This window comes from Colwellia psychrerythraea (assembly GCF_000764185.1).
Taxonomy (GTDB): domain Bacteria; phylum Pseudomonadota; class Gammaproteobacteria; order Enterobacterales; family Alteromonadaceae; genus Colwellia; species Colwellia psychrerythraea_B.
Map to the genome: position 1 here is coordinate 1 of NZ_JQEC01000071.1, position 57,671 is coordinate 57,671.

Annotated in this window: 52 protein-coding genes (1 of these 52 running past the window's edge); 17 read left to right on the forward strand and 35 right to left on the reverse strand. The window is 37.8% G+C overall.

Annotated elements, in window-relative coordinates:
- The first annotated feature begins 253 nt into the window (after positions 1 to 253).
- The 6 genes from GAB14E_RS02355 (at position 254) to GAB14E_RS02330 (ending at position 3,369) form a co-directional block, all read left to right on the forward strand.
- The gene (locus tag GAB14E_RS02355) at positions 254 to 871 is read left to right on the forward strand and encodes a DNA-3-methyladenine glycosylase I (RefSeq protein WP_033084239.1); all 618 of its coding nucleotides are present in this window, start codon (positions 254 to 256) and stop codon (positions 869 to 871) included.
- 263 nt (positions 872 to 1,134) lie between these two features.
- Positions 1,135 to 1,803 carry a Bax inhibitor-1/YccA family protein gene (locus tag GAB14E_RS02350; protein WP_197061250.1) on the forward strand — a complete coding sequence of 223 codons (669 nt, stop codon included), beginning with the start codon at positions 1,135 to 1,137 and terminating at the stop codon, positions 1,801 to 1,803.
- A gap of 119 nt (positions 1,804 to 1,922) precedes the next feature.
- Positions 1,923 to 2,291: a sulfurtransferase complex subunit TusD gene (gene tusD / locus GAB14E_RS02345; protein ID WP_033084240.1), complete on the forward strand. Its 369-nt coding sequence runs from the start codon at positions 1,923 to 1,925 to the stop codon at positions 2,289 to 2,291.
- Positions 2,291 to 2,689 carry a sulfurtransferase complex subunit TusC gene (gene tusC / locus GAB14E_RS02340; RefSeq protein ID WP_052094077.1) on the forward strand — a complete coding sequence of 133 codons (399 nt, stop codon included), beginning with the start codon at positions 2,291 to 2,293 and terminating at the stop codon, positions 2,687 to 2,689. The genes tusD and tusC overlap by 1 nt, the downstream gene beginning before the upstream one ends.
- A gap of 54 nt (positions 2,690 to 2,743) precedes the next feature.
- Positions 2,744 to 3,040, forward strand: a complete 297-nt coding sequence (gene tusB / locus GAB14E_RS02335; RefSeq protein ID WP_033084241.1) for a sulfurtransferase complex subunit TusB — start codon at positions 2,744 to 2,746, stop codon at positions 3,038 to 3,040.
- Positions 3,040 to 3,369: a TusE/DsrC/DsvC family sulfur relay protein gene (locus GAB14E_RS02330; RefSeq protein WP_197061252.1), complete on the forward strand. Its 330-nt coding sequence runs from the start codon at positions 3,040 to 3,042 to the stop codon at positions 3,367 to 3,369. Before tusB ends, GAB14E_RS02330 begins: the two co-directional genes overlap by 1 nt.
- 99 nt (positions 3,370 to 3,468) lie before the next feature.
- Here GAB14E_RS02330 and GAB14E_RS02325 read toward each other — a convergent pair whose 3' ends face one another.
- Together GAB14E_RS02325 and GAB14E_RS02320 are read right to left on the reverse strand one after the other, a co-directional pair.
- Entirely contained in the window at positions 3,469 to 3,666 is a 198-nt protein-coding gene (locus GAB14E_RS02325) for a hypothetical protein (RefSeq protein ID WP_033084243.1), read from the reverse strand.
- Between the two features lie 177 nt (positions 3,667 to 3,843).
- The gene (locus GAB14E_RS02320; RefSeq protein WP_033084244.1) at positions 3,844 to 5,295 is read right to left on the reverse strand and encodes a glyceraldehyde-3-phosphate dehydrogenase; all 1,452 of its coding nucleotides are present in this window, start codon (positions 5,293 to 5,295) and stop codon (positions 3,844 to 3,846) included.
- 108 nt (positions 5,296 to 5,403) lie between these two features.
- Here GAB14E_RS02320 and GAB14E_RS02315 point away from each other — a divergent pair, with 108 nt between their 5' ends.
- Positions 5,404 to 6,288, forward strand: a complete 885-nt coding sequence (locus tag GAB14E_RS02315; RefSeq protein WP_231562117.1) for a DUF2989 domain-containing protein — start codon at positions 5,404 to 5,406, stop codon at positions 6,286 to 6,288.
- A gap of 35 nt (positions 6,289 to 6,323) precedes the next feature.
- On the opposite strand, the gene msrB is transcribed toward GAB14E_RS02315, so the two are convergent.
- Together msrB and gndA are read right to left on the reverse strand one after the other, a co-directional pair.
- Positions 6,324 to 6,701, reverse strand: a complete 378-nt coding sequence (gene msrB / locus GAB14E_RS02310; protein ID WP_033084245.1) for a peptide-methionine (R)-S-oxide reductase MsrB — start codon at positions 6,699 to 6,701, stop codon at positions 6,324 to 6,326.
- A 27-nt stretch (positions 6,702 to 6,728) separates the two neighbouring features.
- A complete protein-coding gene (gene gndA / locus GAB14E_RS02305; RefSeq protein ID WP_033084246.1) occupies positions 6,729 to 8,258 on the reverse strand; it encodes an NADP-dependent phosphogluconate dehydrogenase in 1,530 nt (509 codons plus the stop codon).
- 256 nt (positions 8,259 to 8,514) lie between these two features.
- Here gndA and gap point away from each other — a divergent pair, with 256 nt between their 5' ends.
- On the forward strand, positions 8,515 to 9,519 hold the full coding sequence (gene gap, locus GAB14E_RS02300) for a type I glyceraldehyde-3-phosphate dehydrogenase (protein WP_033084247.1): 1,005 nt from the start codon (positions 8,515 to 8,517) through the stop codon (positions 9,517 to 9,519).
- Between the two features lie 85 nt (positions 9,520 to 9,604).
- On the opposite strand, the gene pyrF is transcribed toward gap, so the two are convergent.
- The 9 genes from pyrF to gyrA all read right to left on the reverse strand — a co-directional run bounded on the left by pyrF (position 9,605) and on the right by gyrA (position 20,370).
- Positions 9,605 to 10,300 carry an orotidine-5'-phosphate decarboxylase gene (gene pyrF / locus GAB14E_RS02295; protein ID WP_033084248.1) on the reverse strand — a complete coding sequence of 232 codons (696 nt, stop codon included), beginning with the start codon at positions 10,298 to 10,300 and terminating at the stop codon, positions 9,605 to 9,607.
- A 233-nt stretch (positions 10,301 to 10,533) separates the two neighbouring features.
- Positions 10,534 to 11,700, reverse strand: a complete 1,167-nt coding sequence (gene lapB, locus GAB14E_RS02290) for a lipopolysaccharide assembly protein LapB (protein WP_033084249.1) — start codon at positions 11,698 to 11,700, stop codon at positions 10,534 to 10,536.
- Between the two features lie 62 nt (positions 11,701 to 11,762).
- Positions 11,763 to 12,014 (reverse strand): lipopolysaccharide assembly protein LapA domain-containing protein, encoded by a 252-nt coding sequence (locus GAB14E_RS02285; RefSeq protein ID WP_033084250.1) that lies wholly within the window; start codon positions 12,012 to 12,014, stop codon positions 11,763 to 11,765.
- A gap of 81 nt (positions 12,015 to 12,095) precedes the next feature.
- Positions 12,096 to 12,383 (reverse strand): integration host factor subunit beta, encoded by a 288-nt coding sequence (gene ihfB, locus GAB14E_RS02280; RefSeq protein WP_033084251.1) that lies wholly within the window; start codon positions 12,381 to 12,383, stop codon positions 12,096 to 12,098.
- A gap of 181 nt (positions 12,384 to 12,564) precedes the next feature.
- Entirely contained in the window at positions 12,565 to 14,226 is a 1,662-nt protein-coding gene (gene rpsA, locus GAB14E_RS02275; RefSeq protein ID WP_033084252.1) for a 30S ribosomal protein S1, read from the reverse strand.
- A gap of 164 nt (positions 14,227 to 14,390) precedes the next feature.
- Positions 14,391 to 15,071 carry a (d)CMP kinase gene (gene cmk / locus GAB14E_RS02270; RefSeq protein ID WP_033084253.1) on the reverse strand — a complete coding sequence of 227 codons (681 nt, stop codon included), beginning with the start codon at positions 15,069 to 15,071 and terminating at the stop codon, positions 14,391 to 14,393.
- Positions 15,072 to 15,157: 86 nt separating this feature from the next.
- The gene (gene aroA / locus GAB14E_RS02265) at positions 15,158 to 16,438 is read right to left on the reverse strand and encodes a 3-phosphoshikimate 1-carboxyvinyltransferase (protein ID WP_033084254.1); all 1,281 of its coding nucleotides are present in this window, start codon (positions 16,436 to 16,438) and stop codon (positions 15,158 to 15,160) included.
- A gap of 1 nt (position 16,439) precedes the next feature.
- Positions 16,440 to 17,537, reverse strand: a complete 1,098-nt coding sequence (serC, locus tag GAB14E_RS02260; protein WP_033084255.1) for a 3-phosphoserine/phosphohydroxythreonine transaminase — start codon at positions 17,535 to 17,537, stop codon at positions 16,440 to 16,442.
- 118 nt (positions 17,538 to 17,655) lie between these two features.
- Positions 17,656 to 20,370, reverse strand: coding sequence for a DNA topoisomerase (ATP-hydrolyzing) subunit A (gene gyrA / locus GAB14E_RS02255; protein WP_033084256.1), 2,715 nt, complete (start codon positions 20,368 to 20,370; stop codon positions 17,656 to 17,658).
- 323 nt (positions 20,371 to 20,693) lie between these two features.
- Here gyrA and ubiG point away from each other — a divergent pair, with 323 nt between their 5' ends.
- The 4 genes from ubiG to yfaE all read left to right on the forward strand — a co-directional run bounded on the left by ubiG (position 20,694) and on the right by yfaE (position 25,864).
- A complete protein-coding gene (ubiG, locus tag GAB14E_RS02250) occupies positions 20,694 to 21,434 on the forward strand; it encodes a bifunctional 2-polyprenyl-6-hydroxyphenol methylase/3-demethylubiquinol 3-O-methyltransferase UbiG (protein ID WP_033084257.1) in 741 nt (246 codons plus the stop codon).
- Between the two features lie 558 nt (positions 21,435 to 21,992).
- On the forward strand, positions 21,993 to 24,263 hold the full coding sequence (gene nrdA, locus GAB14E_RS02245) for a class 1a ribonucleoside-diphosphate reductase subunit alpha (protein WP_033084258.1): 2,271 nt from the start codon (positions 21,993 to 21,995) through the stop codon (positions 24,261 to 24,263).
- A gap of 115 nt (positions 24,264 to 24,378) precedes the next feature.
- On the forward strand, positions 24,379 to 25,509 hold the full coding sequence (gene nrdB / locus GAB14E_RS02240) for a class Ia ribonucleoside-diphosphate reductase subunit beta (protein ID WP_033084259.1): 1,131 nt from the start codon (positions 24,379 to 24,381) through the stop codon (positions 25,507 to 25,509).
- A 49-nt stretch (positions 25,510 to 25,558) separates the two neighbouring features.
- Positions 25,559 to 25,864: a class I ribonucleotide reductase maintenance protein YfaE gene (gene yfaE / locus GAB14E_RS02235; protein WP_052094080.1), complete on the forward strand. Its 306-nt coding sequence runs from the start codon at positions 25,559 to 25,561 to the stop codon at positions 25,862 to 25,864.
- Between the two features lie 6 nt (positions 25,865 to 25,870).
- Here yfaE and GAB14E_RS0123505 read toward each other — a convergent pair whose 3' ends face one another.
- The 16 genes from GAB14E_RS0123505 to GAB14E_RS02170 form a co-directional block, all read right to left on the reverse strand.
- Positions 25,871 to 27,226, reverse strand: coding sequence for a diguanylate cyclase (locus GAB14E_RS0123505; protein WP_052094081.1), 1,356 nt, complete (start codon positions 27,224 to 27,226; stop codon positions 25,871 to 25,873).
- A 77-nt stretch (positions 27,227 to 27,303) separates the two neighbouring features.
- Positions 27,304 to 29,478 carry an ATP-binding protein gene (locus GAB14E_RS02230; protein ID WP_033084260.1) on the reverse strand — a complete coding sequence of 725 codons (2,175 nt, stop codon included), beginning with the start codon at positions 29,476 to 29,478 and terminating at the stop codon, positions 27,304 to 27,306.
- The gene (locus GAB14E_RS02225) at positions 29,475 to 30,641 is read right to left on the reverse strand and encodes a response regulator transcription factor (RefSeq protein ID WP_033084261.1); all 1,167 of its coding nucleotides are present in this window, start codon (positions 30,639 to 30,641) and stop codon (positions 29,475 to 29,477) included. The genes GAB14E_RS02230 and GAB14E_RS02225 overlap by 4 nt, the downstream gene beginning before the upstream one ends.
- A 43-nt stretch (positions 30,642 to 30,684) precedes the next feature.
- The gene (locus GAB14E_RS02220) at positions 30,685 to 32,433 is read right to left on the reverse strand and encodes a SpoIIE family protein phosphatase (RefSeq protein WP_033084262.1); all 1,749 of its coding nucleotides are present in this window, start codon (positions 32,431 to 32,433) and stop codon (positions 30,685 to 30,687) included.
- Between the two features lie 56 nt (positions 32,434 to 32,489).
- Positions 32,490 to 32,795, reverse strand: coding sequence for an STAS domain-containing protein (locus GAB14E_RS02215; RefSeq protein ID WP_033084263.1), 306 nt, complete (start codon positions 32,793 to 32,795; stop codon positions 32,490 to 32,492).
- 35 nt (positions 32,796 to 32,830) lie between these two features.
- A complete protein-coding gene (locus tag GAB14E_RS02210; RefSeq protein WP_033084264.1) occupies positions 32,831 to 34,021 on the reverse strand; it encodes a methyl-accepting chemotaxis protein in 1,191 nt (396 codons plus the stop codon).
- Positions 34,018 to 35,127 (reverse strand): protein-glutamate methylesterase/protein-glutamine glutaminase, encoded by a 1,110-nt coding sequence (locus tag GAB14E_RS02205; RefSeq protein ID WP_052094096.1) that lies wholly within the window; start codon positions 35,125 to 35,127, stop codon positions 34,018 to 34,020. The genes GAB14E_RS02210 and GAB14E_RS02205 overlap by 4 nt, the downstream gene beginning before the upstream one ends.
- Positions 35,128 to 35,217: 90 nt before the next feature.
- A complete protein-coding gene (cheD, locus tag GAB14E_RS02200; protein WP_231562118.1) occupies positions 35,218 to 35,877 on the reverse strand; it encodes a chemoreceptor glutamine deamidase CheD in 660 nt (219 codons plus the stop codon).
- A 36-nt stretch (positions 35,878 to 35,913) separates the two neighbouring features.
- Positions 35,914 to 36,744 (reverse strand): CheR family methyltransferase, encoded by an 831-nt coding sequence (locus GAB14E_RS02195; RefSeq protein ID WP_033084395.1) that lies wholly within the window; start codon positions 36,742 to 36,744, stop codon positions 35,914 to 35,916.
- 139 nt (positions 36,745 to 36,883) lie between these two features.
- Positions 36,884 to 40,831: a methyl-accepting chemotaxis protein gene (locus tag GAB14E_RS25395; RefSeq protein WP_081967912.1), complete on the reverse strand. Its 3,948-nt coding sequence runs from the start codon at positions 40,829 to 40,831 to the stop codon at positions 36,884 to 36,886.
- A gap of 133 nt (positions 40,832 to 40,964) precedes the next feature.
- Positions 40,965 to 41,516 carry a chemotaxis protein CheW gene (locus tag GAB14E_RS0123515; protein WP_081967913.1) on the reverse strand — a complete coding sequence of 184 codons (552 nt, stop codon included), beginning with the start codon at positions 41,514 to 41,516 and terminating at the stop codon, positions 40,965 to 40,967.
- Between the two features lie 113 nt (positions 41,517 to 41,629).
- Complete coding sequence (locus GAB14E_RS02190) at positions 41,630 to 42,157, reverse strand: chemotaxis protein CheW (RefSeq protein ID WP_052094083.1); 528 nt, start codon at positions 42,155 to 42,157, stop codon at positions 41,630 to 41,632.
- Complete coding sequence (locus tag GAB14E_RS02185; RefSeq protein WP_052094084.1) at positions 42,154 to 44,298, reverse strand: chemotaxis protein CheA; 2,145 nt, start codon at positions 44,296 to 44,298, stop codon at positions 42,154 to 42,156. The genes GAB14E_RS02190 and GAB14E_RS02185 overlap by 4 nt, the downstream gene beginning before the upstream one ends.
- A gap of 122 nt (positions 44,299 to 44,420) precedes the next feature.
- Entirely contained in the window at positions 44,421 to 44,783 is a 363-nt protein-coding gene (locus GAB14E_RS02180) for a response regulator (protein WP_033084265.1), read from the reverse strand.
- A 73-nt stretch (positions 44,784 to 44,856) separates the two neighbouring features.
- Positions 44,857 to 45,132, reverse strand: a complete 276-nt coding sequence (locus tag GAB14E_RS02175) for an STAS domain-containing protein (RefSeq protein WP_033084266.1) — start codon at positions 45,130 to 45,132, stop codon at positions 44,857 to 44,859.
- A gap of 519 nt (positions 45,133 to 45,651) precedes the next feature.
- Entirely contained in the window at positions 45,652 to 46,077 is a 426-nt protein-coding gene (locus GAB14E_RS02170; protein WP_052094087.1) for a group I truncated hemoglobin, read from the reverse strand.
- 578 nt (positions 46,078 to 46,655) lie between these two features.
- Between GAB14E_RS02170 and GAB14E_RS02165 the strand changes: the two genes are divergently transcribed.
- The 3 genes from GAB14E_RS02165 to GAB14E_RS02155 all read left to right on the forward strand — a co-directional run bounded on the left by GAB14E_RS02165 (position 46,656) and on the right by GAB14E_RS02155 (position 48,134).
- On the forward strand, positions 46,656 to 47,234 hold the full coding sequence (locus GAB14E_RS02165; protein ID WP_033084267.1) for a septation protein A: 579 nt from the start codon (positions 46,656 to 46,658) through the stop codon (positions 47,232 to 47,234).
- Between the two features lie 55 nt (positions 47,235 to 47,289).
- Positions 47,290 to 47,592: a YciI family protein gene (locus tag GAB14E_RS02160; RefSeq protein WP_033084268.1), complete on the forward strand. Its 303-nt coding sequence runs from the start codon at positions 47,290 to 47,292 to the stop codon at positions 47,590 to 47,592.
- A gap of 110 nt (positions 47,593 to 47,702) precedes the next feature.
- Entirely contained in the window at positions 47,703 to 48,134 is a 432-nt protein-coding gene (locus GAB14E_RS02155; protein ID WP_033084269.1) for a lysozyme inhibitor LprI family protein, read from the forward strand.
- A 60-nt stretch (positions 48,135 to 48,194) separates the two neighbouring features.
- Here GAB14E_RS02155 and GAB14E_RS02150 read toward each other — a convergent pair whose 3' ends face one another.
- The 3 genes from GAB14E_RS02150 to GAB14E_RS02140 all read right to left on the reverse strand — a co-directional run bounded on the left by GAB14E_RS02150 (position 48,195) and on the right by GAB14E_RS02140 (position 52,632).
- Positions 48,195 to 49,259 (reverse strand): AI-2E family transporter, encoded by a 1,065-nt coding sequence (locus GAB14E_RS02150; RefSeq protein ID WP_033084270.1) that lies wholly within the window; start codon positions 49,257 to 49,259, stop codon positions 48,195 to 48,197.
- 156 nt (positions 49,260 to 49,415) lie between these two features.
- Positions 49,416 to 51,929 (reverse strand): ABC transporter permease, encoded by a 2,514-nt coding sequence (locus GAB14E_RS02145; protein ID WP_033084271.1) that lies wholly within the window; start codon positions 51,927 to 51,929, stop codon positions 49,416 to 49,418.
- Positions 51,919 to 52,632 (reverse strand): ABC transporter ATP-binding protein, encoded by a 714-nt coding sequence (locus tag GAB14E_RS02140; protein ID WP_033084272.1) that lies wholly within the window; start codon positions 52,630 to 52,632, stop codon positions 51,919 to 51,921. The genes GAB14E_RS02145 and GAB14E_RS02140 overlap by 11 nt, the downstream gene beginning before the upstream one ends.
- Here GAB14E_RS02140 and GAB14E_RS02135 point away from each other — a divergent pair.
- Positions 52,631 to 53,257 (forward strand): arylesterase, encoded by a 627-nt coding sequence (locus tag GAB14E_RS02135; protein ID WP_033084273.1) that lies wholly within the window; start codon positions 52,631 to 52,633, stop codon positions 53,255 to 53,257. The two genes, GAB14E_RS02140 and GAB14E_RS02135, sit on opposite strands and share 2 nt — an antisense overlap.
- Positions 53,258 to 53,537: 280 nt before the next feature.
- A complete protein-coding gene (locus tag GAB14E_RS02130) occupies positions 53,538 to 55,109 on the forward strand; it encodes a cation:proton antiporter family protein (RefSeq protein ID WP_033084274.1) in 1,572 nt (523 codons plus the stop codon).
- A gap of 494 nt (positions 55,110 to 55,603) precedes the next feature.
- Here GAB14E_RS02130 and GAB14E_RS02125 read toward each other — a convergent pair whose 3' ends face one another.
- The 3 genes from GAB14E_RS02125 to GAB14E_RS02115 all read right to left on the reverse strand — a co-directional run.
- The gene (locus GAB14E_RS02125; protein ID WP_033084275.1) at positions 55,604 to 56,371 is read right to left on the reverse strand and encodes a TatD family hydrolase; all 768 of its coding nucleotides are present in this window, start codon (positions 56,369 to 56,371) and stop codon (positions 55,604 to 55,606) included.
- Positions 56,372 to 56,451: 80 nt separating this feature from the next.
- The gene (locus tag GAB14E_RS02120) at positions 56,452 to 56,778 is read right to left on the reverse strand and encodes a PilZ domain-containing protein (RefSeq protein ID WP_033084276.1); all 327 of its coding nucleotides are present in this window, start codon (positions 56,776 to 56,778) and stop codon (positions 56,452 to 56,454) included.
- A 9-nt stretch (positions 56,779 to 56,787) separates the two neighbouring features.
- Positions 56,788 to 57,671, reverse strand: the 3' portion of a protein-coding gene (locus GAB14E_RS02115; protein ID WP_033084277.1) for a DNA polymerase III subunit delta'. Its footprint extends 118 nt past the window's final position; the window shows 884 of its 1,002 coding nt (coding positions 119-1,002); the start codon falls outside the window, past its right edge — the gene reads right to left on this strand; the stop codon is at positions 56,788 to 56,790.

The window sequence follows — 57,671 nt, forward strand, 5'->3', positions numbered from 1 at the left end:
AGATTTGAACTCTAGAAGGGCTACAAACCCTTGCCGGTTTTCAAGACCGGTGCTTTCGACCACTCAGCCATCTCACCTGAAGTTAACAAATAAGCAGGTAAAAACAATGCTTGCTTGAGAACGAGGCGAATACTAAAGTCTCTCTAATAAGTTGTAAAGTACTATTTAAATATTTATGCTTTATTTGCTAAAAAACAACCACCTTGCTTTGTTTTTCAGCAATTTACAGCACATTAAAGGAAAGATAAATATAATGACAACAGAAATTACTTGCACCTGCCCTTGGTTAGACACCACAAAAGCTGATTATGTTAAATACCATGATGAAGAATGGGGAGTTCCCGTTCTTGAAGATAATAAAATGTTTGAATATATAGTACTTGAGTCAGCCCAAGCAGGTTTAAGCTGGTATACCATATTAAAAAGACGTGATGGTTATAGAAAAGCCTTTGCCAACTTTGATGTTGAAAAAGTCGCTCAATTTACTTTAGCAGATGAAGAGCGCTTGGTACTCGACGCAAGCATTATTCGTCATAAAGGCAAGATTGCGGCAACCGTTAACAATGCGAAATGTTTTATCGCTATACAAAAAGAGTTTGGAAGCTTTATTAAATACATTTGGGCATTTGTTGATAACAAGGTGCAAGTGAATGATATAAAGCAACTGGGTGATTACCCCGCGACCTCGCCACTTTCTGATGAATTAAGCAAAGACTTGAAAAAACGAGGCTTTAAATTCGTCGGTTCAACAACTATCTATGCTCATCTCCAAGCCTCTGGTTTGATTAATGATCACAGTAATGACTGTATAAGAAAACAAGAGATTATAGACAGTTACCAAGCTTTAGGGCTAAAGTGGCAGCAATGCTAATTCACTGAATCCAAGGGTAGCCAATTAAACAATAAATAGGTCATGGCATTATCGCTTGTTACAAAAGAAAACAAATTATTGCCACTTTTAAACAAACCTAAGCATGGTATTTTAAAAATCACCGTGCCATAATATGTCATAAGGTACTAGGTTAGCATAAGTCAGTTATTTACTTATATAAATAATAAAAACTTGAACTTATCTAAAATGACCTTATCTTAGCTAGTAACAAGTAAATAGAATTAAATTCTTAAGGAAGTTTTATGCAATCTAATATGAGTTTTCAAACGGCGAGCAAAAGCTCGGCGATAGAGATTAATAAAGTATTGAAAAATACTTACATGTTGTTATCAATGACATTAGCATTTAGTGCGGTTACAGCTGGCGTTTCAATGGCAATGAACCTACCACACGGTGCTGCGCTTATCATGATGCTAGTTGCGTTCGGTTTAATGTTTGTTGTAAATAAAAAAGCAGATTCAGCTAGTGGTGTTTATTGGATTTTTGCTTTCACTGGTTTAATGGGTGCCTCATTAGGTCCTATGCTTAGTGCATATGCTGCAATGCCCGGTGGCCCTGCAATGATAATGCAGGCGCTTGGCGGAACCGCATTAATATTTTTCGCACTTTCAGGTTATGCGCTAACAAGCAAAAAAGACTTCTCATTTATGGGCGGCTTTTTAATGGTTGGTTTAATTGTTGTACTAGTAGCAATGGTTGCCAATTTCTTCTTCGCTATCCCTGCGCTTTCACTCGCGATTAGTGCTGCAGTTATCATGATTATGTCTGGTTTAATTTTGTATGATACAAGCCGTATAATTAATGGTGGTGAACGTAACTACATTCGTGCCACGGTTTCTTTATACTTAAACATCTACAATATCTTTGTACATTTATTAAGTTTATTAGGTGTACTTGGCGGCGACGATTAGTTAACGCTAAAAGTTTAAGTCAAAAAGATTTATAATCCGTTATAATTCTTTATAATAAAAGCCTCGCAATTGCGGGGCTTTTTTTTGCCCTTTATAGCCCTTAATAATTTGGATGTGTTTTGAAGACTCTCGCTGTAGTAGTAACTACTTCCCCCTATAGCCATTTAACGATAACAGCCTTAACCTACGTTGAAGCTGCATTAGTTGCTGGTATTAATGTTATTGGCGTATTCTTTTATCAAGATGGTGTTATGCATGCAAATGAAGACATTAGCATTGCCAGTGATGAATATCAGGCAATCGCACATTGGCAGCGCTTACAGCAAGAATATCAACTACCTTTGCATGTATGTATTACGGCTGCAGAAAAACGAGGTATCGCATGTGATTCAATTGACAACGAGAAAATCAACCAAATCTTTACCGTGTCAGGTTTAGGTGAGTTAGTTGAGTTAACAACAAAAGCATCCCGCTTGGTACAGTTTTAATGACTTCAACAAATCAAATAACAACACCCGATTATCCCAAGGAAACTGGCCTGGCCATTATCAATAGTAAAGCGCCTTTCAGTAGCAACCATGGTAAAGACGCCCTTGATATTGCTTTAATTTTTGGCTCGTTTGAGCAAAAAGTATCGCTGTTTTTTCAAGGCGATGGCGTTTATCAGCTAATTGCAGACCAAGATGGCAGTTTAGTGTCAATTAAAGATTATTTGAAAACATTTTCAGCTTTTGAATTTTACGATATTGAAGACATATATGTTTGCCAACAGTCTTTAGTTAATAGACAGCTTGAAGAAGTATTTCATATAGACGGAGTTCAAGTACAAACAAGTAGTGAATTTAGTGCTGCGCTTAACGCTCACCAGCATGTTTTAAGGTTTTAAAGTTATATATCTTTTAGGTTTAATATTTAAGGCCTTTTATTACAGGAAAAGAACATGAGTACTTTACATTTAGTAAGACAATCCGCCTTCGCCACCAATGACTTCGCACAATGTTTAAGTGTGTTAGATCACCAAGACTCTATCGTGTTGATGGATGATGGCTGCTATAACCTCAAGCACTCTTTAATGGATAGTTTAATCAAACGTGTAGATGGTACGATTAATATTAATGTAATTTCCAGTCATGCACAGGCCAGAGCGATTGAAACGCTAACAGAGATTAACCACATAGAAATGAGCGATGTTGTTGAATTAACCTTTAACCATAAAAAAGTGATCACATGGCAATAATACTAACATTCGAAAACAAGATTATTCCAACAGATAAACACGGATATTTGCTTGACCACCAGTTATGGCATAAAGAACTCGCCCTGGTTATGGCAAAACATGATGAATTTGAACTGACGGGAGCTCATTGGGAAGTAATAAACTTTGTTAGACAGTTTTATTTAACCTATAACACCTCCCCTGCTATCCGTGCATTAACTAAAGCGATGAAGGCTGAGTTTGGCGAGGAAAAAGCCAGTAGTCGATATTTATATAAGTTATTTCCGCAAGGGCCAGCAAAACAAGCAACTAAATACGCAGGTTTACCTAAACCGGCTCGTTGCATTTAGGCTTGACCTTATAGGCAAATCAGGTCTATAAGTTAGAGGTTCTATACCCGTTTAATTAAGTTTGTAATTTTGTAATTTTGTAATTTTGTAATTTTGCTATTACACCTTAATATTGACTTGAAAGCCACTTTTCCCCGTTGGCGCGGCAACATTATTTACATTAGCCGATTGAATCAGCTGTAATGCCATTTGGCCCTCTAACTCTTGCTGGCTTTTAGCGACTGCTGCTATAAGTAATTCTGCACCTGAGCTTGGTTGCGTGGCAACAGAGCTACTTTGACCTAAACTGATAGACATAAACTTACCCTTGTGGATTAATTAGTAATAATCAGTTATCGGCAGGCTTGCTAAAAACATAAGCGTTAAGTTAAATATTAATCTAAGCCTATAAAAATACGCCTCCAGCTAAAACAAAAAAGCGCATATTAATAAATAATATGCGCTTTTTTAATGCTTAATTAAATTAAGCGAGTGCTATTTTAGCGGTAAACTTGGCACTGTAATGCCTGACATTTCAAGCATCACTTGAACAACCTGACAGCTATAACCAAACTCGTTGTCATACCATACGTATAATACTGCTCGATCACCATCAACAATGGTAGCTTGTGAATCAACAACACCAGCATAACGTGAACCAACCAAATCAGTAGAAACGATTTCGGTAGATGCCGTATAATCAATTTGGTTTTGTAAAGGAGAGTTTAATGAGATATTACGTAGGTAATCATTTAACGTTTCTTTATCCGTCGCTTTATTTAAATTCAAGTTCATAATAGCCATTGAAACATTAGGCGTTGGAACACGAATTGCGTTACCTGTTAACAAACCTTTAAGCTCAGGTAATGCTTTAGCTACGGCTTTTGCTGCACCGGTAGTGCTGATAACCATATTTAATGGCGCACTGCGGCCACGACGTGGAGCAGGATGATAATTATCAATTAAGTTTTGATCATTGGTATAAGAATGGATGGTTTCAACATGGCCATTACGAATTCCGTATTCATCATTTAGTGCTTTTAGTACCGGAGTAATAGCATTAGTTGTACAACTCGCGGCAGAAATAATCTTATCTGAAGCTAAGATCATGTCATGGTTAACACCATAAACGATATTTTTGATATCACCTTTAGCTGGAGCTGTTAATAATACTTTAGCAACACCTTTAGATTGCAAATGCTGACCTAAACCATCTTCGTCAGTCCAGATGCCTGTGTTATCAACAACTAGTGCATTATTGATACCGTGCTCAGTGTAATCAACTTCAGCAGGAGACTTTGCATAAATAACTTTAATAAAAGCACCGTTGGCTTTAATTACGTTATTTTCTGTATCGATTGTAATGCTACCGTTAAAAGCACCGTGAACTGAATCACGACGTAATAAACTTGCGCGTTTCTCTAAATCATCACCACCTTTACTTGGTCGTAAAACGATAGCACGAAGATTTAATTTAGCATTTGGTCCGGCACGCTCTATTAATAAGCGCGCTAAAAGACGACCTATTCGACCAAAACCGTAAAGAACAACGTCTTGGCTTTTTTGATCTGAGTTTTCACGACTTTCTACTGTTAACTCTTTATCTAAATATTGCTCAATAGAAAGATCATTGGCTTGGCCAAGGTATAAATAGTTATAAGCTAACTTACCTACATCGATACGAGCAGGAGCTAAATCCATTTTGTTAATTGCTTCAACAAAAGGGAAGCTTTCACGTAAACGTAATTTACTTTCTTCATGTAGAGCAACTGATTTATGTGCTTTAATAATATCAATAGAAGATGCATTTAATAGTGGGCGACCATACACCAATATTTCAATGCCTTTGTTGCGAAAAAGCTGTCCAATAATTGGTTGCATATTTTCAGCGAACGTTTGACGTTCTTGCCAGCTTGCTTGATACTTTTCCTCAAGATGAGAAGTCATTACTTAAACCTTTTATTTCAGTCAATTAAACATTAAGCTATTATCATAGATTACTAAAGTCGATAATAGCTAGTTGAGAGTATTTTTACAGGCGTATTGTAATTCAGTATGAAATATTTCTCTATAGGTTACAAAAAACTTTTTGGTGTTTTTATGATTAATTCTAGAATAATAAAGCTGCTGAAATGGTCATGTGCCAATAAACTTGGCATGGTCCTACTCCTGCTATTTATTAGCGGTTGTGGCGACAAAGTAAATCTGACAAAACTTTGCAATGATAATCCAGAGATATGTAATGAATTTGGCCAGGATAGTTGGTGTAAAACAGAGCGAATAGAGGTGGCATTAAATCGGATTAAGGTTAAAAACAACAATCTTGATGGCGATAAATATAGTTTACTGGTTGCTTATGAAGGTTATATAAAATGTATGTCTTTGGCATCTCAGATCCAGCATATTAAATTAAAAGAAAAAACCACTCTGAGGAAGAATAATTTACTGAAAGCTAAAGCTAATTTATCAGAATTATCTGATAAAAATGTAAACTCTAAACACCCTCATCTCCTATATTATTACTGGTCAAGAGAATCCAACGAGTTGGCGCTAGAAGAATTTCTACAATTGGAAGGTTCACCCGAGCTTGAAAACTCAACGGCTCAGTATCACTTAGCTACTTATTATATTAAACGAGACAATAATAAAACTTTAGGTTTGTTATACCGGGCGCTGGAGCTTCATGAGCCAGGCACTGTGATCTCTGCTGAAGTATTACAAACACTCGTAACAATATTCACTAAGAAAAGACAATATAAACAGGCATATATATGGTTACGTACTTATCAGCTTTCACTCGATAAGCCAGATAAGATGATTGAGAATAGCCTGATTAACTATCAGGAATCAGCAAAGTTAAATGCCGACTTTCTTAATAAAGTTGCAAGTAGTACTTTATCAAAAATTGAAGCTGGTGAATTCACTAGCCCTAATTATTAGCGCGAGTGTACGCCTAAGAACAACTAAAATGAGCTTTATTTTGACTGGAACTTTAAGCTCAGTGAGTTAACACAATAACGTTTACCTGTGGGTTTTGGCCCATCATCAAAAACATGACCCAAGTGAGATTGGCAATTCTCACATTGAATTTCTATTCGTTGCATATGAAGAGAGTCATCTGATTTATATGCAACTTCATTTTCAATTGCAGAAAAGAAACTAGGCCAACCACAACCGGCATCAAATTTACTAGCGCTACTAAACAAAGGTTTGTCACAGCAGGCACAGTGATATGTACCCTGCTGCCAATGATCATTATAAATACCACTAAATGGTTGTTCAGTCGCCGCTAATCGGCACACTTTATAAGCATCTTCGGTTAATTTATCTTTATAATCATCATTGTTATCCATAGTATTTATCCTTTAAGTACGCTGCTATTAAGTATCAACTCGGATTGTTTCTCTTTCCTTTGTTGACCATTGAACATGATATTTTTTGCCCTCGGCCTTATCAATTCGCTCAAAAGTATGGGCGCCAAAGAAATCTCGTTGACCTTGCAATAAATTAGCAGGCAATGTTTCACAGCGCATTGAGTCATAATAGGCAAGTGACGAAGACAATGCACCTACCGGTACACCTTGCATTGTCGCATGGCAAATAGCCTTGCGCCAATTAAGTTGACGTTCGTTAAGCTCCTTAACAAAAAAGTCATCAAGTAATAAATTTTCTAGACCCTCGTTACGCTCATAAGCATTACTAATTGACTGTAAAAATGCAGCGCGGATGATACAGCCCGCACGCCAAATTTTAGCAATACTGGCAAAGTCTAATGTCCAGCCATGTTCTTTCGCGGCAAGTTTCATTAACTGAAAACCTTGCGCATAAGCACAAATTTTAGCGCAGTACATTGCATCATGAAGTTGTTCAACAATTTCTTGTTGCTCAGCGCCAGACAAGGTTTGCTGTGGGCCAGTCAATAATGATGAGGCTTCAGTTCTCAACTCTTTAAATGAAGAAATAGAACGAGCATATACGGCTTGAGCAATAGTGGGCGCTGGACATCCCACTTCCAAGCTGCTCGCTGCAGTCCAAAGGCCTGTGCCTTTTTGCCCTGCCTTATCTAGGATTAACTCAACAAGTGGGGTATTGGTATCCGATGATTTGTGACGCAATACTTCAACAGATATTTCCATTAAATAACTATCTAATGGGCCATCATTCCATTGGGCAAAGATATCGGCAATTTCATCACAAGTTAAATTAAGACTAGATTTTAATACATGATAGGCTTCACAGATAATTTGCATATCCGCATATTCAATACCGTTATGAACCATTTTGACATAATGGCCAGCTCCAGCTGGACCTATATATGCTGCACAAGGTTCACCTTCAGTGATTATTTGTCCTGGTTTAGTGCGCTCGATTGGTTTACCCGTTGTAGCATCTACCTTAGCCGCAATCGCCTCCCAAATAGGTTTTACTCGAGCCCACGCATATGGAGAGCCACTTGGCATTAACGATGGGCCAAAACGTGCGCCGACTTCGCCACCCGAAACAGCAGAAGAAAATAATAAGAAGTTACTTTTGTACTTATCTTCTCTCGCTACAGTATCAATCCACAGACTGTTACCCGTATCAATAATGATATCATCTGGCTGAATACCCGCACCAATTAAGTTTTCACAGACTTGGTCAACTGGAGCCCCCGCTGGCACACTTAAAACAATTAAGTGTGGTGCTTTTAATTGCGATAATAACTCAGTATATGATGAACAACCATAAACTCGCGGAGTAGTTGTAGAGTTTTCAGCTACATCTTGAGCGATAACTCCCTGTACTTTATCATCACTTAAATCGAATGCTGCAATATTAAAACCGTTGTCAGCTAAGTTAAGCACTAGGTTCTTACCCATAACACCTAGGCCAATAAAGCCAATGTCACACAATACTTTATCTTGTGTCATATCTATTTATCCTCTGTCAAATAAGCTTGGTTTTTTTGGACAACCAACGATTATTCAATAATTTTTTGCATTCTATCATGCTATTTCAAAAGTATTATACAAAATGGCTAATTATTTAAGGTAAAAGCTGAAAGTTTAGTAATTTAAACAAAACAAAACAAATAAAATGAAACTTTTAGTCATATTTGCCATGTTTTTCTTGTAATAATCTCAAAATGATGTAATTTTACTACATATTGGATTTAAGAGGTTACCCATGAAAATTAAAGTTGGTATAAATGGTTTTGGCCGTATTGGCCGTTTTGTATTTAGAGCTGCAGCTGCGCGTGATGACATTGAAGTTGTTGGTATTAACGATTTAATGGACATTGAATACATGGCATATATGTTGAAATACGATTCAACACATGGTCGATTCAACGGCACCGTAGATGTAGTAGATGGTCAATTGATTGTCAACGGTAACACTATTCGTGTAACTGCAGAGCGTAATCCTGAAGATTTAAAGTGGAATGATATTGACGTAGACGTAGTTGTTGAATCAACAGGCTTATTCTTAACTGATGAATCTGCTCGTAAACACATTACTGCCGGCGCCAAACAAGTCGTATTAAGTGCTCCATCAAAAGATGACACGCCAATGTTTGTTTGTGGTGTTAACTTAGATAAATATGACGGCCAAGACATAGTTTCAAATGCTTCATGTACAACAAACTGTTTAGCGCCTATTGCTAAAGTATTGAATGATAATTGGGGCATCCAGAATGGCTTGATGACGACAGTACATGCGACAACGGCAACTCAGAAAACTGTTGATAGTCCTTCTGTTAAAGATTGGCGCGGCGGTCGTGGTGCAGGTCAAAATATTATACCTTCATCAACGGGAGCAGCCAAAGCAGTAGGTAAAGTTATTCCTGAATTAAATGGTAAGTTAACCGGTATGGCCTTTCGTGTCCCTACCCCTGATGTATCAGTAGTTGATTTGACGGTTAACTTGAAAAACCCCGCAACTTACGCTGAAATTTGTCAGGCGATGAGCGCTGCCGCTGAAGGCGAGTTGAATGGAATTTTAGATTACACTGAAGATGCTGTTGTTTCTAATGATTTTATCGGTGAAACCTGTACCTCAGTTTTTGATGCTAAAGCAGGTATCGCTTTAACGGATACTTTTGTCAAAGTGGTTGCTTGGTATGACAACGAAATAGGCTATTCAAACAAAGTACTAGATCTAGTAGCTTTCATCAGCCAATACGAAAAATAGCTCATTATTAAAGTTCAATGAACAAAAAAGCTAGATTTTTAATCTAGCTTTTTTGTCTTACTTCCACTAAGAAACGCTTTATTACTTAGCTTATTGAGGCATTAATTTGCTCTAATACAAGTTGCGGGTTTACTGCTTTAGTAATTGGACGTCCGATCACCAAATAATCAACACCAACATCAATTGCTTGGCTTGGAGTCATAATTCGCTGTTGGTCATCTTGTGCTGAGCCAGCTGGTCTGATGCCTGGTGTGATTAGTTTAAACTCTTTACCCAGCGATAGTTTTAATTGCTCGGCTTCCATTGCTGAACAAACCACGCCATCTAAACCACTTTCTTTAGTTAAGTTAGCTAAAAAACTTACTTGCTCAGCGGGTGTTTTAGTAATACCTAAGCCACGAAGATCGGCTTCACTCATACTTGTTAAGACAGTTACTGCGATTAATAATGGTGCATCATTGCCGTAATTATCTAATGCTTGTTTGGCTTTAGTCATCATTTGACTACCGCCACTAGCATGAACATTCACCATCCAAACCCCTAAATCAGCGGCTGCAGTAACTGCTTTTGCAACTGTATTGGGAATATCATGAAACTTTAAATCAAGGAAAACATCAAAGCCCTTCCCTGTTAATTGCTTAACAAATTCAGGACCAAAATAAGTAAACATTTCTTTGCCAACTTTCAAGCGAGCATCACTTGGTTGAATCTTGTCAACAAATGACAAAGCATCAGCTTTTTTATCAAAATCTAAGGCGACTACTACTTTTGGATCGTTCATGGGTTTTCCTGTTTTTAATACTATAGGTCCCCGACAACTCTTCACATGGAAAGTTCGGGAATGACAATAAATTTAGTAATGCTAGTTTACTTAAATTCAAGCTAGCTAATTAAACTAATAATGATTCGTTTCAACGTTGTAAGGTTAAAGAGCAAAGAAAAAGCACGGAGCTAACGAATCTCAGTGAGTACTTTTGATGCCGATATTTATCTTTACAACAACGAAAGGGATTATTATTCCCCTTCGAGACCGCGGATCGGTTTAAGCTGTTCCCACTCATGACAAGATGGACAGGACCAATAATGAATTTGACTATTAAAACCACAACTACGACAACTATATCTGTGTTTAATTTTTAAATATTCACTGATCAGTTCTTTAATTAGATCTAAACTAGCATTATTAACATCATCCGTTTTTGTCATTTGCATATTAACAAAATGTTCAAAGCCACGAATCGTAGGTCTGCGCTTTAAGGCTGACAAAATAAATTCTATTGCTTTTTTCTTACCGTGCTTACTTTCAACATGGCTCAGATAACAAATTAACGCGCCAGAAGATGCGGTTTCATCATATACTTTTTTGATAAATAGGTAGAATTCATCGAGTTCATCTAACCGAGTATAACAAGCTAGCATTTGCTCAATAACATCTGGGAAAAACTCATTATCTTGATGATAAATAGCTTGATAGCACTTGGCTGCTAACTCACATTGTTGGTGATTTTCATAAATCTTTGCCATTAGCCAATTAGCACGACAAGAGTTAGGATCAAGTATTAACGCTTGCTCTAAAAGCTCAATAACTTCAATAAATTCGTCTTGTTCAAAAGCAGTTGTGGCTAGCTCACAATAAAAATTCGCCAGTGTGTGTAATAGTCGCTTATCATTGAATTTTACTATAAGTTTTTGGTGATCAATGCCCTGCTGCCAATCTTTAGTTGATTGAAATATTTTCAATAAATAAGTTAAGGATTTTAGGCCATAGTCTTTTGACTTTAATAACTTAATAAACATGGTTTCAGCACGGTCATATAAACCGGCACTAAGGAAATCTTTTCCTAATTCAAAAACGGCTTGTTGCTTATCCTTGGTTCGAAGATGAGTAAGTCTTACAAGATGCTCATGCACTTTTAACGCACGGTCTAGTTCGCCACGTTTACGAAATAAATTAGCCATAGCAAAATGCGCTTCTACACTATCATCCTCAACTTTTAACGCATCGAGTAGTGAGTCAATAGCTTTATCTTGCTGGTTAGATAATAAGTAATTTAAACCAGTAGAGTATTTTATTGATAAATCTTGCTTAGCTATTTGTTGGTTTTGTTTAATGCTATTACGGCCCATAAACCAGCCATAGGCCATGGCTACGGGCAATAATAAAAAGAGTAATTCAATCATTTGGGCTCTTGAGAGATGTTATATAGAGAAAGAGGAAAACATAGTGCTAATTCAAATATCACTTACGTTTCCTGAGATTTATTTTTCGCAAGGGCTTTCTTACTTTTTCGAACTATACGCCACAAAATAGTTACTAATAAACCTAACAAAAACCCTAGTCCGGTAAATAGACTCATTGCTGCCGCTACAGTCATTTCTGTTCGGGCTATTAAATAATTTAATATCAGTAATTGATCGTTTTGACTACCAAAAATAAACGCTATGGCCAGTAAAACTAAAATAAAAAAGAGTGTTATATATAATCGCACTTTCATCAGCCCTATTAAATTTTGCTCAAAAAAAACGGCATGGTTAACATGCCGTTTATTATCTAATTTTTTAGTTAGCTTTGCAATTTATGCTACAGAAAGATTAACTCTTTCACGTAACTCCTTGCCTGGCTTGAAGTGTGGTACGTATTTACCGCTTAACTCAACCGACTCACCAGTTTTTGGATTTCGACCAACTCTAGGTGCACGATAATGCAATGAAAAACTACCAAAACCTCGGATTTCAATACGCTCCCCTTTTGATAAGGAATGCGCCATTAATTCTAAGATTTCTTTTATAGATTTTTCCACTTCTTTAGCGGATAAATGGCTTAATTTATCGGCTAATTTTTCAATAAGTTCTGACTTAGTCATTCTGACCTCTCAGTATTTACCTAGCACCGCGCAACTTTAATAAAACACAGTAAAAGTTGGCTCCGCCAATGGCGTTAAAAATAAGAAAAGAGTATCACCACGATAGTGATAAATACTCTTTTCACCTGCTGTAGAAATTACAGCACCATTGCAAAGTAAAACTACTTCCTGTTAAGGAAAATTAGTTTTTAGCGTTTTTAAACGCTGCAGCCATAGCACTTAAACCAGTTTCTTCTTCTTGGTTTAGGTTATCCATTGCTTCACGTTCGTCAGCTTGATCTTTTGCTTTGATAGATAAGCTAATAGTACGGTTCTTACGATCCACACCCATAAACTTAGCTTCAACGTCGTCACCAACTTTTAATACTGTAGATGCATCTTCGATACGGTCTACAGAAATGTCGCTAACACGAAGGTAACCTTCAACACTTTCAGCTAACTCGATAGTTGCGCCTTTAGCATCAACTTCAGTTACCTTACCGTTAACAATAGCACCTTTTTTCTTATCTGTCAGATACATATTGAACGGGTCGTCTTCAGCTTGTTTAACGCCTAACGAGATACGCTCACGTTCTGGGTCAACTTGAAGAACGATTGCGTCGATTTCATCGCCTTTCTTATAATCACGAACAGCTTCTTCACCGCCAGCCCATGAAATATCAGATAAGTGAACTAAACCATCAATGCCGCCGTCAAGACCGATGAAGATACCGAAGTCAGTAATTGACTTGATCTTACCTGATACTTTGTCGCCTTTGTTGAAGTTTTTAGCAAACTCTTCCCAAGGATTAGCAATACACTGTTTAAGACCTAAAGAAATACGACGACGTTCTTCGTCAATTTCTAATACTAGTACTTCAACTGTGTCACCTAAGTTAACAACTTTAGATGGGTGGATGTTTTTGTTAGTCCAATCCATTTCAGAAACGTGAACTAAACCTTCAACGCCTTCTTGGATTTCAACAAAACAACCGTAGTCAGTTAAGTTAGTTACGCGACCAGAAAGTTTAGAACCTTCTGGGTAACGGTTAGCAATTGCTACCCATGGATCTTCGCCTAACTGCTTCATACCTAGAGATACACGAGTACGCTCACGGTCGAATTTCAATACTTTAACTTGAATTTCATCGCCAACATTTACGATTTCACTTGGGTGCTTAACACGCTTCCAAGCCATATCTGTGATATGTAATAAACCATCAATGCCGCCTAAATCAACGAATGCACCGTAGTCAGTAAGGTTCTTAACGATACCTTTAACTTCTTGGCCTTCAGCTAATGATTCAAGTAATTCATCACGTTCTGCACTGCCTTCAGCTTCGATCACAGCACGACGTGAAACAACTACGTTATTACGCTTTTGATCAAGCTTAATAACTTTGAATTCTAAATCTTTACCTTCAAGGTGAGCAGTGTCACGTACTGGACGAACATCTACTAATGAACCTGGTAAGAAAGCACGGATATTGCTAACTTCAACAGTGAAACCACCTTTAACTTTACCGTTGATAACACCGATAACAGTTTCTTTTTCTTCATATGCTTTTTCAAGCACTTGCCATGCTTCGTGACGTTTAGCTTTTTCACGAGATAGGATTGTTTCACCGAAACCATCATCTGTTGCATCTAATGCTACGTCAATCTCATCGCCAACAACTACTTCAACTTCACCAGCAGCGTTTTTGAATTGATCAATAGAGATAACACTCTCAGATTTTAAGCCCGCATCAACAATGACATTGTCTTTGTTTACGGCTACGATTGTTCCACGGATAATTGAACCCGGACGTGTTTCGATTTCTTTTAAACTTTCTTCAAAAAGTTCTGCAAAATTTTCAGTCATAACTTGTATATAAACTCAGCTATTAATCCATTCAACGTCATTGTTTCATGGGGTGGTTAAGTATGCCCCGTGTGTCCATACAGTAGGCTTTCTATTAAAAGTTCTTTAATGCTAGCAGCTATTACCGATTTAGCTAACTTAAAGGTGTGTGTATTACGTTTGCTTTACGTTAACTTGCCATTGGCAAACATAAGGATTTTATTGACCACTTCCGTAATGGAAATATCAGTAGAATCAATAGTTAACGCACCTTCTGCCGCGATAAGTGGAGCAACCTTGCGGTTTTGATCACGCTCATCTCGTTGACGTATGTCAGTCAAAAGGCGCACGATATTAACATCAATTCCCTTTTCTTTCAACTGATTAAATCTTCTTTGCGCTCGTTCTTCAGCGCTAGCAGTTAAAAATATTTTTACTTTTGCTTGTGGGAAAACAACAGTCCCCATATCACGGCCATCGGCGATCAAACCAGGACTAACACTAAAAGCGCGTTGTCTGCGTAATAATGCTTCTCTAACGCGTGGAAATGCCGCTACTTTTGACGCTAATTCACCAATTTCTTCGGTACGTATAATATCGGTAACGTTCTCACCTTCTAAAATAACTTTACTTTCACCTTGGCTATTGATTTCAAATTGTACGTCTAAATGGGCTGCCATAGGAATAAGCGGCTCTTCATCTTCTAAAGCAAGTTGGTGATGTTGAATGGCCACTGCTAATACGCGGTATATTGCACCACTATCAAGCAGATGCCAGCCCAACTGATCCGCAACTATCCTTGCGACGGTCCCTTTACCTGCGCCACTAGGGCCATCAATGGTAATAACGGGTGTGCTTTCCTGCATACATTTTTCTCCTAACATCGAAAATCGGCGAAATTATACGGGATTTAGAATGTAAAATCGCTTAAAAATGTTTTTCTTTATAATAATTAACAAGAAACTTGTGCCAGCTTGTCAAAATAATCAGGAAATGTTTTAGCCGTACACTTAGGATCATTAATGGTAACGGGTGTATCACCCAGTGCAACGAGAGAAAAACACATAGCTACTCTATGATCGTTATAGGTGTCAATCTCTGCATGTTTCAGTGATTTTGGTGGCGTAATTGTTATGTAATCTTCACCTTCAATCACCTCGGCACCCACTTTTCTTAACTCTGTTGCCATCGCATTTAATCGATCAGTTTCTTTTACCCGCCAGTTGTAAATATTCCGGATGGTTGTTGTACCTGTGGCAAAAAGTGCTGTGGTTGCAATGGTCATTGCAGCATCAGGGATATGATTCATGTCCATATCAACTGCCGTTAGGGGCTTGCCGACAACAGTGATTGACTCATCTTGCCAATGAACTTCGGCGCCCATTTTTTCAAGCACATCAGCAAAGTGCTTATCTCCTTGAACACTGAGTTTACCAACACCATGAACTGTGACTTCACCACCTTTAATCGCGCCAGCCGCTAAGAAATATGAGGCAGAAGATGCATCACCTTCCACCATATATTTTTCTAGCGCTTGATATGACTGATTGCCACTAACGCTAAAAGACTTATAGTCATTATTTTGAACATTGACTGCAAATCTACTCATAATATCAAGGGTAATATCAATATAGGGCTTGGAAACTAATTCACCCTCAATCACTATTGTAGTATCGGTGGCTAATAAAGGAGTAATCATCAAGATCGCAGTTAAAAATTGACTCGATATAGAACCATCAATGGTCACTGTATTACCCGTTAACGCCTTTCCTGTAATCCGAACCGGTGGGTAATCTTTATTTTCTAAATATTCTATTTCGCTGCCAAGCTGCGCTAAAGCATCAACTAAATGACCTATTGGGCGCTCTTTCATTCTTTCTTCGCCAGTTAAGATAAATTCACCTTCACTCGCAGCAAGAGCCGCGCACAATGGGCGCATCGCCGTGCCTGCATTACCTAAGTACAACTCCAATGGTTCTTTAGTCTTAAAAAAGCCATTATTGCCGATAACAGTACACTCAGTACCACAATCACTTAAAGAATACTGAATGCCAAGGCTCTTTAACGCATTTAACATATGATTAATGTCATCACTCACTAATAAGTTGGTGATTTTTGTTGTGCCATTCGCTAAAGCAGCAATTAATAATGCACGGTTAGATAAACTTTTTGAGCCCGGTAAAAAAATTTCGCCATTAATTTTAACAATTGGCTTTAATGTTAACTGCTCCACTTTACTTATTCCTCTTTTCAAACTGTTGCATGAAGTCTACCAGAGCCTGCACACCTTCGAGTGGCATTGCATTGTAAATGCTGGCCCGCATACCGCCAACTATCCTATGCCCCTTTAACGCTGTTAGTCCTGCAGCTTCAGACTCACTTAAAAACTTGTCATTTAGACTGTCATCTTTTAGCCAAAAAGGGATATTCATTTTGCTGCGATATTGAGGTTCAATGTGATTCAAGTAAAGCTCACTATTATCAATCGCTTGATAAAGTAACTCTGCTTTAGCTTGATTTACTTTTTCAATGGCTTTAACACCACCTAAATCTTTCAGCCACTCAAAAACCAAGCCGGCAAGATACCAAGCATAGGTTGGTGGTGTGTTATACATAGAGTCATTATCTGCAGCCGTTTTATAATTCATAATACATGGCGTAGCGGTTTGAGCTTGACCCTTCCCTTCACCTAAGAGGTCTTCTCTAACAATGACGATAGTTAACCCCGATGGGCCAATATTTTTTTGTGCACCCGCATAGATCAAGCCAAATTTACTGACATCTATTTCTTGGGATAAAATAGTTGAAGACATATCAGCAACAAGTGGCACACCATTGGTTTCTGGAATAGTATTTATTTCAAGGCCATTAACGGTTTCATTAGGGCAGTAATGTACATAAGCTGCATCAGCGTTCAGAGGCCAGTCTGCGCTAGCTAAAAGGCTTGAGTTATCATCACTGTCTTGATTAATGTTGATAACGTTTATATCACCGAATTTTTTTGCTTCAGCAACGGCAGCTTTTGACCACGAGCCTGAGACGATATAATCAGCAGACTTACCTTGAGGTAATAAATTAAGTGGCACCGCAGAAAATTGTCCTCGTCCACCGCCATGACAAAATAAAACTTTATAATTGTCTGGGATTGACATTAACTCGCGCAAATCTTCTTCAGCTTTTTTAGCCATTGCCATGTAAATAGCACTACGATGGCTTAGTTCCATCACCGAGCTACCCGTACCTTGCCAATTTAGAAACTCTTGCTGTGCTTTTACCATTACAGGTGTTGGTAACATGGCTGGGCCAGCACAAAAATTAAAAACTTCAGACATTATCCTTCCTATTCTCTTAACTGCTATTTGAATTACTGTGTTTATTTACAATGTTCTACTTAAAAAATAACATTAAAAAAGGCGGTTATTAGCCGCCTTTTTAATGTTATTACAACAATTACTCTTGATTGTCGTCTTGTGGGCTATCAGTAGCATCCTGCTGAGCGCTTTGCTCAGGATTATGCTCTTCTTCACCCTCAATAACATTATCACCTTCAACAGCATCTTCAAGCTGCTCCGGCTCTTCTATTTCATCAATTCGTTGCAATGCAACTACATGTTCATCGTCCGCCGTTCGAATCATGCGTACGCCTTGGGTATTACGACCAATAACACTCACTTCATTCACACGAGTACGTACTAATGTTCCATTGTCAGTAATTAACATGATCTCATCAAGGTCTTCTACTTGAACTGCACCAACAACTTTACCATTACGTTCGCTAACTTTAATAGAAACAACACCTTTGGTTGCTCTACTCTTAGCTGGATATTCAGCCAAATCAGTTCGCTTACCAAAACCATTTTCAGTAATAGTTAACACAGGTCCATCATTCTTAGGAACAATAAGTGAAACAACTTTTTGATCACCTTCAAGTTTCATGCCACGGACACCCGTGCCAGTACGACCGATTGGTTTTAATGCCCAACGCTCTTCACCTGTTTCTGAGTCAAGTTTGATTGCACCTGTTTCACTATCACGTACTTTCTCATTAAAGCGTACTACTTTACCTGCATCAGAGAACAACATTATATCGTTAGTACCATCAGTGATATCAACACCTATTAAGGTATCGTCATCACGAAGGTTTAAGGCAATAATACCGTTAGCACGTTGGTTAGAATATGCATCTAAACGTGTTTTCTTCACAGTGCCTGAGGCCGTAGCCATAACAATATATTTATCATCAGCATATTCACGTACTGGTAAAATAGCCGTGATGCGTTCATCACTTTCTAATGGCAGAATATTTACAATTGGGCGTCCACGCGCTGTACGACTAGCTAATGGTAATTGGAAAACTTTCAACCAATATAATTTGCCACGATCTGAGAAACATAAAATAGTGTCATGGGTATTAGCTACTAATAAGCGTTCGATGAAATCTTCTTCTTTCATCTTAGTTGCTGCTTTACCTTTACCACCGCGACGCTGAGCTTCGTAATCACTTAGCACTTGGTATTTAACATAACCTTCATGCGACAATGTTACTACAACATCTTCTTCTGTGATTAAGTCTTCTAAAGATAAATCATGCGAAGCATTCGTTATTTCAGTTCTACGTTCGTCACCAAACTCATCACGGATAGCAATAAGTTCTTCACAAATAACTTCCATTAAACGAGCTGGCGTAGCCAGAATATGCATTAATTCTGCAATAAGGTCTAATAACGCTTTGTACTCGCTTAGAATCTTATCGTGTTCCATGCCAGATAGTTTGTATAACTGTAAGTCTACAATAGCTTTTGCTTGCTCTGCTGTTAAGTAATATAGACCATCACGAATACCATATTCAGGTTCTAACCATTCAGGACGGGCTGCGTCATTACCCGCTTCGCTAAGCATGGCCGCTACATTGCCTAGTTGCCAGCCTTGAGCAATAAGCTTTTCTTCAGACTCTTTTCTATTGTTTGAAGCTTTAATCAATTCGATGATCGGGTCAATATTTGCTAAGGCAATTGATAAACCTTCTAATATATGAGCACGGTCACGAGCTTTTCTTAATTCAAAAATCGTACGACGAGTTACTACTTCACGGCGATGTAATACAAACGCTTCTAACATCTCTTTTATATTAAATATTTTAGGTTGGCCATTGGTTAATGCCACCATATTTAAACCAAAAGAAACCTGCATTTGGGTAAGTTTGTATAAGTTATTTAAAACAACCTCACCCACTTCACCGCGCTTAATTTCAATAACCATACGCATGCCGTCTTTATCAGACTCATCACGTAAAGCAGAAATACCTTCTAGACGTTTATCTTTAACAAGCTCAGCCATTTTTTCAATTAAGCGAGCTTTGTTTACTTGATAAGGCAATTCGTGAACTATTATTGTTTCTTTACCGGTAGTTTCATGTACATCAATACTGGCACGTGCACGAATTTTTATTTTACCACGTCCTGTACGGTAAGCTTCTTCTATCCCCGCACGACCACTAATTATACCGGCGGTTGGAAAGTCAGGACCAGGAATATGCTCTAATATTTCTTCGAAAGATATATCACTATTTTCAATCAGCGCTAAACAGGCATTAATAACTTCAGTTAAGTTATGCGGAGGAATATTAGTAGCCATACCAACAGCAATACCAGAAGTACCATTCACTAATAAATTCGGTACGCGCGTTGGCATAACTGCGGGTATATGCTCTGTGCCATCATAGTTAGGCACAAAATCAACGGTTTCTTTATCTAAGTCGGCAAGAATAGAATGTGCAATTTTAGACATTCTAATTTCGGTATAACGCATTGCTGCTGCACTATCACCATCAACAGAGCCGAAGTTACCTTGCCCGTCTACCAACATATAGCGTAATGAGAATGGCTGAGCCATACGGACAATGGTATCGTAAACAGCCGTATCACCATGCGGGTGATACTTACCAATTACATCACCCACCACACGGGCAGATTTTTTGTAGGCTTTGTTCCAATCATTGCCTAAGACATCCATGGCAAATAATACCCTGCGATGTACAGGCTTTAAGCCATCACGAACATCGGGCAAAGCACGCCCAACTATTACGCTCATGGCATAATCTAAATAGGAGGTTTTTAGTTCATCTTCAATATTAACTGGAACTATTTGTTTTGCCAGATCGGACATAAATCGATGGTATCCCTTAACTAATTCTTTTGCTTAACAATACTACGTTAATAACAGGGTTATTTTCGAGTATCGTATAAACGGTATTTTAAAGATTTTATTGTTATGTAAGTGTTATAGAACAGACACTAATAATAGTAATCAACGCAGCATACTAGCATAAAAATGTTTGATGCCATACAGCTTTATGTAAAGGTTTTTTAACGGGTTATAATCAGCTTAAAAAAACGACTAAAACACGTCAATTTGATCTATACCCTTTGTTTAAAAATAACTTTCGTTTAGAATCGAAACATTGAAAATAAATTTAAAGCAGTAAATATATGTCAAGCAATCCCCTTAACGTGAATGAAGATGAAATTGCAAAATTCGAAAAAGTTGCCAGCCAGTGGTGGGACTTAAACGGTGATTTTAAACCGTTACACCTAATCAATCCTTTACGAGTGCAATTTATAAGTCAGCATATTGCTCTTGAAAATAGCAATACTGATGCTAACAATGGTTTTTTTGATAAAAAATTTGTTGATGTCGGCTGTGGCGGTGGAATTTTGTCAGAGTCATTAGCAAAACTAGGAGCGAAAGTGACGGGTATAGACATGGGCACCGAACCACTCAATGTGGCTAAGTTACATGCGTTAGAATCTAATTTAATAATCAATTATCAAAAAATTACTGCCGAAGAAAAAGCACAAGAAAGTGCTAATACCTTTGATGTAGTAACTTGCATGGAAATGTTAGAGCACGTGCCTGATCCCGCATCGGTTATACAAGCGTGTTCTACCTTGGTTAAACCCGGAGGTTTGGTTTTCTTTTCAACGCTGAATAAAAGTATAAAATCGTATTTGTTGGCAATATTAGCCGCAGAAAAATTGCTAAAAATTGTGCCCGATGGTACACATGACCACGATAAATTCATCCGCCCTTCACAGCTCATTGGCTGGGCAGAGCATAGTGGTTTAAAGTGTATTGATGCTTGTGGCATTCATTACAACCCTCTAACAGGTAATCATAAGTTATATGACTCACTTGATGTGAATTATATATTGTGTTGTCGCAAGCTTTAACAAGCTAAACGATAATAACGGCTAGGGATGATGAAAACTGCGATAACGTTCAAGATTTTGCTAAAGTGTTAGTTGTTGATGCATAAACAATCAAGTTGTTCAAACATTAAACTGCACTTGATGCAAGAACATAAACCACTGAATTTTATACATTTAAATACCTTTAGAATAATTCACTATAGTTAACCTTAAAATTCAATAAAAATAATTTATAAAAATACCAATGGCCTAAAAAAATTAAAATAATCGTTGCTTTTAGTAAATTCCAAAATGAAAAAGTCTTGCTAGGTTAGTCATCACTAACCCTGAAAATACGGCAAAAACAAACACAAAGATCAACTTATTTTATCTCTTGCAAAACAGGTCGAACCTCACTATCTTGTGTCTAGAATTATAAAAAACCCTAGATATTGTGCATTTGATGCCCAGTTGTTATTTCTAATACTACTTGTTTTAGTAATTTATTTCTAAGGCAAGTATGGGGTTTTTATTAGGAACGTTTTTTGATCCTTTTACTAGGATAATAAACAATAACAATAATCGTTTTGCAGGTATTTCATGAATAACAACCTCTTTGTAACTAAACGAAATGGTAAAAAAGAAACCATTGATTTAGAAAAAATTCACCGTGTCATTGCTTGGGCTGCTGATGGCTTAGAACAAGTATCTGTTTCTCAAGTAGAATTAAAATCTCACATTCAGTTTTATGACGGTATAAAAACTGAAGACATTCATGAGACCATTATTAAATCTGCTGCTGATTTGATTTCAGAAGAGACACCTGACTATCAGTATTTAGCTGCACGTTTAGCTGTTTTCCACTTACGTAAAAAAGCTTATGGTCAATTTGAGCCACCGGCTCTTTATGATCATGTGGTAAAATTAGTCGAAGCTGGTAAATATGATCAGCACTTACTTGCCGATTACAGCAAAGATGACTTCGAGCATATGGCCTCTTTCATGGACCATAGTCGTGATCTTAACTTTAGCTACGCCGCGGTTAAACAGCTCGAGGGTAAGTATTTAGTACAAAATCGAGTTAATGGTGAAATATATGAAAGTGCTCAATTTCTCTATATCTTAGTTGCCGCATGTTTATTTGCTAAATACCCAAGTGATACTCGTTTGCGCTACGTAGAAGATTTTTATCACGCTATTTCTCGTTTTAAAATATCATTACCAACCCCAATTATGGCCGGTGTTCGTACACCAACCCGTCAATTTTCATCTTGTGTATTAATTGAATGTGGCGATAGCTTAGATTCAATAAATGCTACATCAAGTGCTATCGTTAAGTATGTATCTCAACGAGCAGGCATTGGTGTTAATGCGGGTAGAATCCGTGCATTAGGTAGTACGATTAGAAACGGTGAAGCATTCCATACTGGTTGTATTCCTTTTTTCAAACACTTCCAAACCGCAGTTAAAAGTTGTTCACAAGGTGGCGTACGTGGCGGCGCTGCAACATTGTTTTATCCTTTGTGGCACTTAGAAGTAGAAAGTTTACTGGTACTTAAAAATAACCGAGGCGTGGAAGAAAATCGTGTACGCCATTTAGACTATGGTGTGCAATTTAACAAGCTGATGTACCAGCGCTTAATTAAAGGTGGCCATATTACCTTATTTAGCCCAAGCGATGTTCCAGGCTTATATGATGCTTTCTTTGAAGACCAAGAAGAATTTGATCGCTTATATGTGCAATATGAGAACGATGAATCGATTCGTAAAAAGCGTATCAAGGCTATTGAATTATTCACCTTGTTTGCACAAGAGCGCGCAAGTACTGGCCGGATTTACTTACAAAATGTCGATCACTGTAATACTCATAGTCCATTTGAGCCAAGTAAAGCCGCTATTCGTCAAAGTAACTTGTGTTTAGAAATTGCTTTACCGACTAAACCAATGAATGACATTAACGATGAAAATGGTGAAGTGGCACTTTGTACACTGTCGGCATTTAACTTAGGTGTTATCGACTCACTAGATGAGTTAGAAGGGTTAGCTGATCTAGCCGTTCGCGCCTTAGATTGCCTATTAGATTATCAAGATTATCCTATTGCTGCAGCAAAAAGCGCAAGTATGGCACGAAGAACACTTGGTATAGGTGTAATTAACTATGCCTACTATCTTGCTAAAAATGGCCTTTACTATTCAAACGGTAGTGCAAACAATTTAACTCACCGCACGTTTGAAGCTATTCAATTCTATTTGTTAAAAGCGTCCAATGAATTAGCTAAAGAGCAAGGTGCTTGTCCTAAATTTCATGAAACTCGCCTAAGCCAAGGTATATTGCCCATTGATACTTATAAAAAGTCTATTGATGATATTACTGGTGAGCCATTACATTTAGATTGGGAAAGTTTACGTGCAAGCATTAAAGAGCATGGCGTAAGAAACTCCACTGTTTCAGCATTAATGCCTTCAGAAACTTCATCACAAATATCAAATGCTACCAATGGCATTGAACCTCCACGCGGCTTGATCAGTATTAAAGCCAGTAAAGACGGGGTATTAAAACAAGTGGTTCCTGAGTATGAAAAGCTTAAAGGTAACTATGAGTTATTATGGAATATTCCTAATAATCAAGGTTATTTGGAATTAGTAGGTATTATGCAAAAGTTTGTTGACCAAGCTATTTCAGCCAATACTAATTATGATCCAAATAAATTTGAAGGTGGCAAGGTACCCGTTAAACAAATATTAAAAGATATTTTAACCGCCTATAAACTGGGTGTTAAAACACTTTATTACCATAACACCCGTGATGGTGCCAGCGATGACATAGAAATAGAAGATGATGGCTGTGCTGGTGGTGCGTGTAAAATCTAAACATCAGAGCTAATAAGTTTACTTAAATACTCTGACACTCAATATAAATACAGAGCCTAGCTAAATACTGGGCTCTGGTCGCTACAGCCATGTAGTCGCCCTAAAGGAATATCACATGACGTATACTACGTTTAACCAAACGCCAAATAATGCTTTGCTAGAACCCATGTTTCTAGGCAATAGCGTAAACGTTTCTCGCTATGACCAGCAACGTTATATTGCCTTTGAAAAGCTGATAGAAAAACAGCTATCCTTCTTTTGGCGTCCAGAGGAAGTTGATGTATCCAAAGATAGAGCCGATTGGCAAAGCCTAACCGACTCTGAAAGACATATTTTTATATCTAACTTAAAATATCAAACGTTATTAGACTCAATGGCCGCCCGTTCGGTTAACGCAGTTTTTCTACCGCTTGTATCTTTACCTGAAGTAGAGACTTGGGTCGAAACGTGGGCGTTTAGTGAAACAATTCACTCTCGCTCTTATACCCATATTTTACGTAATTTGTTTACTAACCCTGGTGAAATTTTTGATGATATTATCGTCAACCCTGCCATATTAAAACGAGCTTCTAGTATTGCTAAATACTTTGATGATGTAATTCTTACCACACAATTATTACAATCACAGGGTGAAGGTACTTATGAAGTTGAAGGTAAAACAATAGAAGTTAATAGCAGAAAACTTAAAGAGCGTTTATTCCTTGCAGTTTGCTCGGTAAACGCCCTAGAAGCTATCCGATTTTACGTTAGCTTTGCTTGCTCATTTGCTTTTGCAGAACGTGAACTGCTTGAAGGTAATGCCAAAATTATTAAATTAATTGCCCGCGATGAAGCTCTGCATTTGACCGGTACGCAACATATTCTAAATAATTGGAAAACTGGAAAAGATGATCCAGAAATGAAAATTATTAGCGAAGAGATGCGAGATGAAGGCTTACAAATTTTCTTAGATGTGGTCGAGCAAGAAAAGGAATGGGCACAATATTTATTTAAAGATGGTTCAATGATTGGCCTAAATGCCGAGATATTAAACCAATATATCGAGTACATTTCAAATCAACGTTTGACTGCTATTGGCTATGAAGCACCTTTTGACATAAAAAGTAATCCATTGCCGTGGATGAATGCTTATCTTGTGAGTGATAACGTTCAGGTCGCTCCTCAAGAGACTGAAATATCAAGCTATTTAGTTGGTCAGGTTGACTCTTCTGTAGATGCTGACGATTTTGATGATTTTGATTTATAGATAATAATTGATGATGATACTAACCTAAATTTAGGCTGGTTTAATACCTATGAAAGTTAAGAAAGCCACTCAAATTGTGAAGGACATCATCAAATTGCAGCCTAAGATTAACGTGCAAGGTAAAGTTGTTCCCTATGATGATAGCGAACAAACTTTACTTGAGTGTTTGGAGTCTGCCGACATAGAAGTTCATTACCATTGTCGTGATGGCTTCTGTGGTGCGTGTCGAGTAACACTGGTGTCAGGTGAAATTAACTATCCACTAGGTGAACCCTTAGCTTTTGTTGGTCAAAACGAAATTTTACCCTGTTGCTGTATTCCAGTTACCGATATAACTTTAATCGTTGATGAGTAACTTTCTTTAGCTAATATCCAAATGTAATTCTATTCCTTTCATTACTCGATTAAGCTCTGGTGACAAAAGAGAAAATAAACCATCAAGATCATTTTTATCATTCTCATTAATCGCTAAGTCAAGCGCTTTTGTTACTTCAAACAAATCCATCGCTCCAACCGAGCATGCAACCCCTTTTAAGGTATGAGCTATATGCTTGGCCGTAACAATATCTTGCTCAAGTATTGCACTTTGCAACTTTTGACCATCAAGGTGATGATCTTGGTAAAACATCACCAAAATTTCTTTAAATAACGCTTCGTCACCTAAGACATTATTTACCCCAATATCAAAATCTATGCCATCATAATTCAATATACCGATCCCCTCTTGTTCTGACAAACTTTTATCCTTAGCAGCTAAAGTAACTTCAATTGCATCTCTTTCTATACCCACGGGGTTGATAAGTGTATTTGCATTTACGACTTGGTTTCGACCATGTGCTTTAGCATAATATAAAGCACTATCCGCTTGTTTAAGTAATTCATCAATGGTTTGGTAATCATCTTGAGCTAAAACTAAACCAACACTCACCGTTATTTTAATATCTAACTCATTACCTTCGTCATTAGTAATTGTGATGCTAAGTTTTTCAACTTGGCTTCGCAATCGCTCACAAGCAATAAAAGCATCATCGCAACTGGTATTAGGTAAACAAACGGCAAACTCTTCCCCACCAATTCGACCCACAATGTCATAGTCTCGAAATACCTCGGTCATGGTTTTACTAAAAGATCGTAATACTTGATCACCCACATCATGACCATAATTATCATTAACTTGTTTGAACAAATCAATATCGAACATTGCCGCAACAAGGGGCTGCTCTGCTCTATTAGCTAAACTAATAGCATTACTACTCAGCTCAAAAAAACTGCCACGATTGTTCATGCCAGTTAGGAAATCTGTTTTTGCTAAGTACTCAAGTTGTGCGGTCTTTTCTTTTAACCGTATAGCCGTTCTAATACGTGCGAGTAGTACCTTAGCAACATAGGGTTTTATTACATAATCGCCAGCACCTAATTCTAAAGCGGCAACAACTTCATCTTCATCCGTTGAAGCTGACAGCATTATCACAGGAATTTGAGCACTTACTGCTTGTGCTTTTATTCTCGTTAAAGTTTCCAAGCCAGAAAGACCAGGCATATACATATCAAGAAGAATAAGGTCAATGACATTGTTTTCTAATAAAGCCAGTGACTGTTCACCACTATCGCAGCTTGTTACATGATAACCCGCAGCACTGAGATCAAATTCTAGTAACATCTGAGTATCTTTAGCATCATCTACCACTAATACTGTATATTCTTTATCTAAAACCATTTAGTAATCACCATACTATAATTAATTCACTATCTATTTTTGGCATAACACACATAGATCATTATCTTTACTTGACATTATATCGCTAGAAATTCAGCAAGCTCTTTTGAATTAAAGGGCTTCCTAAGTACAGGGTAATCCCAACTCCTGTCTTCAATAGCGATATAACCACTAATCGAAAATACATTAATATCTGGATACTTTTCTGTCACCATATTAACCGCTTCTTTACCCGAGAGATCAGGTAAAATCATATCCGTGATAAATATTTCAAATTTGACGTCAGAGTTAATTTTTTCTATCAACTGCTCTTTGTTATTAGCAACAACTACCTTCGCCCCTTTACTCTCTAAAAATAATGCGACAAACTCAGCAATACTGACTTCATCATCAAGCACCAGAATATTAGTATTTTGATACCTTAGCGAGTTTAATTTAGGCTCATTAGGCAAATATTTTTCTTTTAATGTTTTACATTTAAATACTAGGGTAAAATGCGCGCCACCCAAGTCGCTATTTCCTTCAACTTGTATCAGTCCATTATGCTTGTACATAGTACTATAGACATTTGCTAAACCGATACCATTACCTTTATTTACCGATTTTGAGCTATAAAATGGATCAAATATCTTAGTCAAGTTCTCCTTGGCAATACCAATACCACTATCTTTTACATGAATCTCTAATCGGCTATTATCCAGCAAGTTTGCAGAAATTTCGATTTGACCACTAAGCCCCTTTTCTTGAATAGCATCCTGAGCATTAAGAACCAAGTTTAACAGGATATTTATAAACTCACCCTGGGGGAAGTTTATTAAGCAATGCATAGGCTGAAAATTAAAGTTGATATTTATTGTACTTAACAAGAGTTGTTTAAACAGGTACTGATTATCAAAAATATCTTGGATTGGATCAAAGCTAACTACTTTTACTGTAGGTTTACGAGTAAAGGCCAATAAACGCTCAGTTACATCTTTGCCTTTATCAATGGCATTTTTCACTCTATCGATATATGACGATATATCTTGTTCACCACGAGAAAACTTGATTTCTAACATCTCAATAGCGCCAAGAGCTACACCTAGTACATTATTTATATCGTGGGATACATTGCCAAAAGTATTACCTAACAAAGCCAAACGATTGGAAATTACTTGTTGTTGCTCTTTACGAAATTTATCCGTCACATTTTCAACTATCCAAATATAGATGCCTTCATCTGCTTCATAGGTTACCGATAAATCAAATACCGTATTGTATTTATCAAAGCTAACGTTATTTTCTTTAATTTGTCCCTGCGTCTTCGCCAGCTTTTTAAACTCCATATATTCAGTAATACTAAAATTTATATAATTAAAAAGTACAGCGCTAACACCGTCATGATGTGGAGAAATATCCTGATAAACTACATTATCATTATCATCAATAAAAAATATAGGTACTTTTATGGTAAAATTGACCATAGCTAAAAGCTTTAGCTTTTCAAATAAATCTTCACTGCGGGTGATATCTTTATAGACACCAAAAACAGCCATAACAATGCCATTACAATCTCGCTCTACCTCTGCTATAACCTCAACTTTAACTTTTCTACCAGAAGGTTGAGTGAGAGCCGTTTTAAGGTAAAAAGGTTGCTGTTGGTGGATTGCATTATGAAAACAGGTACGAAATTTTGGTCGGTCTTTGGCTAAAATTGGCGCAAGTGCTTGTTCAAAGCTTGGTATTATTGACTTATTAGTCAGTCCATAAATTCGAAATACTTCCGCTGACCAGTCAAGGGTTTGTGATTTTATATCGAAACGCCAATGGCCTGAGTTACTAATACGTTCTGCTAACATTAGCCAATCATTCTGTTTTTTCAATTGAACAATCATGCTTTTAGTTTCAGTAACATCTTTTACTGTACCGAACATTAAACTAGCTCTGCCGTCAATATGTTCTACTACTTTACCAACCGCATGTAACCACAACTGCTCTCCCTGATTATTCGTTATGGGCAGAGTAACATCAAGACGCTCAATGTCCCCTTTTAAATGTTGTTGTATTTTAGCATGGACTTCCTCTAGGCTAGTGCTATCAAGGTGCTTCTCCCATATTATACTTGCCCCTATTTTCTCTTCACTTGCATAGCCCAATAACTTCATCAGCTGAGCCGAGTAAAAAATGCTTTCATTAATAAGATCCCATTGCCAGTAGGCCTCATCAATACCCGTTAATACCTTGTGTGTTAAATCATGTGATTGTGAGTTCAAAATAGTTCATCCTCATCATCAATATCATAAGTATTATTACTTTGATCATTTTCAGTATTTAATTGTTGCAGCTGATCGACACTGTTTAAGGCTTGATCAAGTAGCTGAGTAACTTCTAAAAAATTTATATCATCTTGACTATGCTTTTTAAGTGCACCGTGTACTAAATCAGTAAGGTAATCTTCTTGGTCTTGAGTCATATCCAAAATATGAAAACTGGTGCCCATTTTTTGCACTATTTCATTCATCACTTCTTGTTGATGATGTTTAGATATCTCTACCATTTTTTTAGTGGTACTCACGGCTTGCTTTATTTGCTCTTGAACACTTACCAGAGAGTTTTTATAAGTTATAAAAGCCAATCTAGCACCAATACATTCGATTACTGATGCCAGAGCATCGATATAAATATCGGTATCAACGGTGCCATTTTCGAGGTTTAAAATGAATAATGACACTAAAGAATGATTGAAGATTGTTCTAGAGCCAAAACGATACAGCCGGGGTTTAACTTTTAATAATTCCATCACTTCAATTTCAACTGGGGAGCAAACACCTTTTTGAGCACTATAAAAGCAGGGTTTATCATTAAGTGGATAGAAAGCGATGCAACCATGCAAGTCCATAGCGTGAAAATATGAAAATACCTCATCTCTGATTTGCTCATAGGTAAAGCAGTGATTTAGCTTAGAGGTCAATTGCATGCAGCTGCCGTACTTGGAAGCTTGCGCCATTGATACATTAATGACATTATTTTTAGATTTAATTTCAGCTTCAAAATCATGAATTTTATCTTGATAATCTATTAGCTTATCAAGTTTTGAATGCAGCGCTAATAAGGAGAATGGTTTTGCTAAAAAGTCATCAGCTCCACATTCCAAGCCTTTAAGTATCGCTTCTTCTGTTGCCAAGCCAGAATACAAAACAAAGGAGGTGGGTGATTTTTCATTGCTTTGCTGAGATTTTATCCAATCCGAGCCTTTCTCAATACCAATATTTTCATCAACTAAAGCGATATCAAAATGGATATTCTCTTTGAGCAAATCTTCTGCAACTGAAAGGTTATTCGCGCATTTCACTTCATAAGTATCATTTAAACTTTCAGCTAATAACTTTAAGTAGTCAATGTCATCATCAATAATTAATAAATTATTCTTCATCATCTTACAATTCCTTTTTGTGCTACTTTGGCGCGAGTTTCACTACTTAGTTGTGCCAGATATAGTTTGCTGTCACTGATGTACCTTGCTCTTGATATTCCAAGGTGTCACAGAGCTGACTAACCAGTTCAACACCTCGGCCACTGAGTTTTATGCCGTTATTCATCGCAATACTGTTGTCTTTTATAACGTCCAAAATATCAAAACCCTGACCACTATCTTTGATATTGATGACCATCTTACCTCCTTGTGATAAAGGGAAATATCTCAAAGCGATACGTACATAATCTTGTGTACCATTAGTGCTATTTTCTGCGAGTTTGTCTAACCTGTGTGCCCGCTCATTAAAGTATTGACTAAAACCCTCCGCTGAATCTTTTAGAGATGAATCTAACGCTAATACCCCATGGTCCAGTCCATTTATGAATAACTCTGTTAATATAGTATATAAACTTTGCCAATGCTCACCTGCTCCTTCTAAATCATTAATTTGGTTCATGATTAATGGAATTGGGTTTATTGTTTTCAGTAGCCGTCCGGTTAAATGTAAATGGTAAGACCAAGAAGGTGATGAGTTTGGTATGTTACTTAAATATTCATCATCCTCGCTAACCCCTTCTGGAGTAAGAACTTTATTGCTTAATTTTATTTCTTTCCAACCACTACAAGGTACATCTACCAATGATATATCGTCTTCTTGCTCGCAATTCTGGCAAAAGTCATCAAGACTATTTAAAACTGTATTTGCTAGGTCTTTTTGAGATATGCCATCAATCGCTGCTATTTCAAATCGAGGGAAGCCAAAAAGGTCACCAGCTTTATTTCTAGCTTCTACAATGCCATCAGTAATAAAAACAATACGGTCAGTTTTCATCACCTGTACAACTTCAAGTTGAGCATCGGGTAATAATTGCGGTAAAATCCCTAAAGGGGGGTGTGTAGAAGTAAACTGCCTTTTAATTTTTGCGCTGTCATCAAAGAGGTAACCGTCAGGTAAGCCTGCATTAAATATATAGGCGGATTTATCATGTTCAGATATACAGGCAAATGACGCACAAAAGAATAAATCCCCAGGCAATAAGGTATACATTTGACGGTTTAATTGAGCGACTATTTCCAGAATTGAAAAACCCTTTTTTGTCATTGCTCTAAATGTTTCAGTAACAGGGATAGCGCCAATGGAGGCACGTAAACCATGACCGGTAAAATCCCCCAGTAATACATTAATATCGCCATTTGGGCACAGGGCACTTAACTGGATATCGCCACTAAAAATAGTCGCCGCCTTTTTAATCACACCAATTTTATCTAAAGCAAAATTCCTTGCCTCAATAACCCCTGACATCATTTTTTCAGCGAGTTCAGCATCATTTTGCTGCTCTTGCTGAAGGTTTTTTACTTGATCAACTAAATCACTTATTCTTTGCATAGCCTTTATTTTGGCTTTAAAGACCTTTGGGGTAAAAGGTCTAACCAAAATACTATCGCCGCCGGCTTCAACACTATCAATAAAAGCTTGCTCGCTATCCATGCTGGTAATAAATATTAATGGCGCAAGTGTACCTGCTCCTGAGAGTTTTTTAATCCTCCTTGTTGCTTCGAAACCATCCATAATAGGCATATTAATATCCATTAACACGAGATCTGGCTGGTGTTCTATATACATTTCCACGCCACTTGCGCCATTATTTGCAACCACTACTCGATAGTTTTCTTCTTGTAGCAGTACTGATAACAACTTACATTGCATTTTGGAATCGTCTACAACGAGAGCAAGCTTTTGGCTTTTGGGCATATCATGTCCTTATAACCGTCTGTTTAGGCTAATACTATTAATTAAGTAATTAAATTTTATTCAATGGTCATTAGCCGCTGAAATTGTGCAATCTCTAATATTTTTCTTACTGTCTCACTAGGCCTAGAGATAATGAGTTGCCCAGCATAAAGTTGTACATGATCCTTTAACAACAAAATCATGCCTAGTGCAGAGCTATCCATATATTCTGTTTGGCTTAAATCTAAGGTATAAGTTAAGTCTGGCGTTGTAATGCTATTGTAAATATCACGAAACTGCTGATGTAATGAAAAGTCAAAACGTTGGTCAATTGTAATGACAAGTTGTTTACCATCTCCTGAAAAGTTGCTGCTAACGGTCATAAGTCTTTTCCTTATAGTTTAAAAAATTGAGCCTGTTAAAATAAATCTACTTCACCTTCATCCATGCTTAGTTGTTTAACACTTCGAGAGCCTTCTGATTGCCGAGTTTCGTTATAGACGTCCTGACAAGTCTCTTTTAGCTTGAGCAATTGTTGGTGCACGGCTATGTTTGGATTTTTATCAAATGTTGCCAACACATCACTTATTTCATGAAGACTTTTGGCATTTACTTGTAATGAATCTAATGATTGTCGAGTTAAGTCTTCAAATTGTAACGAACGCACCCCAAGGCTAACCGCATCAGTGATTTTGGGTGCGATGATAGCCAGCTCTTCCACACTGCTATTTGTTTGAATATTGACCTGCTCAACATGACTCATCATCTCCGTCATTTTGTCTTTTGCCTCTAGCGTAGAGGTCATATCTGCTGAGGCCATGGTTTCAACCGAATTACGTAACTTAGCAATAATCCCTTTGGCTTTATTAATTTCGGTACGGATATCTTCATTTAGCTCTGTTGAACCGACTGATAAACTACGCACTTCATTGGCAACTACAGCAAAACCTCGACCCGCTTCTCCCGCTCGAGCAGCTTCTATTGCCGCATTAAGTGCCAATAAGTTAGTTTGACTAGCCAAGCCTTCTACTTGTGACAAAAGTTTAAATATACTGTCAAATTGCATGACCATCTCATCGGTATAGGACATGGTTTCAAGGCTTTGTTTGCTGGTATTAATTATGACACCAACAAAGTCATCAAGAGTTTGATTGGAATTCTTAACAAAGTTTTCTAAAGATGATGACTTATCATTTCCCATACTAGCGGAGTGAGAAATCAGTAATTGAATCATTTTTTGTTGATCTTCACTTAACCCCCGCAAATGTTTAAAGCTATCGGAGATGCCAATAACCGCATCGGAGACTAAAACTTTTGTTCTTTGCAGCTCTTTTTCGACAATAGTTACTTCTTGATGGATAAACTGCTGTAATTCGAAAATAACACTATGGATTAATTCATCATCAACTACGGGCATTATATCCTCATGATTAGATTCTTTACTTGAGGAACTAAATTTACTTATTTGATTTGTTGAGGCTACCAATAAGATGAATAACACCGAGGATAACAGTACAAAAATCGTTTCTTCGTGAATGAAGAAATAGTTGGCCCATATCAAGAGGGTTAATGCACAAGCTATGTACATAGCATTTTTTAAATTACTCATAACGCTGGTCCCACACAGTCTTTTTCTAAAATTTGTTGCATTTCTAAGCGAGTTAAACAGGCATAATCAAGCAGTTGTTTTGCGATTTTATTGAGTGGGTATTGTACGGTATGGGCTGAAACAGCATGTGCCCTACCTGGCATGCCCCAAATAAGACTAGAGTTTTTGTCTTGAATAATTGTCCGCGCGCCAAGCTCTTTTAGCCGTAACATGGCACGGGCACCATCTTGCCCCATCCCTGTCAACAATACAGCTTGTACGTTATCGGCAAAGTCACTTACCGAGTCAAACAACACATCAACAGCGGGTTTATGTCGATTAACCTCTTCACTATCTTTCAAGGTACAAAACAAAACACCATTTTTATGCACAACTTCAAGGTGTTTGTCTCCTGGGGCGATATAAACATGACCCGCTTTAATTTTTTGACCGTGACTTGCTTCATGCACCTCAACTTGACAGTTGTCATTTAAACGTTGCGCAAAACGTAAACTGAACGTTTTAGGAATATGTTGGGTTATAACAATGGCCGGAGAATTACTGGGTAAAGTAACAAGAAGTTTTTTAATCGCTTCGGTTCCTCCTGTAGAAGCACCAATGGCAATAAGGTGGTTTGCACGCTTGCTGCCACTAAAAGCTAAAATATGATGCTTATCTTTAACGACTTTATTACTTGTTAAGGTATCCGATAATTTAAAGTTCTTTTGATCTATGGTGACTGCTTGAGTTATTTTCTCCGTTAACACTTCTTTAAAACTGGCTTGGGTGGCAAGTAACTCTTGTACGGTTGGCTTAGCAATAAAATCAACCGCTCCAATTTCAAGTGCTTGTAAGGTAATGTCTGCGCCTTTAGTCGTTAGCGTCGACAGCATAATGACGGGCATAGGGCGTAAACGCATTAAATTAATTAGAAAAGTAATACCATCCATTTTCGGCATTTCTACATCTAGGGTTAATACATCGGGGTTTAATTTTTTGATCAACTCTCTTGCCACAAGGGGGTCTTCAGCCTCACCAACAACGTTAATATTCGGGCTATGGCTTAATGCTTCCTTGATGATGTTACGAATAACAGTGGAGTCATCAACAATAAGTACTTTAATTATATCCATACAATTTAATTCCTATGTTATATATCTATTACCATTCAAGATGCATGTTTCAGAGTGCACTTTGATTGGTAACGGGTATAACCACTAAAAAAGTTCAACATCGCCACTGACTTCTTTTTTATTAATCTCACTGCGATAATCACTTTCCCGGCGAATAATAGTGTCATTATGTAAGTTATCTAACCGCTTGATAAATACTCGACCGCTAGCTGGCTCAAAAATAACTTTTCTAGGGTAAATATCACCAATATCACTACTTTCAATGATAATTTCTTCTTGATCTAAATAGGCCAAGGCAAAATTAATGTTCTTTTGGCCAACATCAGACATTTGATTCAGTACTTTCGCCCCACCAAACAGTTTTGCTCTTAAATTGGCTTTTCGACCACCCGATCTTAAAATAGTATTAATAAGATGTTCCATAGCAAAGTTGCCATAACGGGTAGCGTCTGTGGTCTTATCCCTTTGCCCCCAATTTACCTCATGGGCCTCTTTATTGGTGATCGGTAACATAAAGTGATTCATCCCCCCAATGCGACTGCGATCATCCCAAATACAAGCGGAAATACATGATCCCAGTGTTGTTGCTATCGCCACATTTTTAGTGGTCATATAAAATTCACCCGGTAAAATTTTGGCAACCACCATATCCCTTTGTTTATCCCAATAATGATTAATCTGCGTAAATTCCGGCAGGCACTGCGCCATATATTCAGATATTTGAGGATGATTATTTCTCAGCACATAACTTCCTTATTCAATAGAAATTCAGTGGGCTAATTAAGGCTTTCTAAAAATGGTTCGACCAACATTACTAAAATACTGTTGATAGTTACCTAAATTCTCACTGTGACCTAGAAAAAGTAAACCACCCGGTGCAAGCATTTCATAATAACGAGAAAATAATTCTTGCTGGGTTTTTTTATCAAAATAGATGATGACATTTCGACAGAAAATGACATCAAAAGGGCCTTTCATTGGCCAGTCATGTAATAAATTAAGGTGCTTAAAGGTAATTGTACTTTTTAACTTGTCATGCACTTTGACACTTTGGCTACTTTTTCCACTGCCCTGAAAAAAATAGCTTTTTTTAAGTTTTTTAGGAATTTCCTCGATACGATTCATATCATATATACCGGTTTTTCCTTTCGCTAAAACATTACTATCAATGTCAGTAGCAAGAATTTTTATGTCCCACTGTGCCAGCTCATTTTTCAACGCTTCAAGGATAGTAATAGCAATACTGTAAGGCTCTTCTCCGGTAGAGCTTGCTGAAGACCACACTCGAAGTCGTTTTTTTCCGTTAGCACTCACTGTTTTATTTTTTATTAAAGCCGGCAGCTCTTCACTCGTTAGATATTCAAAGTGATGATTTTCGCGAAAGAAGCTGGTTAAATTAGTGGTTATGGCATTAATAAAATAATCCTCCTCTTGCTCACCATGCTCTCTCAATAACTGGCAATACTCTGCGAATGAATTTAGTTTACGCTCCCGGATAATGCGGGTTAACCGTCGGTATAACATCTCCCTTTTGCTATCGTTAAGTACAATACCTGTGGTCCGATAAACAAACTGACAGATAAACTTAAAATCTTCTGTGGTCAGTTGCATTGACTGGTCCCGATTAACCCTTCGATCTTGAGGATGACCTTGCAAATTATTACTCCTTCTAAGCTCAGTCATTCTCATCATTCTCCTCATTCTCCATTAAATAATTATCGTCCTGTTTATTATGATCTAGCTTTACTGTTTAGAACTCCTCCCATTCTTTATCAATCGCTGTACTTGGACGTCTGGCACTGCGAGTTGGCGCAGGTGCTTTTGCCGGTCTAAAGTTTGACTGTCTTGCTGCTGGTGCCGCTTGTCTTTGAGCAGGTCTTCTTTGGCGTTGCTCTTCTACCGGTTGTTGGCCGTCATCGCCATTATTGAAAAAGGCTACTTGATCTAATAATGATTGCGACTGCTCTTCCATCGATTTACTTGAGGCAGATGCTTCTTCCACCAATGCCGCATTTTGTTGCGTCATTTCATCCATTTGACTCACCGCCGCACTCACTTCACCAATGCCTGCAGATTGCTCTTTACCGGCACTATCAATATCAGCAATCATTTTACTAACATCTTCAATAGCGGTTACTAATTCGGTAAAGGTTTGTCCTGTTTCATCAACTAACTTAGTCCCTTGACCAACTGCCTCGACACTATCGTTAATCAGGCCTTTAATTTCTTTCGCTGCACCTGCTGAGCGTTGTGCTAGATTCCTTACCTCGGCAGCAACTACCGCAAAGCCCCGTCCTTGTTCACCAGCTCTAGCAGCTTCCACCGCAGCATTTAATGCCAGTAGATTGGTTTGGAAGGCGATTTCATCAATAACACTAATAATGTCAGCGATTTTTTTACTGGATTTATTAATATCACTCATCGCAGTAATGGCATTACGTACCACGCCACCGCCACTGCTGGCTTTTTCCATAACAGACATTGATAACTTACTTGCCTCCGTTGAGTTCTCAGCATTTTGTTGCACCGTACTGGTTAATTCCTCCATCGCTGAAGCCGTTTCTTCTAAGCTAGAAGCTTGTGATTCGGTGCGATGACTTAACTCATTATTACCTGCGGCAATTTCGCGGGCTGAATCAAACACATTGGTGGAAGCATCACGTATTTCATCAACCATTTTACTTAGGTTTTCAATGGAGCCGTTCATCGCATTTGACAGGGCCAGGAATTCGCCACCATAATCACTACGCATATTTTGAGTTAAATCACCATCAGCAAGGGCTTGTGCAACTTGAATAGCATCATTAATGGGTTCAACAATAGAGTCCATCAAATTATTGATATTATTACCTAACTCCTTCATGAAACCTTGATATTCATCGGTAGTAATACGGCTATCTAACTTACCGGCGATAGCATCGGTAATTAAGCTATCTATTTGACCTTGTGCATCTTTTTCTTCGGTTAAATCTACCCATTGCACCCCGGTGCCAACATGATTTCCTTCTACATCCCGCAAGGCAATGGCAATAAGTTGAAAGGTTAAACCCGCAACCGCTATTTCAGTGGTATAGGGTAAATTATCAGGATTGCCTAATAGGTTTTGTTGATGTGCTGGATTTTTATGGAAAGTATCAAAGTTAGTACCCACCATAGTATCAACATTAAAAGAAGGTAAGACAGAACGTAGTACCGTTTCTCGACGACGTAACATCGTGGTAACAGCTGGGTTGGCATAAACAATATTACCGTGAGTATCTGCCATCATAACATTGGTGGTCATGCCTTCCATTGCCGAGGTTAAGCGCCCTACTTCTACAGAATTAGCACGGGCAGCAGTAACATCTTGCCATTCTAGGGCATTGCCTATGTACTCGCCGCTAGCATCCAAAATGGCGGTAACATTAAGCTCAAACGATAAATGTTTGATTTGTATATCGGTTTTATATGGCAGATTATTTGGATCAGCCAGCAACTTACGTTGATGACTTGGGTTCTTATGGAAACTATCAATATTGGTACCAATAATTACTTCCGGATCTGCTTTAAAACCAGGCCAATTCTCGGCAAAGGTTGCTTCATGTTCTTTCAGTAATGCTAAGGTCGCCGCATTAGCGTAGGTAATATTAAATTCTCTATCGATCATAATATTAGCGGTACCCGATTGGTCAATAGCGCCTTGTAACTGGGCGGTTTTGTTTTCTTGGGCACGCGCCGCTGTTACATCTTGCCATTCCAAGGCATTACCTATGTACTCACCACTGGTATCCAAAATGGCGGTAACATTAAGCTCAAACGATAAATGTTTAATTTGAATATCAGTTTTGTAGGGCAGATTATCTGGATCAGCCAGTAACTTACGTTGATGGGTCGGATTCTTATGGAAAGTATCAATATTGGTGCCAATAATGACTTCAGGATCGGCTTTAAAACCGGGCCAATTCTCAGCAAAAGTAGCTTCATGTTCTTTCAATATATCTAAAGTGGCTTTATTGGCATAGGTAATAACAAAGTCCCTATCGATCATAATATTGGCGGTACCGGATTGGTCAAGAGCGCCCTGTAATCGCAGGGAATTATTTTCTTGCGCGCGCGCCTCGGTTACATCTTGCCATTCCAGCGCATTACCTATGTACTCACCACTGGTATCCAAAATGGCGGTAACATTAAGCTCAAAGGATAAATGTTTGATTTGAATATCGGTTTTATAGGGCAGATTATTTGGATCGCTAAGTAACTTACGTTGATGTTCTGGGGCTTTATGAAAGCTATCAATGTTGGTGCCAATAATCACTTCAGGGTCGGCTTTAAAACCAGGCCAATTCTCGGCAAAGGTCACTTCATGTTCTTTCAATAACGCTAAAGTCGCCGCATTAGCGTAGGTAATATTAAAATCTCTGTCGATCATAATATTTGCAGTACCCGATTGATCTATAGCACCTTGTAACTGCGTAGTTTTGTTTTCTTGTGCTCGCGCTGCGGTGACATCTTGCCATTCTAATGAATTACCCATGTACTCGCCGCTCGAGTCCAAAATCGCGGTAACATTAAGCTCAAACGATAAATGTTTAATTTTAATATCGGTTTTATACGGTAAGTTACTTGGGTCACTCAGCAATTTACGTTGGTGCTCTGGCGTCTTATGGAAACTATCAATATTGGTGCCAATAATCACCTCAGGATCGGCTTTAAAACCAGGCCAGTTTTCAGCAAACGTTGCTTCATGTTCTTTCAGTAAAGCTAGGGTGGCAGGATTGGCATAGGTAATATTAAAATCTCGATCGATCATGATATTAGCAGTACCTGATTGATCAAGAGCACCTTGTAAGCGAACGCTTTGGTTTTCTTGTGCTCGCGCTGCCGTTACCTCTTGCCATTCAAGCGCATTACCTATGTAATCACCCTTAGCATCTAAAATAGCGCTAACATTGAGTTCAAAGGATAAATGTTTAACTTGAATATCGGTTTTATAAGGTAAGTTACTTGGGTCATCGAGTAATTTACGTTGATGTGACGGCACTTTATGAAAACCATCAATATTGGCCCCGATAAGCGCCTCTTTATTCGCTTCAAAACCAGGCCAGTTTTCGGCAAAGGTCTGTTCATGCTTTTTCAGTAAAGCGAGGGTGGCTTCATTGGCGTAAGTGACTTCGAAGTCTCGATTAATCATCATAAACGCAGTCGCTGATTGATCGAGTGCTCCTTGCAGTTGCACGGATAAATCGTTGCTTTGCTCATTTTTGACAGTTTTCGTTTCCATGGTAGATCCTTTTGCTGACTGAGTTGTTGCGGCGGCATCAGCTGCGGCAATCATAGTAGTTGCTAAGGTTTGGTATACCACTGTCCAAGCCTTTTTAACGGGGGTGGTAAAGTCATCACCTAAACCTAGTGCTAAGGTTTTTAGTAATGCGGCACCAACCGTATCGTAATGTTCAGGCTCAGCACCGTATTGTCTATGCTTAGCACCTAATTTTTGCACTGCAGGAATTAATTTATCCGGGTTATCAAGTAACTTAACGGCGGTATCAAGCATTGCCATTAATTTTTTGCCTTGCTCTGCCATTTCATTGGGAAATAATGCTTTTAATGAAGGGTCCATTTCAAACAAAGTGGTATAAAATATATCTGCGGCTTGTGGCGCGATAGGTAATACTTTTTGCCAACTTTTTTGCACTAAACTTATTTGCTTCGGGTTCATAAGTTATTTTCCTGTGTAGTTATTTTTAATTTATTTTTAATTAAATTTTAATTGAACTTTAATAATGGCTGATGGTGTAGTAGCTCTCTTTTACCTTTGATTTACCGGTTTACCTTAGCTAGAAATTTTCTAGTTAAGCACTTGATAAGGTGGGTGCAGAGGTTGTTGTCACTTGTCTAGCCTCTACGTTAGCTGTCTCGGGCTCAGTTCTTGCCTCACTTTGATGAACAGTGCGATATAAGTCGTCTTCATTTAATAGCGAGTCACTATCTAGTAAAATAATTAATTTCTCATCGACTGACGCTAGCCCTTTTAAGAAGCAGCTATCTATATTACTGCCAAAAGCAGGTGCTTGGCTTATAGACTGACTGGTAAACTTGTAAACCTCTGAAACTGCATCAACAACAATACCGACTACCATAGTGGTTGCCTTAGACTGTTGGCGTAAAATAATGGTGACTGTTTGCTCATTGTATTCAAGGTTTGGCTGACCAAAGCGCAAACGTAAATCAATAATGGGAATGATTACCCCACGTAAATTAATTACCCCTTTGATATAACACGGTTTATTAGGAAGTTCGGTAACAGAGCTCCAGACACGAATCTCTTGCACACATAGAATGTCAACGCCATACTCTTCACCTTGTAGTATGAAAGTAAGATATTCTTGCTCTATATCAGTCATGCTCTTTCCTTAAACAAAATAGTTACGGTATTACTCACTGTTATATAAATAACGGAGAAATTTGTACTGCTGTTTACAGCTGATGCCTTGATAAAAACTAACTATGCAGAGAACTAACTATGCAGTCTGTGCTTTTCTACTTTTTGCAAATGATTAACATTCAGTATGGTGACGACCTTTTGTTCACTATTTATTAAGCCATCGATATATTGTTGACCTACACAGCCGCCAAATGCTGGCGCTGCTTTAATATCACCATTTTCAACATTAAGCACATCAGACACAGCATCAACCACAAAACCAATGGTACGTGTTGACTCTTCACTTTGATAAGTAAGGACAATAACCACCGTTGTTTCTAAGTAGGTCGCTTCACCAATACTAAATTTGAGGCGTAAGTCGACAATGGGTACGATAATTCCTCTCATATTAATGACACCTTTAATATAACTGGGTGCATTAGGAATTTTTGTCGGTTGCTCCCAACTTCTGATCTCTTCGACACACAAAATATCAACGGCATATTGCTCTTGAGCTAATAGAAAGGTTAGATACTGATCGCCGCTGGTGATAAAGTCGACGCCTTCAATAGCGTGTTCACCCTCAGCGGGAATATCTTGTGCCATCTCTTGAATATTCATAAACAAACCTCCGCTGTTACACTGCTATTGCCATCAGTTTTTACTCGTTGGGCTTGTTGAGCTTGTTCTAACGCCATGTGAATAATACCCGGTATATCTAGAATCATAGCGACGGAGCCATCGCCCAGAATTGTTGCCCCCGAAATACCTGCAACCTGCTGATAATTATCTTTTAAACTTTTAATCACTACCTGCTGCTGAGCCAGTAAATCATCAACCATCAAACCAATTTTTTGACCATCTGCTTCAACCACAACAAGTAGCGCGTTGTCTATCTCAGTGCATTCGGTGGCTAAATTAAACAGTTGATAAATAGGCAGAATGGGCACATTGTCATCACGTAATCGATAAAGCACCATATCGCCAGAAACACGATTAATGAGCTTGTTATCGATTTGCAGTGATTCAACAATGGCAATAAGTGGAATGATGTAGGTTTCAGTGCCTACCTTAACCAGCTGACCGTCTAAAATGGCCAATGTGAGTGGTAAATGCACCTTAAACGAGCTGCCTTTACCTAAAGTAGATTGAACTTGAATGCGACCGCCAAGTGCTTGAATATTACGCTTAACAACATCCATACCCACACCACGACCAGAGATATCGGTGACTTCTGCAGCGGTTGAGAAACCTGGTTCAAATAATAAGTCATATACTTGGCTATCCGTTAAGACAGCATTAGCATCAACAAGGCCTTTTTCTACCGCTTTCGCTAACACAATTTCGCGGTTGATCCCGGCGCCATCATCGTTAATTTCAATAACAATATTGCCACCTTGATGATAAGCATCTAAAGAAATGGTGCCCTTTCCTGGTTTGCCATTAGCCAATCTAACTGCACTTTGTTCGATACCATGGTCGGCAGCATTTCTCACTAAATGTACTAACGGATCGCCAATTTGTTCCATTACCGTTTTATCTAATTCGGTTTGTTCACCTTTGATCACTAACTCCATTTCTTTACCCGTTTTTATTGCTAGATCATGAACAAGGCGGGGAAAACGATTAAAAGCAAAACTAATCGGCAGCATACGAATACGCATGACACTTTCTTGTAACTCTTTGGTATTTTGTAATAACTGCTCAAGACCACTGGTGAGGCGTTCAACCTTTTCCATTTCAAAATCGTTGCCCAATTCTGATAACATAGACTGGGTGATAACTAATTCGCCTACGAGGTTAATTAAGCTATCGACTTTATCTACGCCAACCCTAATGGAACCAACCTCGGCTTTACCTTTAGTTTTAGTTTTAGTTTTAGAGATTATATTTTCATCTTCAATAGTAGGCTCAATAACCAATTCTGTTTCAGGAGGCTGCACTTCAATATCTTGAATAGACTTTTGACTGGTCTCTGGCTCTGTTTGCTGTTCATCATTTTTGATAGTGCTTGATGACGTGGTTGATGAAAGACTCGCTGAGGTATTTGATGGTGCTTTGATTGGCACCAACTCTAATAAACATTCATCTTCAACCCATTCAAAAATTTCTATAATCTCAGCTTTACTCGCTTCAGTGTGCAGTGTTAATTGCCAGCTTAAATAGAGCTCTTGGGCATCAATATCTGTTAGTGCCGGTAAATCTTGGGTGTCGGCACAAAGTGTTAATTGACCTAGCTCTGCTAAAGCACTGAAGAGAAAAATGGGATCATTGCCCGTTTTTGCTAAACTATGCTCTGGAATGAAATTAATGGTATAGCCACAGATGTTTGTTGCTTCGACATCAACTTTAATCAGACTTTCATCTACCGAGGTCGGCTCATTACCAAGGGTTTCAGATAAGCGCTTAGATGTTTGCGCAACCTTAACCTGATCATACTCTTCATCATCCCGAGCGGCCTCAATCAACAATCGCATACAATCGACAGATTCGAGCAATATCTCGGTATCTTTACTAGAGACTTCTCGTCGGCCATCACGCATTTCATCAAGTAAGGTTTCTACTAGATGAGTAAACTCGGTGACGTTATCAAAACCAAAAGTTCCTGCCCCGCCTTTAATCGAGTGCGCGGCTCTAAAAATTGAGTGAATTGTTTCATTATCACCCCGCTGTAAATCTAATAATCCAGACTCCATTAATTCGAGTCCTTCAAAGCTCTCTTCTAAGAAACTTGGAATAAATTGCGATAAATCAACACTCATAACTGATTACCTACTCTTCCTTGTCAAAATTCAGGACATTATCACGACAGGCTACTTACATAATAAGTACCTAAGATAAATATGATACTTAACCAATAAACAGAATTTTTATACTAACAAAGTCACTTAACCACTCGTTTAATGGTGGCTAACAACTTTTCGGGGTTAAAGGGTTTAACCAACCAACCAGTGGCCCCTGCCGATTTGCCGCGCATTTTCATGTCTGTGGAGCTTTCGGTCGTTAACATCAAAATAGGGGTAAACTTGAATTCAACTAGCTTACGCAGCTCAGTGCATAAGCTGATACCATCCATATTTGGCATATTTACATCTGAAATAACTAAGTCGAAGCCACCACTTTGCGCTTTAGTTAAACCATCTTGGCCATCTTTCGCTTCAACAGTCTGATAACCTGCACTTTTTAGGGTAAAACTGACCATGTCTCTTATTGAGTTTGAGTCATCAACAACTAACACTTTAGTCATACTAGTTTCCTCATCGTTTAATGCATCGTAGTTCGGTATTTGTAGGTAGTTTTTTCTTATAAAAACAAAGTTCTCAATCCATGATGTATTGCAATAAAATGGCATCACTGATGCCAAGTTGCTGAATGCTTTCCTTTAAAACGCTAGATTTTGATTGCCACTTAATTTCTTTACCTTGGGCAATAATGTAGGTGATAACCGCGAGGATAAATTGCACTCCAATAGTATCAATACGTGCTAACTCACTGTCATCAATGGTTATCACATCTAGATTATCGATTAATGGAATGATTTGAGTTTGATACTCGTTAACCTGAGCAATCGTTAAGTCACTGGGGAATTTGATCATTTTTTATAAATATCCGTATTTTTATTATTTTACCTTGTGACTTAAAGCATATGACAGATTTAACGGAAAGCAAGAAAGTGTATTCAAAAAGAATAATATTGCGTAACCAATTGAAATATAATTAATTAATATTAACTAAAAAAGACATGTGTAAAAGTTTTTTACTCCATTACAGCTAGCATAAAATATTGAAAGTGCAAGGAAAAATACTTTCCCTTACACTTTATAAGGAATTACCGATAAGTAAGCTTGCCTTGTTCTTGCCAAATCAAGGGTATTAACGGGGTAAATAGAAGACCATAACCAAGAAAAAAAGCGCTATAAGCCAGAATGCTTTAACAAAAAACATGGCTTTAATATTTCTATCATTGGGATGTTTATCAAGTAGCGCCAGAGCCCAGCAACACACTCTCCCATAACCTTAATTATTCATTCAGTTAAATAATAGTAAGCTTGTATCAACAAAGTTTTTACTTGTTGTGATCTGGGTCAACATAGAGCTATTAATCTGGGCTGAGGTTATTCAGGTTTAGCAAAATTTAAAATAGGGTCGGTGTTAAAGCAAGGTTTACATTCAGTAGGAAATTTTTTCACCAATATGCGACGAAAAGATTCATCAAGGATCAGCCACTGGTCAATCAACTCTGGGTGGGTATTGGTTTCTTTAAAGGTATCTAAAAGTAGTTGCCTTCTAATATCAAATAACTCGTCCGGAATAAACATATGTTTATGCGCTATTGGAGGCGCTTTGCCTATGTAGTGATTTTCGCCACCCAGGACTTTTTGCATAAAATTAACTTGCTGGTCTTCAATATGCTGCTGTGAAATATTAAGAAAATACTGCTTTAACCATGGATGTTGATAAACTTTATCGTAAAAGACTTTGTTAATTATAATTAGGCTAGCGCGCCCGCCTATTCGGTTAAAGTTTTCACTTCTTGTCATTACACAATAGCCCCTATAGCCGTTAAAAGAATAGATAGCTTGCTAAACTATAGGGTAAAATTTAATAGGCATAAAAAATAAATACTTTATTTGCCATCGCTCGATAAAGGTTAAACATACCAATAAGTACAAACCCTGCATTGTAGGGTAACTAAATAGACTAATAGCTAACTTTGAGCTAAATGACATAAATCAACGGAAATTAAATAATCCACAACAATTCGACCATATGCCAGTTGCTAGCACCTGCTTCAAAACCGGAAGATTATTTTAGTGATATTTTTTTCCCAAGCACTGTGAGCAATCATTACCAAAATAACCATGCCCAATAAGACATGCATTAAATAAAGAGCGGTAATTAAACTTAACTCCTAAGCTAGCCTGATCGTTATAAAAGTACAAATGCTCAACGCCGGGTCGTTGATAAGGATCAACGACCAAGGTGAAATAAAACATTTTTAGTTTACTGATATGGAAATATAAGCTTGGCTATTAAACTCGCATTCGTTAAAATTGTCTTATTCGTACTATGGTGATTGTGAATATCACCCTAATGTCACTTTTAACAATGGTTTTTTATGCAGTTATTTATTGAATACTTCCCTCTGTTTATTTTTTTCATTGTAAATTCAATAGCAGGAATTTACTGGGCTACAGGTAGTTTAATTGTCGCCGCTTTTGTGCAAATTATTTACTATAAAATTAAAAAAGAAAAAATCCCCGCTAAGCAGTGGGTAATATTTGGCTTGGTGGTTGTCTTTGGTGGGCTTACTATTTATTTGCAAAATGATGCTTTTCTCAAATGGAAAGTAACCATTATTAATGCTTTTTTCGCCGTTGCGTTAATAGTGAGTGATAGTATTTTCAAAAACAATATTATTAAAAAACTTTTAGGTGAGTCATTGTCACTGCCAGAGAAGATATGGACTAGATTAAACTTTGCTTGGGCAATGTTCTTCCTATTTTGTGCGGGATTAAATTATTACGTCGCTTTTAATTTTGACCTTGATACCTGGGTAAATTTTAAGGTTTTTGGTTTAACCGGCTTGATGTTTATTTTCACTATTACGTCTATTTTATCACTTTACAAGTATTTACCTCTTGAAGAAGACGATAGCGAAGAAGTGACTGATGACAAAAGTAGTAAATCTAATTAAATTGTCCATCTTAATAACGCATTAGCTCAAACTATTATTTAAAGGAATACACCTCATGTTTTATCTTATATACAGTGAAGATGTTGAAAACTCACTCAGCTTACGCCTATCAGTACGCGATAAACATATTGAACGTTTAAAAGCGCTACAAGCACAAGGAAAACTATTATTGGCAGGGCCTTGTCCCGCTATCGATAGTGAAGACCCAGGCGAGTCGGGTTTCACGGGATCATTAATTGTTGCGGAGTTTGATAACCTGCCAGCGGCACAAGCCTGGGCTGATGAAGACCCTTACATCAGTGCCGGTGTTTATAAAAAAGTGACTGTAAAACCATATAAAAAGGTTTTACCTGCTTAATAATAAGAAATTATCAACTAAACTTACCGTTAATAATGGCTAACTACTGCATACTGTACTTTGCCTTTAATTTACTGTGTATTTGTAACTACTTGAGTTTGTAGCCGAAAATGATCCGTAATAAATTACTTTTAGCATGCGCACTATCATCAACTTTACTGATGAATAATTCTGCCCATGCCGTGAAAACAATTGAAAAATGTCAAAAACAAACCGCTGATGATGTGTCATCTGCTTCCATGTCACGGTGTTTAGACGGTGTTATTTCTTATGTGGATAGGGAGTTACAAACTTGGGTAAATTTACATACTTTTAATTTAGAAGAAAAAGCCTTAGTTAACGGCCGTTATTCAGCATTAAAAATGTTTAAACGCTCACAAAGTAATTTTATAACTTACCGAGAAAATGATTGTAGATGGCAATATTTGGCGATATCGCCTGAAAGAGGTGCCGACTTAGCTTATAAAACTTGTTATGTTTTATTAAGTCAAAGTAGGATAACAGCGCTCAGTAATATAAAAACGACTAACACTTCGCTATAAGATTTAACTAAAATTATATTACCGAGCATGTATGTTCCTATTAAGTATAACTACTTAATATTAATCAAGTAATGCTTGCTCGGTTTTATCATCCAAGCCATCTTCATCACTTAGCATCACAGCTAACCAACGACCTTCTGGAGAGCTTTCTAAACCTATCTTCAATATCATTGTTAGCGGAACACTTAATAACATACCGACGGTACCAAGTAACCAGCCCCAAAAGATCAGTGATAAGAAAACCACTAAAGTCGATAAACCTAAACCTTTGCCTAAATATCTCGGCTCAATAATATTACCCATCACCATGTTGATAAAGACGAAGCCTAAACCTATGGCGCCAGCTTCACCAATTCCTAATTGTAAAATAGCTAGCGTCATTGGCGGTACCGCAGCAATTATAGAGCCTATATTGGGGATGTAATTGAGTAAAAAGGCTAAGACCCCCCATAATAAAAAGAAGTCTAAACCAAAGGCCCATAACATCAGAGACACAATACAGCCGGTAGCAATACTGACCAAAGTTTTAATGGCGATATAATGGTTTACTGAAGAGAGAAAGCGCTCAATTTGCTTTAAACGCATTTGTGGGTCATCTAACGCTAAGTGTAACTTATGCGGGAAAGATGAGGATTCAAACAACATAAACACTACAGTTAAGACAATCAAAAACAAATTTGCCATCACTGAGCCAAAGCTTGATAACATTTCCGCCGCTAACCCCATAGCTGCAGCAGGATCAAAATACTCTGTCATTATAGCAGTCGAAAGTTGAATATCGTGTTCGGCAAAAAAATCGGTTAACCAGACAAATTGCTCTTTGAGTTGCACTCGGTATTGAGGAATATACCGTGAAAGCTCATTTAACGAACTACCCACTAAACTTGTTAAAAAAACAGCCATAGTAACAATAACGGCAATGACAAAAATAATGGAAATTGCTTTCGGTATTTTAAATTCACTGGCTTTATTGATTAGTGGATTGCAGATGATGGCAATAAATACAGAAAGTAAGAATGGCACAAGTATATTAGCTGCCGTTTTAATTCCCGCAAAAATAATAAAAATGGCAGCAACGGTGACAAACGCTTTAACGATAGAGCTATGATTTGAACTTGAAACCATGAAAAGTATTCCTTAAATTTCTATGGTCTCAATATACCTTAAATACCTTAGTTACACTAGTTGATTAGTTATGCTGTAGGCTTAACCTAGCGTAGTTTTCCTATATTATTAACCTAGGATTACGACCCCACTCTATGCTGAAGCCGTTACCGGTGATTAACCAAGTTTTCTTAGCAATCCTTGGGTGTTTTGTCTCATCGTGTTAGCAACCATAAAATAACCAATACTTGAAACAAACAGTGCACCACTTACCGGTCCTAACAACCATATATAAGGGTGAAGGCGCCCTGCGATATCAAAGAGTTGCTGTTGAATAACCAGTAAAGCAATATCACTTACTATCGCAGCAACTAAGCCAGCAATAGCCCCTAACAGCATAAATTCATAAAGCGTCGCTAGTTTTATTAGTCGACTTTTAGCGCCTAAAGTCCTCAATATAACCACTTCTTGCATGCGCTCAGCCAAGCTGGCTTGCACTTGAGAAATAAGTACTAACGCACCACTGACTAAGACAATAGATAAAACAAAACCTATCGCTAATGAAACCTGGGCAATAATTGATTGAGCTTGCTCAATTTGAGACTTAATATCAATCATACTTATGGTAGGGTGACGCTGTAATAACTGACTAATATCTTTGGTATGTTGGTCTTCAAGTTTTGCAGCACTAAAGTAGGTAACGGGAACTTTTCCGGCCATATTAGGACTCAAAATCATAACAAAATTAGGTTTCAATGTGCCCCAGTCTACTTTTCTAAAACTAGTGACTTTTGCATCTATTGGCTGCTCATTCACTAGGAGTGTAATGGTGTCACCTAATTCGAGGCCGAGAACTTCTTGCCAACCTTCAAAAACAGACACTTCAATATCATCACCACCAGTACCTGCATCAGTGAACCACTGCCCTGCTGTTATTTCATTGCCTTCAGGTAAATCCTCTAACCAGGTTAAATTAGGCTCTCTACTAACACCTTCTCTCGCATCTTCGTCTTTTTCTTCACCTTCTTGTTTTGATACTCGTCGGGCGAATTCTTCACCATTTACCGCATCAACACGGCCACTAAAAACCGGGTAAAAAGCTTCATGAACTATATTATTGTCGGTAAAGAACTGCTTGATTGGCTCTACTTCTTGCTCACTAATATTAATGATAAACATATTAGGTGCGCCTTGAGGTACTTGCATTTGCCAGTCTGTAATAATGTCATTTTTTAAAACAACCAAAAATAACATTAGCTTAATTGCTAAGGCAAAACTGATCAGCTGAATAGCATTAGCATTAGCTCTTTTTTGTAATGTCGCTATCGCTAAAGACCAGCTAGAACCTGGTCTAAGTCCTAACTTCCGACCTGCAGAAAATAGTAACCGAGATATAACAAATAATACGCCAATAACTAATAACGTTGAGGCAAACAAAATTAACGTCGTAACTATCTCACCGCTAAATATCCACATTAAAACGAAAATAGTCATAAATGATAAAGCAAGATGAATTCGGCTCACAGCTAAAGTATCACCTAAGTTACGGCGTAATACCCTCAGTGGCGGAATATCGAATAAGTCCAGTAACGGTTTTAATGAAAACATCATGGCGCAAACAAGACCAATAAGGCTAGATAACAACCAAGGGCGGATGCCAGCTTGAGGTAATGCTGTGCCCATAAAAGTTGCCAAATAATCCGCGCCAAGAGTTTGCAAGATAAAACCAATGAGTAGACCTGCCACTATAGAAAATGAGGTGACTAAGCTAAGGTGTAAAAGAAAGATATTACGGATAACCTTACGACTACCACCCAGAGTTTTCATCATGGCAACGGGATCATATTGACGTTCACAATAACGTTTCGCAGAAACTGCCATAGCTACTGCTGCTAACATAATGCCAAAGAGGCCTGCTAATAATAGAAAGCGTTCAGCTCGATCTAAATTATTACCAAGGGGAGATTGCCGATCTTTAATGCCCTCCCAAGTCTGATTACTTTTTAATTGTGGCTTTAACCAGCCATAATAATCGCTTAACTGCTGCTCATTACCTGCAAACAGTAAGCGATGAAATACTCTGCTACCCGCTTGCACAGCCTGTGTTGTTGGGATATCAGCATAACTTAATAATACGCGTTTATTGCCCGATAACGAGAAAAAGGGTGCATCTGGCTCTTTTACCAATACTTTACTGACTTGAAAGTTGCCTGCACCCAGCTCAACCGTATCACCTACTTTGACATTAAGTGTATAAAACAAACCTTCACTAAGCCATACATTACCAGCCTTAGGACCTGAATCGACTTCATAATCCAAGCCTGTAAGGTTGTCCTTGATGGTAACTTTTCCTCTTAAGGGATAAGTAGCCGTTGTTGCTTTTACTGAGCCTAAAACTAATTCATCGTTGGCAAACAACATAGAATCAAAATAAAGCATTTTGGCTGTTTTTAAACCAAACTGCTTGGCTTGTGTGAGTACTTGCTGATCGAAAGCATGATTACTTGATAAGCGACGATCACCGGCTATAAAATCACTACTTTTTTGTGCAATATTTAAACTAATGCGTTCAGTAATTGAAGATAAACTAAAGACAGTAAGTACTGCTAGGGCAATAGCAGAAAAAATAATGGTTAACTCACCACGCCTAAATTCTCGTGAAAATAACTTAAAAGCCAGTTTAACCCACATTAGCAGCTGCCCCTTCACTGATTTTTTCTAGTTGTCCACCTTCAATATGGATAATGCGTTGGCATTTTTTTGCTAATTGTTCATCATGAGTCACTAGTACTAAGGTAGTGCCATTTTGCTTATTTAAATCAAAAAGTAGCGTTTCAATAAGGTGACCATTTTTACTGTCTAAGTTGGCAGAAGGTTCATCAGCAAAAAGTATCTTGGGTGAGCCAATAAATGCCCGGGCGATAGCAACTCTTTGTTGCTCTCCTCCTGATAATTGTGATGGATAATGTTCAAGGCGATGTGACAGCCCCACTTTATCAAGCAACTCAATAGCTTGGTCTTTTGCATCATGGTCGCCTGCAAGTTCAGCGGGTAGCATAACATTTTCCAGTGCGGTTAAACTTTGCACCAACATAAATGACTGAAAGACAAAGCCAATTTTCTGGGCCCTAACCCGAGCACGAGCTTCTTCATCAAGTGTACTCAGGGCTTCACCATCGAGGTGAACATCGCCTTCGCTCGCCACATCTAAACCAGCCAATAAACTCAATAAGGTTGACTTGCCTGAGCCTGACGCGCCAACAATAGCTACTGACTCTCCTGACTTGACAGAAAAGTTAATATCGCTAAGGATAGTGAGGCTTCCTTCGAGCGTACTAACACGCTTAGTAAGACTCGATACTTGAATAACATTTAACTGAGAAAGTACTGACATGACACGCTGTTTCCTAAAATCTATTATTATCTTAATTTTGACAAACCTGTCTTTTACAAGTTATGCAAATGACAAAATTTTACTTATTGGTGACAGCTTAAGCGCTGGCTATGGGCTTGAGCAAGCCCAAGCTTGGGTTCATTTGTTACAAAATAAATATAAAGAGGATAATAAACCTATCACCATCATCAATACCGCTATTAGTGGTCAAACTACTGATAACGCTTTATTAAAAATAGATGCTTGGCTTAACACGCACAAACCGAGTCATGTGCTCATTGAATTGGGTGGCAATGATGGTATCAGAGGCTTTCCGGTTAAATTGTTGCAAAAACATTTAACTCAATTGGTTACCAAAAGCCAGCAGCATGGGGCAAAAGTGGCTTTAATGGAAATTCAAATACCACCCAATTTAGGGCCAAGATATCGTCAAATGTTTACCGATAGTTATAACAAGGTAACAAAACAAACCAACGCTTACCTAATGCCCTATTTCATGACAGACATTGCCGTAGACAATGCTTTAATGCTCAATGATAACTTGCATCCAAATGCTAAAGCTCAGCCAATCATTCGTGACTTTATGTATAGTGAAATTGATAAGTGGCTAAGCCGTGAAAAGTAATAGCTGAATAGATTCGCGTACTAAGAGCCAAGATCTAACAATTAGGAAAAACCCTCCATTTTTCAGCGAAAACCACCATACCCCCTTGTACTACTTAAACAATTTAATTGGTATAAGGGCTTGTATTTAAGGTAAACTTCATACTAATAAAAAGAGTGTTTGCTTATACATTTACCAATACAGAGTATTATCTTTTAGGCTTACAATTGTCGAAACATACGCTGGCATTTTTCAAAATACTCAATCGGCTTAGTACAACAACCTTAATTAGAGCAATGCTATGGACTTTATCTGGATACTTTTCGCTTTTATCTGCGGCTTAGCGGCAAAAACAATTCTATTACCCCCTTCAATTGGTTTCTTAGCCGCTGGATTTATTCTAAACATAGCCGGGTATCAAGCGGATGAAAGCTTAAGTTTATTAAGCGATCTTGGTATTACCATCATGTTATTTACCATTGGTTTGAAGCTCAACGTAAAAAATCTTTTTAAAACAGAAGTTTGGTTAGGCTGCTCTTTACATACTCTATTATGGATAGTTGTTACCGTAACATTTGTTAAGTTACTGGCCTTTATGTCTGTGAGTTACTTTAGTGATTTAGATTTAATGACAGCGGCTTTAATCGCTTTTGCTTTAAGTTTTAGCAGCACCGTCTGCGTGATTAAATTACTAGAAGAAAATGGTGAAATGCGAACTCGCCACGGTAAGTTAGCCGTCAGTATTTTGGTTATTCAAGATATTATTGCTGTTGCTTTTTTAGTTGTCGCTACAGGTAAAATACCGTCAGTTTGGGCATTTTCATTATTTGGCTTATTTCTAATAAAGCCCCTTATTAATAGACTTATTAGTCATGTTGGCCACGGTGAGTTAATTCCTTTAATGGGTTTCTTCTTGGCTTTAGGTAGTTATGAGTTATTTGAATTAGTGAATATCAAAGGCGATTTAGGCGCCTTGCTTGTTGGTATGTTCTTGGCTTCGCACATTAAAGCGACTGAAATTAATAAAGCCTTAATGAGTTTTAAAGACATTTTTTTAATCGGTTTCTTTTTATCCATAGGCTTTACCGCTATACCAACATTAGAGATGTTAGGGTTAGCGAGTTTACTAGTCTTATTAATCCCTATTAAATTTATGATGTTCTATGGAATTTTCAGTTTATTAAAAATGCGTTGTCGTAGTGCATTTCTCGGCGCTTTATCGTTAAGTAATTTCAGTGAGTTTGGTTTAATTGTTGGCGCGCTGAGTGTAACTGCTGGCTGGCTAAGTAATGATTGGCTGGTGATCTTAGCGTTAAGCGTAGCCATTTCATTTATTTTAACCAATGTCATTTATCGATTTGCCCATACACTTTTCGCTAAACATAGAGGTTTTTTATCTCGCTTTGAGCGCCAAATCAAACTTGCAGAGGATAGCTTTTGTCAACCTTGTCAGCGACCTATCGTTATAGTCGGTATGGGAAGAGTTGGTATGGGAGCTTATCAAGCCATTAATAGCCATAGTACTAACCCTGCGTGGGGCTTAGATGCCGATAAAGAAAAAATAACATGGTTAACCAGCAAAGGAGTGGAAGCCTATTATGGTGATGCTGAAGATATTCACTTTTGGGAGAGTATCGATGTTTCGCAACTCGAATTAGTGTTACTCGCCCTGCCTTCAGTACAAGATGCCATTAGCATTACAACACAGCTAAATGCAGCTAATTATAAAGGTAAAATTGCAGCAGTAGCACGTTACGATGATGAGCGTTTACAACTTGAAGAATTCGGCATTGATAAAGTATTTAACTTTTATACTGAAGCGGGAGTTGGTTTTGCTGAGGAAAGCTTAGCTTTATTACCCAAAACGGCGTAAAAGTAGCTCAACCTTGGTAGCCGATGACTTTTGTTGTGTTGTGATAATCAACGATGAATATCGTAATTTATGATGCAAATAAGTTTATTAATGAGTAATGAATTGATCTGTGAAAAACCTGTGTAAAAGGTGTGAAAAAGCAGTGCTACGGCTGTTAATAAAAACCACTTCGAAAGCACAATTACAGAGTAAAAAACAAGCTAACTTATTGTATTAATAACAGATATAAAATAATAAAAAAAACATTCGCTATTTAAAAAACTTACACTACACTTAATTACACAAGCTTAGCAAGAAGTAAAGTTTTTCTTGCTAAGGTGTTAGTAAACAGGATGATAAACCCTAGTTTATTTTTGTTTTTGTTTTTATCTTATTTACCAGATAATGGTTAATTAGCGCACGGCTCAAACCCCTTGAGCCAATCCTTGAGCCCAAACATATGTTTGGGCATTTTTTTAGCTAAAATTAACTAAAAAAGTGTCATTACCCATCCCTTATAACTTAAAAAGGCGATTAAAATTATCGCTAGAAAGCTTCGCTATCTGTTCTACCGATTGCCCTCGAATACTCGCCAAGTGTTTAGCTACTTCAACCACAAAAGCGGGTTGGTTTTCTTTACCGCGGTGAGGTACTGGTGCCAGATAAGGTGCATCAGTTTCAATTAAAAATTTATCATCGGGTACTAATGCGGCGACTTCTCTTAATGCTGTAGCATTTTTAAAAGTCACTATCCCTGAAAATGAAATATAAAAGCCAAGTGCTATCGCTTGCTCAGCCATCTCCCAACTTTCAGTAAAGCAATGCAGAATGCCACCTACCTGCTCTGCCCCCTCACTACGCAGTAATGTTAAAGTATCTTCTTGCGCTGCTCGGGTATGAATAATAAGTGGTTTATTCAATGCTTTAGCAACCTGAATATGTTTTTTAAATGAATCGAGTTGCAGTGCTTTTGTTTCAGGCGCGTAATGATAATCTAGCCCTGTTTCACCAATAGCAATAACACGTTCATCTTTACTCAGTGCTAATAACTGCTCAGGCACTATTTCGTCTTCTTGATTTAATGGATGAGCCCCACAGGTAAGATAAACATTGTTATAATGAGCCGTTTTTTCGGCCATTTCAGGAAAGTCAGCCAATGTTACGCTAACACAAAGGAGTTTATCTACTTTAGCTACGGCTGCATTCTGGATAACATTATCCAAATTGTTATCATATAGAGATAAATTAAGGCGATCTAAATGGCAATGAGAATCTATAAACAACGAGGAACTCCTGTGTTTTAAAAGGTTTAGTTATGATTTTAATTTTTGTCATTTACTTATATTATGACAAAGAAACCAAATTACATGGTTAAGGTTGGCTCTGAAGAGTTTAAGTGTCGAGCAATTATTTGCTCAATTTGATGGCGAACCTTTTCAGGGTCTTTAACAAAAGTAACACCAACACCTGGGGGAGTACCGTTTTGTGCGCCAATAGGGGTCAACCAACACACTTCACCTTGAACCGTTGATTCTTCCAACGCATCTGGTAATAGTATATGTAATTCAACTTCATCGCCTAGTTCATACTGGCGTGGTGTACGGACAAAAACACCACCTTCCTTAAGGAAAGGCATAAAACCAAGATATAAATCACGCTCTGAATGAAACTCTACATTTAATGGAACCAAGTTGCTCTCCTATGTCGATGGTCTAACGATATCATTTATCGTCATAAGTAGCTGTTCACCGACAAATTGTCGGTTAGTTTGCGTATAAGACTTTATCAGTTTATGACTACTGATGATAGCTTGATATACTTGATTAAGTAACTGTACAGGAATTTTTTGATGTGCCACTGCTTCAGCCTTATTACTGTCACTGGTAAGATAGCTTTGTCTGACAAGGTTACAAATTATTTTTTCTAACCAACGTAATGCATGTTTATTATCAATGAGTTGACTAAGTACTTTACTCTCACTTTGACCATATGCTAAATAGTCTAAAAAATATTCATTAAAGTCTTGAAACTCTTGAAAAATCACTTCATCAGTTAATTCTGGCAATTGGGATAAGTTAATAAAAGCAGTGGAGTTGACTGTAATTACGTTATTTTCAGCATTCGATAACAATAGTTGATTATTGGATGATATTTTAAGTTGGGCTAGTAGCGCCGCACCAACCATAGGTCGAATAGCATACACTGCACACCGACTAACAATAGTAGGTAATAAACACTCAAGGTCATCGGTAATTAAAACAATATAACTGTTCGCGCTTGGCTCTTCTAATGTCTTTAATAAAGCGTTGGCAGCAGCAATAGTCATTAGTTGGCCTTGCGGTATTAATATGGTTTTCACTAGACCAAGGTGTGCTGTTTTTTCTAAAAAAGCATTACCGCGGCGAATATCATCAACCCCTAAGGTTTTATTCTCACTGGTAAGTAATAAGTGATCTGGGTGACTACCGCTGTTTTTTAGCAAGCAGGCTTTACATTGCCCACAAGCTTGACTAATACTGCCTTCATCAACTGAATCATTTGTTGCTATAGGCTGTTGGCATATTAATAACTCAATTAGCCACT

Coding starts and splice junctions, on each gene's coding strand:
- GAB14E_RS02355 (WP_033084239.1), top strand. CDS start 254: ATGACAACAGAAATTACTTGCACCTGCCCTTGGTTAGACACCACAAAA.
- GAB14E_RS02350 (WP_197061250.1), top strand. CDS start 1,135: ATGCAATCTAATATGAGTTTTCAAACGGCGAGCAAAAGCTCGGCGATA.
- tusC (WP_052094077.1), top strand. CDS start 2,291: ATGACTTCAACAAATCAAATAACAACACCCGATTATCCCAAGGAAACT.
- tusB (WP_033084241.1), top strand. CDS start 2,744: ATGAGTACTTTACATTTAGTAAGACAATCCGCCTTCGCCACCAATGAC.
- GAB14E_RS02325 (WP_033084243.1), bottom strand. CDS start 3,666: ATGTCTATCAGTTTAGGTCAAAGTAGCTCTGTTGCCACGCAACCAAGC.
- GAB14E_RS02320 (WP_033084244.1), bottom strand. CDS start 5,295: ATGACTTCTCATCTTGAGGAAAAGTATCAAGCAAGCTGGCAAGAACGT.
- GAB14E_RS02315 (WP_231562117.1), top strand. CDS start 5,404: ATGAAATATTTCTCTATAGGTTACAAAAAACTTTTTGGTGTTTTTATG.
- msrB (WP_033084245.1), bottom strand. CDS start 6,701: ATGGATAACAATGATGATTATAAAGATAAATTAACCGAAGATGCTTAT.
- gndA (WP_033084246.1), bottom strand. CDS start 8,258: ATGACACAAGATAAAGTATTGTGTGACATTGGCTTTATTGGCCTAGGT.
- gap (WP_033084247.1), top strand. CDS start 8,515: ATGAAAATTAAAGTTGGTATAAATGGTTTTGGCCGTATTGGCCGTTTT.
- pyrF (WP_033084248.1), bottom strand. CDS start 10,300: ATGAACGATCCAAAAGTAGTAGTCGCCTTAGATTTTGATAAAAAAGCT.
- lapB (WP_033084249.1), bottom strand. CDS start 11,700: ATGATTGAATTACTCTTTTTATTATTGCCCGTAGCCATGGCCTATGGC.
- GAB14E_RS02285 (WP_033084250.1), bottom strand. CDS start 12,014: ATGAAAGTGCGATTATATATAACACTCTTTTTTATTTTAGTTTTACTG.
- ihfB (WP_033084251.1), bottom strand. CDS start 12,383: ATGACTAAGTCAGAACTTATTGAAAAATTAGCCGATAAATTAAGCCAT.
- rpsA (WP_033084252.1), bottom strand. CDS start 14,226: ATGACTGAAAATTTTGCAGAACTTTTTGAAGAAAGTTTAAAAGAAATC.
- cmk (WP_033084253.1), bottom strand. CDS start 15,071: ATGCAGGAAAGCACACCCGTTATTACCATTGATGGCCCTAGTGGCGCA.
- serC (WP_033084255.1), bottom strand. CDS start 17,537: ATGTCTGAAGTTTTTAATTTTTGTGCTGGCCCAGCCATGTTACCAACA.
- gyrA (WP_033084256.1), bottom strand. CDS start 20,370: ATGTCCGATCTGGCAAAACAAATAGTTCCAGTTAATATTGAAGATGAA.
- ubiG (WP_033084257.1), top strand. CDS start 20,694: ATGTCAAGCAATCCCCTTAACGTGAATGAAGATGAAATTGCAAAATTC.
- nrdA (WP_033084258.1), top strand. CDS start 21,993: ATGAATAACAACCTCTTTGTAACTAAACGAAATGGTAAAAAAGAAACC.
- nrdB (WP_033084259.1), top strand. CDS start 24,379: ATGACGTATACTACGTTTAACCAAACGCCAAATAATGCTTTGCTAGAA.
- yfaE (WP_052094080.1), top strand. CDS start 25,559: ATGAAAGTTAAGAAAGCCACTCAAATTGTGAAGGACATCATCAAATTG.
- GAB14E_RS0123505 (WP_052094081.1), bottom strand. CDS start 27,226: ATGGTTTTAGATAAAGAATATACAGTATTAGTGGTAGATGATGCTAAA.
- GAB14E_RS02225 (WP_033084261.1), bottom strand. CDS start 30,641: ATGATGAAGAATAATTTATTAATTATTGATGATGACATTGACTACTTA.
- GAB14E_RS02220 (WP_033084262.1), bottom strand. CDS start 32,433: ATGCCCAAAAGCCAAAAGCTTGCTCTCGTTGTAGACGATTCCAAAATG.
- GAB14E_RS02215 (WP_033084263.1), bottom strand. CDS start 32,795: ATGACCGTTAGCAGCAACTTTTCAGGAGATGGTAAACAACTTGTCATT.
- GAB14E_RS02210 (WP_033084264.1), bottom strand. CDS start 34,021: ATGAGTAATTTAAAAAATGCTATGTACATAGCTTGTGCATTAACCCTC.
- GAB14E_RS02195 (WP_033084395.1), bottom strand. CDS start 36,744: ATGCAACTGACCACAGAAGATTTTAAGTTTATCTGTCAGTTTGTTTAT.
- GAB14E_RS25395 (WP_081967912.1), bottom strand. CDS start 40,831: ATGAACCCGAAGCAAATAAGTTTAGTGCAAAAAAGTTGGCAAAAAGTA.
- GAB14E_RS0123515 (WP_081967913.1), bottom strand. CDS start 41,516: ATGACTGATATAGAGCAAGAATATCTTACTTTCATACTACAAGGTGAA.
- GAB14E_RS02190 (WP_052094083.1), bottom strand. CDS start 42,157: ATGAATATTCAAGAGATGGCACAAGATATTCCCGCTGAGGGTGAACAC.
- GAB14E_RS02185 (WP_052094084.1), bottom strand. CDS start 44,298: ATGAGTGTTGATTTATCGCAATTTATTCCAAGTTTCTTAGAAGAGAGC.
- GAB14E_RS02180 (WP_033084265.1), bottom strand. CDS start 44,783: ATGACTAAAGTGTTAGTTGTTGATGACTCAAACTCAATAAGAGACATG.
- GAB14E_RS02175 (WP_033084266.1), bottom strand. CDS start 45,132: ATGATCAAATTCCCCAGTGACTTAACGATTGCTCAGGTTAACGAGTAT.
- GAB14E_RS02170 (WP_052094087.1), bottom strand. CDS start 46,077: ATGACAAGAAGTGAAAACTTTAACCGAATAGGCGGGCGCGCTAGCCTA.
- GAB14E_RS02165 (WP_033084267.1), top strand. CDS start 46,656: ATGCAGTTATTTATTGAATACTTCCCTCTGTTTATTTTTTTCATTGTA.
- GAB14E_RS02160 (WP_033084268.1), top strand. CDS start 47,290: ATGTTTTATCTTATATACAGTGAAGATGTTGAAAACTCACTCAGCTTA.
- GAB14E_RS02155 (WP_033084269.1), top strand. CDS start 47,703: ATGATCCGTAATAAATTACTTTTAGCATGCGCACTATCATCAACTTTA.
- GAB14E_RS02150 (WP_033084270.1), bottom strand. CDS start 49,259: ATGGTTTCAAGTTCAAATCATAGCTCTATCGTTAAAGCGTTTGTCACC.
- GAB14E_RS02145 (WP_033084271.1), bottom strand. CDS start 51,929: ATGTGGGTTAAACTGGCTTTTAAGTTATTTTCACGAGAATTTAGGCGT.
- GAB14E_RS02135 (WP_033084273.1), top strand. CDS start 52,631: ATGACACGCTGTTTCCTAAAATCTATTATTATCTTAATTTTGACAAAC.
- GAB14E_RS02140 (WP_033084272.1), bottom strand. CDS start 52,632: ATGTCAGTACTTTCTCAGTTAAATGTTATTCAAGTATCGAGTCTTACT.
- GAB14E_RS02130 (WP_033084274.1), top strand. CDS start 53,538: ATGGACTTTATCTGGATACTTTTCGCTTTTATCTGCGGCTTAGCGGCA.